Raw genomic sequence first — 56,935 nt, 5'->3', positions numbered from 1 at the left:
GGCCTGGTGATGATGCCCTTCTACTACGGCTCCAAGGTCCGCTCGGTCCCGGAGTTCCTGCTGATGCGCTTCGACCGGGCGGCGCACCTGCTCAGTTCCGTCCTGTTCGCCTTCGCCGCCATCCTCATCGCCGGCGTCAACCTCTACGCCCTGGCCATCGTGGTCGAGGCGCTGCTGGGCTGGCCGGAGTGGGTGGCGATCGTCGTGGCCGGCTTCTTCGTGCTCGCCTACATCACCCTCGGCGGCCTGTCGTCGGCGATCTACAACGAGGTCCTTCAGTTCTTCGTGATCCTGGCGGCGCTCATCCCCATCACCGTCCTCGGCCTGAAGAAGGTCGGCGGCTGGGACGGCCTGTCCGACTCCCTCACCAAGAGCCACGGCGCGGACTTCATGACGTCCTGGGGCGGTACGGGCATCGGCAGCGACAACCCGCTCGGCGCGAACTGGCTGACGATCGTCCTGGGCCTCGGCTTCGTCCTGTCCTTCGGCTACTGGACGACGAACTTCGCCGAGGTGCAGCGCGCGCTGTCCGCGAAGAACCTGTCGGCGGCCCAGCGCACCCCGCTGATCGCCGCGTTCCCGAAGATCTTCATCGTGTTCCTGGTGATGATCCCGGGCCTGGTCGCCGCGGTGCTGGTACCGAAGATCGGCACGTCCGGCTCCGACCTCCAGTACAACGACGCGATCCCCTACCTGATGTCCCAGCTGCTGCCCAACGGCGTGCTCGGCATCGCCGTCACCGGCCTGCTCGCGGCGTTCATGGCGGGCATGGCGGCGAACGTGTCCTCCTTCAACACCGTGTTCACCACGGACATCTGGGCGAAGTACGTGGTGAAGGGCCGCGAGGACGAGTACTACGTCCGCTTCGGCCGCCTCATCACCGCGATCGGCGTCCTGGCCTCCATCGGCACGGCGTTCCTCGCGCGGTCCTTCTCCAACATCATGGCCTACCTGCAGACCCTCTTCTCCTTCTTCAACGTGCCGATGTTCGTCGTCTTCATCATCGGCATGTTCTGGAAGCGGGCGTCCATGAAGTCGGGCTTCTGGGGGCTGATCGCGGGCACCACCGCCGCGATGGTCAACTACTTCGTCCTCTACAAGCAGGACATCGTCGACATCCCCTCCGACCAGGGGGCCAACTTCGTCTCGGCGATCGCGGGCTTCGTCGCCGGCGCGGTGGTGATGGTGGCGGTGTCGCTGTTCACGGCGCCCAAGCCGACGGAGGAGTTGCAGGGGCTGGTCTACGGCACGCGCTCGCCCGGCATGGCGGAGCCGCCCGCGCCCGGGGACGAGGCCTGGTACCGCAAGCCGGCTCTGCTGGGCTGGGGCGCGGTCGTCCTGGCCGCGGCCTGCTACATCCCGTTCTCGTTCTGACCGAACCCCGACCGAGGAGTGTGATCGCACATGTCCGAGTTCTACTCCGAGAAGGACCTGCAACGGGAAGTCACCGAACTGCAGGGCAAGTCGGCGAGCGCCGCGCGGCTGTTCGACATCCGGCGGATCATCGGCGGGCTGTTCGTGCTCTACGGCGTCATCGTCACGATCGCGGGGCTCACGGCGTCCGACGCGGACATCGACAAGGCCGAGGGCGTCAACATCAACCTGTGGACCGGGCTGGGGATGCTGCTGCTGGGCCTGTTCTTCCTGGCCTGGCTGAAGCTGAGGCCGGCGGCCCCGGCGCCGCCGGGGGTCGAGCCGGAGGACGACGAGCGCGTGGAGTGACCCGGCCGCGTCGATGCTGGGGCCGGGTGGGTGCGCAACTCTGCGCGACGAGGTGCCGCCTGCGCCCACCCGTGCCGCCCCCAGCGGCACGCATGCCCGCAGGCTGAGCGGAGACGCTCCCGCACCCGCCGTCGGACGCAAGGGGACGTGTCGGGGGGTGTCCGCCCGCAGCGGTTGGCGCGTCGACGCCAGTCAGTCGGTATGGGGGCCCATCGCACCGTTCCGAGGACGGGCACCCCCGACGCGGCCCCGACCCCCACCCGGCGCAAGGCGAAGACGCGCACCCCCACCGCCGATCACACAGCTCACGGCTCCCGCCGCACCGGCCCCGCCCGGTCCAGCAACCCCGTCCGTGCCGCCAGCGCCGCCGCCTCCAACCGCGACCCCACGCCCAGTTTCATCAGCACCCGCTGGACATGCGTACGCGCCGTCGACGGTGCGATGCCCATGCCCGCCGCGATCAGGCGGGTGTCCTCGCCGTCCGCGACACGGACCAGGACCTCGACCTCCCTCGGCGTGAGCATGGACAGCAACCGCTGTCCCTCGTCGTCCGGTTGGGCCACCGGGTTGAGCAACTCACCGAACGCTCCCTGCAACAGCTGCGGCGCCACCGCGGCCTCCCCCGCCCGCGCCTTCATGATCGCCCGCTCGACGCCCTCTATGCGCTCATCGTGCCGGACGTACCCCGACGCCCCCGCCGCGAACGCCGCGGCGATGCCCCGAGGACTCGGCACCGGCCCCAGCACCAGCACCGCCACCTGCGGCCGCTCCTGCTTGATCCTCACCACCGGGTCGAAGATCCCCGGCTCGGCCGGCGCCGCCGTCCCCAGCAGGCACACCTCAGGCGCCCGCGTGATCACCAGCTCCGCCGCACCCGCGGCCGGTGCCGCCGCGGCCAGCACCCGGTGCCCCCGCAGCTTCAGCGCCGAAGCCAGCGCCTCGGCCAGCAATCGGTGGTCGTCGACCACCATGAGCCGCACTCCCATCGAGCAACCCCCCAGTCACCCCAGCCCCCCACGGAAGCCCCCCGGCTCCCCCGCCTTCATGCCCCCGGAAGCTACACGCTTGTTCGACGTTGCGCTCCCCCTACCGGCGAGAATCGCCCCGGATCGCCGAAAGTCCCCTCGTGCCAGGTTGACCGCGCCCCACAGGAACGGCCCCGTCCCTGAACAGGGACGGGGCCGAAGGGAACCAAGTCGGTCACCAGGCGATCAGCTCGTACCGAAGCCGACCGCGAGGTACTCCTTCTCCCGCGCCGTCGACCGCTTGCTCGCGTACACCTTGGACATGTAGAGGTGGCCCTCGGAGTACAGGAACTCGGAGTACTCCGGCGACATGCTGGTCTCCACGTCGCGGACCGACTCCGTCGCCGGGTTCCGCAGCAGCAGTGTCTCCTTGAAGCTGCTCCCGTCGATGCTCACGACCTGTCCGCCCTTGTCGTACGGGGGACGCTTGTACGCGATCAGGTTGCCGCCGTCCATGCGCAGCGGCGAGATCGTGTAGCCGTCACCCGCGTCGGCCCGCTGCCCGGTCTGCTTGCCGGTGGCGAGGTCGAAGGCGACGATCTCGTTGGTCTCGCTGTACTTGCCGGTGCCGTCGTGCTCCTCGGTCGGCAGGTACAACCGGTCGTTGCCGACGGCCAGCAGGTTGCAGGCCTCGACACGGGTGATGCCCTCGCAGCGGGCCGCGAACTGCTCGCCCGGCGCCGAGATGCGCGTGCGCAGCTTGCCGGTCTTGCCGTCGATGGAGAAGAAGTCGGAGATGCCGCTGCCGTCGCCCGCGGAGTCGCCGACGTCGGCGGCCACGACCAGCGGGTTGGTCGACACGATGCTCGCGTAGTCGATGCCCTCGGCCATCTTGTACTCCGAGATCACCTTCCCGGACTTCGGGTCGATGGTCTGGATGTGCAGCTGCCGCTGGTCGTAGGAGCCGCACTTGCGCACCGCGACCAGCTTCTCGCCGCCGCCGTAGCCGGCGTCGTAGCAGGAGTCGGCCGGCTTCGGGCTCCACAGGAGCTTGCCGGAGACGTCGAAGGCGGCGCCGCCACTGGTGCTGCCGACGGCGACGGTCTTCCCGCTGAGGGTGATGTTGTCGAAGTTGACCAGCTGGTCACCGGTCTTGACGGTCTTCGTCCACAGCCGCTTGCCCGCGTCGAGGTCGATGAGGGCGATCTGGGTGCAGCCGTGCGAGGGGTCGGCCTTGGTGGGCATCGCCGGCTGGTACAGGACGGCCGTGAGGTTGTCGTCGGTGACGTGACGGCTGGCCTGGCAGACCGGGCCGGCCAGCGGGAGCTTCCACAACTCGCTGCCCTTGTCGCGGTCGTAGCCGACGATCTGGGCGATGCCGCTCTTGACGTACGCCTTGTCGGTGAGCCACGAGCCGGAGACGACGACCGTGCTGTCGTTCTTCACCTCGGGCGCCGGGACCTGGAAGAGGACCTTGGCGCCGGGGTCGGACGGTGCCTTCTCCTTGCCGGAGGTGGTGCCGCCGTTGCCGTCGTCCGTGCCGCCGGTGCCGCCGCTCTGACCGGCGGTGTCGTTCTGCCTGCCCTCGTCCTCGCCGGACGAGGCGTACCAGACGCCACCGGCGATGATCAGCGCGATCGCCACCACCGCGGCGACGATGATCAGCATCTGTGTGTTGAGCTTCTTGCCGCCGCCCGGCTGCCCGGCCTGCGGCTGGTGCGGCATGGTCTGCTGCGGATAGCCGTAACCGGGCTGCTGCCCGTAACCGGGCTGCCCGTAGGGAGCCTGCTGCTGCCCGTACGGCGCCTGCTGCTGTCCATAGGGCGCCTGCTGCGGCTGCCCGTACGGCCCCGGCTGCTGGCCGGGGTAGCCGTAGCCGGGCGGGGCCTGCGGGGGCTGTGGGGCCTGCGGGGGCTGGTTCGCCGGGGCGCCCTGCGGATAGCCGTACCCCTGCGGCGGCTGGGGCGGCGTCTGCGGGGCGGCCGGCGGAGGCGTCTGCGGGGGCTGCGGCGCCTGGGGGTAGCCGTACCCCGGCTCCGGGGCCTTGCCGGGGTTCGGCCCGGCCGCGGGCGGCGGGGTCTGCGGCGGCTGGTCCTGGGGCGGCCCGAAGCCGCCCCCCTGCGGGGGCTGCTGGGGCGGCTGGGGCGGCTGGGTCATGGCGTGGGTACCTCGGGGAAGGGGACGGACGACAAGAGGGGTTCGGAAGGAGGAGAAGGAGGAGGAGTCACTTGCCGTAGGCGAGCATCAACTTCTCCTTCGTGTCGTCGTTCCCGCTCAGCCGGGTCGTCGAGATGTAGAAGCGCCCGTCGACCCAGTCGAACTCCTTGGAGAAGAAGCTGTTCTCGATGTCCGCGGCGCCCTCGGGGTTCTGCAGCAGCTTGGACGGCTTGTGGCTGCCGCCGCCGGTCGGGATGGACACGATCTGCCCGCCCCCGTCGTACGTCGGCTCCACGTAGGCGACGAGCTTGCCGCCCTCGGTCTTCACCGGCAGCATCGACTCGTCGGCGGGTGACTTCACGCGCCACTTCTCCTTGCCGTTCGCGAGGTCGACCGCGACGATCTCGTTGGCGCCGGAGGTGGCCTTCGTCGGCAGGTACAGCGTGCTGTCGTCGGCGGCCACGCCCTGGCAGCCCGTGAGGTCGCGCTCCAGGATGGCCCAGCCGCACTCGGGGGCGAAGTCCTCGTCGAAGCCGACCTGTGAGCGGAACTTGCCGCCGGAGGTGAAGGTGGAGATGTTCCAGGCCTTCTTGTCCTCGTTGGTGCTGTAGACGACCAGCGGGCTGACCGAGTAGGTGCGGGCGACCCGCCAGCCCTTGTCGAACGGCTGGGTCCACCTGGCCTTGCCGGTCTTCGGGTCGAGCTCCTGGATCTCGTCGTGCTCCTTGTCGCTGCCGGCGTCGCAGGAGGAGACGGCGATCAGCTTCTCGCCGCCGGCGAACGCGGCGGGGAAGCAGGCGTTGCCGTACTTCTTCTTGTCGAAGAGCTTGTCGCCGTTGGTGACGTCGTACGCCGTGCCGGACTGGGAGCGGCCCACCATCAGCGTCTTGCCGGTGATGGACAGTTCGACGGAGAGCGTGGAGTCGAACAGGGCGCCGTCGGCGACCTGTTCCTTCCAGCCCTTCTCGCCGGTGACCAGGTCGATCTCCTGGAGCTGGTTGCACTTGGCACGGTCGCTCGCGCCGCTCATGTACGCGACGACGATCTTGTTGTCGGACGTCTTCTGCGGCGACGTCGCGCAGATCTTCTGCGGGAAGGTGATGGCGTCCCAGGACGGTTTGCCGTCACCGACGTTGTAGGCGAAGAGCTGCTTGTAGGCGGCCTTCACGGCGGTCTTGCCGGTGATCCACATGCCGTCGGCGTCGGCGCCGGAGCCGGGGGCGTCGGGCGCCTCCTTGTACCAGAGGACCTTGGCCTCGCCGGCCTGGCGGCCCGCGTTGAGGTCCTCCGGGTCCTCGCCGCCGTCGCCGCTGCCGTCCCCGGGGTTGGCCGGGGCGGAGGAGCCGGCCTTGGGGTCGTCGGTCTTCTGGGCGACGGGCTTCTTCTTGCCGTTGCCGTCGTCGCCGCCGGTGACGGCCCACACGGTGCCGCCGACCACGAGCAGCGCGGCGACGGCCGCGCCGATGATCAGGGCGGGCTTGCCCTTGAAGGGGTTGTTCGAGCCGCCCCCGGGCGGGGTGCCGGGCGCACCCGGGTACTGCGGCTGCTGCGGGTAGCCGTACCCGGGCTGGCCGTACGGGCCGGGCTGCTGCGGCTGGCCGTACGGGCCCGGCTGCTGCTGGCCGTAGGGGCCGGGGTTGTAGGGGCCCGGCTGCTGCGGCCGGCCGTACGGACCGGGCTGCTGCGGCTGCCCGTACGGGCCCGGCTGCTGCGGGTAGCCGTAGCCGGGCTGCGGCGGGCCCTGCGGGGGCGGCGGAGTCTGGGGCGGGCCCTGGGGCGGTGGCGGGGTCTGCGGTGCCCCGTGACCACCGCCCTGTGGCGGCTGGTTCTGCGGTGCTCCGAAGCCACCGTGCGGCGGCTGACTGGGCGGCTGAGTCATCAGCGGCTCCCCCGTTCGATCACTGATTTTTAGCCACGCCCTGAGATGCTCAACAGGCTCAGAGTCGCTTCATAAAGTTCTAAGACGACTCTTTGTATCACCAGGTTCCGACAGCGGAGCGGGCCGTCTCACGCCCTGTTCCCAAGGGAGAACCGGCCCGTGATGCCGCCGTTATGCGTCTTCACGCACCCTTCACGCGTCCTCGGCGAGTTCCAGCCAGCGCATCTCCAGCTCCTCGCGCTGACCGGCCAACTCCCGCAGCTCGGCGTCCAGTTCGGCAACCTTCGCGAAGTCCGTGGCGTTTTCGGCGATTTGGGCGTGGAGCTTGGCCTCCCTCTCGGAGACCTTGTCGAGCTGCCGCTCGATCTTCTGGAGTTCCTTCTTGGCGGCGCGCTGGTCGGCGGCGCTCTTCTCCGGGGCGGCGGACTGCTGCTGCGCGGCGGCGGGGGCGGAGGAGGCGGCGGCCTCCTCCATGCGCTGCCGTCGCTCCAGGTACTCGTCGATGCCGCGCGGCAGCATGCGCAGGGCGCCGTCGCCGAGCAGCGCGAAGACGCGGTCGGTGGTCCGCTCGATGAAGAACCGGTCGTGGGAGATGACGATCATCGAGCCGGGCCAGCCGTCGAGGACGTCCTCCAGCTGCGTCAGCGTCTCGATGTCGAGGTCGTTGGTGGGCTCGTCGAGGAAGAGGACGTTGGGCTCGTCCATGAGCAGGCGCAGCAGCTGGAGCCGGCGGCGCTCACCACCGGACAGGTCACCGACGGGCGTCCACTGCTTCTCCTTGCCGAAGCCGAACGTCTCGCACAGCTGCCCGGCGGTCATCTCGCGTCCCTTGCCGAGGTCGACGCGCTCGCGAACCTGCTGCACGGCCTCCAGCACGCGTGTGCTCGGCTCGAGTTCGGCGACCTCCTGGGAGAGGTAGGCCAGCTTCACCGTCTTGCCGACGCGGACGTGACCTCCCACGGGCTGGGTCTCGCCGTCGGTCCGGGCCGCCTGGGCCATGGCCCGCAGCAGCGACGTCTTGCCGGCGCCGTTGACGCCGACCAGGCCGATGCGGTCGCCGGGACCGAGCTGCCAGGTGACGTGCTTGAGGAGGACCTTGGGGCCGGCCTGGACGGTGATGTCCTCCAGGTCGAACACCGTCTTGCCCAGCCGGGTCGAGGCGAACTTCATCAGCTCGCTGCTGTCCCGGGGCGGCGGTACGTCGGCGATGAGCTCGTTGGCGGCCTCGACGCGGAAGCGCGGCTTGGACGTACGGGCGGGCGCCCCGCGGCGCAGCCAGGCCAGCTCCTTGCGGACGAGGTTCTGCCGCTTTGCCTCCTCGGTGGCGGCGATGCGCTCGCGCTCGGCCCGGGCGAAGACGTAGTCGGAGTAGCCGCCCTCGTACTCGTAGACATCGCCGCGCTGGACGTCCCACATGCGGGTGCAGACCTGGTCGAGGAACCACCGGTCGTGGGTGACGCAGACGAGGGCCGACCGGCGTTTTTGCAGATGGCGGGCCAGCCAGGCGATGCCCTCGACGTCGAGGTGGTTGGTGGGCTCGTCCAGGACGAGCAGGTCCTGCTCCTCGATGAGCAGCTTGGCCAGCGCGATCCGGCGCCGCTCACCGCCGGAGAGCGGGCCGATGACGGTGTCCAGGCCCTTGGGGAACCCGGGCAGGTCGAGTCCGCCGAACAGGCCGGTGAGCACGTCCCTGACCTTGGCGTCGCCGGCCCACTCGTGGTCGGCCATGTCGCCGATGACCTCGTGGCGGACGGTGGCCTCGGGGTCGAGGGAGTCGTGCTGGGTGAGCACGCCGAGGCGCAGCCCGCCGGAGTGCGTGACGCGCCCGGTGTCGGCGTCCTCCTGCTTGGCGAGCATGCGGATGAGTGTGGTCTTGCCGTCGCCGTTGCGGCCCACGACACCGACGCGGTCCCCTTCGGAGACGCCGAGGGAGACGCCGTCGAGCAGGGCACGGGTGCCGTACACCTTGCTGACGTTCTCGACATTGACCAGGTTGACGGCCATTACTCTCCTGCCAAGGGGGATGGATCGACCCTCCAGGGTAGTCGCGCCCGGGGGTGCTCCGGCCGGGGCGTTCAGGAGCCGGCGGCGTCCTCCCGGCGGCGCCGGTAGCGCCACACGTCCATCAGCCTCTCGTCGAACGGCTGATCCGGGTCGCGGGGGCCGATCCGGTGCTCGGCCTCCACGCAGCGCGGGTCGTCGCGGTGGGCCAGGCCGGAGACGGCCTCGATGCGGACCGGCTGCGTCTCGTCGTGGGTGAGCGCGACCAGCGCGTCCCCCACCTCGGGCTCGCGCCCCCGGTAGTGCGCGAGCCAGCGGCAGGCCGCCTCGCGTACGCCGGGGTCCTCGTCGCGGGCCAGGGTGAGCACCGTGGCGAGGCTCTCGGGACGGACCTGGGAGCGGCCGTCCGCGGAGCGCTCCAGGGTGTCCGGCACCAGGGCGCGCACCTCCGGGTCCGGGTGGGTGAGGTGCGACAGCCCCACGGCCTCGATCTCGGGGGCGCTGTCGTGGGTCATCGCGTTCAGGAGGACCGCCAGCACCTGCGGGTCCTCCTCCTGTTCCGCCCAGGGCACGAGCTCCCGCCCCCGTTCCCAGAACGGCTGGTCGCCCGTGGCGAGGTCTCCGAGGATCAGCGACAGCAGGAGGTCGGCGGCGAGCAGCCGGTGCGTCCGGTCGGGGTGGTCGAGCAGGTCCCGGCTCCGTTGCCAGGTCTCCTCGTCGGTCCGCCTGCCGAGCGTGGACGTCACCTCGCTCCACACGACGTGGTTCCGGTCGGGGTGGGCGAGGGCACGGGCGACCAGTTCGTCGAAGGGGGTGCGGATGCCGTAGCGGGCCTCCGTGGACGTGAGGATGGCCCAGTGCTCGTCGCGCACGGTCACGGGGCCGAGCGTGAGCTGCTCGCTCCACCAGCCGACCTCGTCGTCCTCGAACCGGACCCGCTCGACGGGCCCGGTGAGGCCGGTGACGCGGCGCAGTTCGGCCTCCGCGCCCGCCTCGGCCCACCGCCGGGCCCGGGCCGGCACGTCTGCGCGCGCCGGTGCCGAGAGCGGGATGCGGCTGGTGGCGAGCGCGTAGGTGAGCATGTGGGACCCGCCGTCGACCGCCCGCGCCAGCGGGGTGCTCCCGTCGGGCAGCGGGCGCATGGGGTCGGCTCCGGCCTTGAGCAGCGCTTCCGCGACGGGCTCGTCGTACGCCGCCACGGCCAGGCAGAGGAGCGGAAGGCCGTCCTCCAAGGTCTCGGGGTCGGCCCCGGACTCCAGCAGCGCCGTGACCTCTTCCACGTCCCCGCGCCGTACGGCCGCGACCAGTTCTCGCACTCTTGTGTCTCCCCCTGTCGAATCGACTGGGGGAGCCTAGGCGCCGGGCAGCGGCCGGGGCACGTGATTAACCGGCGGCCGCCACCGTGGCGCCGGGTGCCGGGCCCGACGCCGTGCGCACGGTCCTGCACGTCCCGGACGACACCAGCGCCTGTGCCACCGCGGCGGCCGACTCCGGGTCGCGGACCAGGAACGCGGTGGTCGGTCCGGAGCCCGAGACGAGTGCGGTGAGGGCACCCGCCGCCCGGCCCGCGGCGAGGGTGCCGGCGAGCTCCGGGAAGAGGGAGAGGGCGGCGGGCTGGAGGTCGTTGGAGACGGCGGCGGCGAGCGCGTCCGGGTCGCCCTTCGCTAGGGCGGCGAGGAGTTCCTGGGAGGCGACGGGCTCGGGGATGTCCGTGCCCTCGCCGAGCCGGTCGAACTCGCGGAACACCGCCGGGGTGGACAGGCCCCGCCCGGCCATCGCGAACACCCAGTGGAAGGTGCCGCCGGTCTCCAGGGTCGTCAGCCGCTCGCCCCGCCCGATGCCGAGGGCGGCGCCGCCGACCAGGCTGAACGGGACGTCGCTGCCCAGCTCGGCGCAGATCTCCAGGAGTTCGTCGCGGGAGGCGCCGGTCCCCCACAAGGCGTCGCAGGCCACCAGGGCGCCGGCGCCGTCCGCGCTGCCGCCGGCCATGCCGCCGGCGACGGGGATGTCCTTGGCGATGTGGATGTGGACGCCGGGGCTGCGGCCGTGGCGTTCGGCGAGCGCCTCGGCGGCCCGCGCGGCCAGGTTCGTACGGTCCAGGGGGACCTGGTCGGCGTCCGGGCCGTCGCAGGTGACACGGAGCTCGTCGGCGGGGGTGACGGTGATCTCGTCGTAGAGGCCTACCGCGAGGAAGACGTTGGCCAGGTCGTGGAAGCCGTCGGGGCGGGCGGCGCCGACCGCCAGCTGGACGTTGACCTTGGCCGGGACGCGGACCGTGACGCTCACGCGGTCTCCTTCTCCTGGTGCCGGTTCGCCTTGTGCTCGGCGATACGCGCGAACTCTTCCACGGTGAGCGACTCGCCCCGGGCCTGCGGCGACACCCCGGCGGCGACCAGGGCCTCCTCGGCGGCGGCGGCCGACCCGGCCCAGCCGGAGAGCGCGGCCCGCAGCGTCTTGCGGCGCTGGGCGAACGCCGCGTCGACGACGGCGAACACCTCGCGCTTGGACGCCGTCGTCTTCAGCGGCTCGGTGCGCCGGACCAGGGAAACCAGGCCGCTGTCGACGTTGGGCGCGGGCCAGAACACGTTCCGCCCGATCGCACCGGCACGCTTGACCTCGGCGTACCAGTTGGCCTTGACCGAGGGGACGCCGTAGACCTTGGAGCCGGGCGGGGCGGCGAGCCGGTCGGCGACCTCCGCCTGGACCATGACGAGGGTGCGCTCGATGGTCGGGAAGGTGTCGAGCATGTGCAGCAGGACGGGGACGGCCACGTTGTAGGGCAGGTTGGCGACCAGCGCGGTCGGGGCGGGCCCGGGCAGCTCGGTGACGTGCATGGCGTCCGAGTGGACCAGCGCGAACCTGTCGGCGCGTTCGGGCATGCGGGCCGTGATGGTCGCGGGCAGCGCACCGGCGAGCACGTCGTCGATCTCCACGGCCGTGACCCGGTCGGCGGCCTCCAGCAGTGCGAGGGTGAGCGACCCGAGCCCCGGGCCGACCTCGACGACCACGTCGTCGGGGCGGACCTGTGCGGTGCGGACGATCCGGCGGACGGTGTTCGCGTCGATCACGAAGTTCTGTCCGCGTTGCTTGGTCGGGCGTACGCCGAGGGCGGCCGCGAGCTCGCGGATGTCGGCGGGGCCCAGGAGGGCGTCGGGGGTGGGGCTGCTGGTCACGGGACAAGGGTACGGGGGGTTGTGCGGGCGCCTATCCGTGCAGCCGTCCCCCGCAGTGCGGCCACGGGCTGGCTCCTCGCCGTACGTAGAGCTTCTTCGCCCGGTACGTCTGTTCCGCCGCCGGGGCGTCCTGGGGGCGGCCGGTGCCGCCGAGGGCCTGCCAGGTCCGGGTGTCGAACTGGTAGAGGCCGCCGTAGGTGCCCGAGGAGTCGACCGCGTCGGGCCGGCCGCCGGACTCGCAGGCGGCGAGGCCCTGCCAGTCGAGGTGGTCGGCGCCCTCCACCGACGCCGGACGCTGCTTGGTTCCGACCTTCACCACCTGCGGGCTCGGCTCGCGCACCACCTCGGAGCTGATCCGGCGCGGCTTCTGCGGCACTCCGTTGACCGTGCGCAGGGCGAAGGTGACCCGGCGCAGTCCCGGCTCGCCCGCTCGCTCCACGACCTCCGTGCCCCGGAACAGGGTGGGATCCTCCGACCGCTGGACCTGGAAGGGGATCGGTTCCTCACGGACCTCCCTGCCGCCGGTGATCCGCAGCACCGTCACGGTCTGCCCGTCGCGCGGGAAGCCGGCCTGCGGGACCGAGGTGGTGTCCTGGCCGTGCAGGGTGATCCCGGCCTGCTCGACGGCCTCGCGCACGGTCGCCGCGTTGGTGCGCACGGTGCGGGCGCGGCCGTCCGCCATGATCGTGACCGTGCGCTCGGTGCGCACGTCCAGGGCGAGCCCTCCGCGTCCGATGCGCCGGGAGCGTGACGTGGACACGTACGCGCCCTCCTGGCGCACACCGAGCTGGCGCAGCGCGCCCTCCACCGTGTGGGCGGTCGTCCACACCTCACGCCGGTGTCCGTCGAGGGTGAGCCGCACGGGACGGGCGAAGTGCACGGCGACCTCGTCGCCGCTGCTGATCCGCGCGCCGGGTCCGGGCGCCACCACGTCGTGGGCGCCGATCTCGACCCCCTGGTCCGCCAGCAGCTCGGTGACGTCGTCGGCGAAGGTGTGCAGCGTCCGGGCGTTGCCGTCGACGTTCAGCTCGATCGCCTTGTCCTCGGCGACGAACGCCGTGGTGCCGCCCGCCAGGAAGGCGACGACGAGGGCCTGCGGGAGCAGCCGCCGCACGGGACTGTCCGGGCGCTCGGCGTAGCGCGTCCTGCGCCGGCGTGTGGCCCTGCGGTGCGAGCCGGTGCGCGCCGCGGCACGCGACCCGGCGCGTGCTCCCGGGCCCGGCTCGGGGTGCCCGGCGGGCCCGGGCGCGGGCTCGTCGGCGTCCGGAGCGCCCTGCCTGGGCAGCGCGGGCAGGGTCGGCGCCTCGTAGGAGGGCCGGTAGGTGTCCGGGCGGGCGCCGGGGGGCGCCGGTGTCCCGTAGGTGAGGGTCTCGGCGCTGTGCAGATCGGCCGGCGGCACGGCGGACCCGCCGTACGCCGGGTGGGCGTAGGCGGGGCCGTACATCTCGTACGCATGCGACTCGTACGCCGCATACGGCTCGTACGTGTCATATGGCTCGTATGCCTTGTACGCCTCGGGCGACTCGTACGTTTCGTACGTCTCGTACCGGGAGTTGCTCACGCCGACGCGCTCCAGGGGGCCGGAGGGGTCCAGAGGGGTCCGGATCGGGCCCCCAGAACCTAGCGGAGCGGCCGTCACTCTCCAAAGCGACGCGACTACGCACAGTCGTACGGTGAGGTGGGCGGCGGGTCAGTAGCCGAACGCGCGTGCCGTGTTCGCGCCGAGGGCCGTGGCCAGCGTGTCCTCGTCGATGCCGCGCACCTCGGCCATGGCCCGTACGGTGACCGGCACGAGGTAGGGGGCATTGGGCCGCCCTCGGTAGGGCGCGGGGGTGAGGAAGGGCGCGTCGGTCTCCACGAGGAGAAGCTCCAGCGGGGCCACCGCCACCGCGTCCCGCAGGTTCTGGGCGTTCTTGAAGGTGACGTTGCCGGCGAACGACATGAAGTAGCCCGCGCCCGCGCAGATCCCGGCCATCTCGGCGTCGCCGGAGTAGCAGTGGAAGACGGTCCGCTCGGGAGCGCCCTCCTCCTTCAGCACGCGCAGGACGTCGGCGTGGGCCTCGCGGTCGTGGATGACGAGGGCCTTGCCGTGCCGCTTGGCGATCTCGATGTGGGCGCGGAAGGAACGCTCCTGCGCCTCCTTGCCCTCGGGCCCGGTGCGGAAGTAGTCGAGGCCGGTCTCACCGACGCCCTTGACCTGCTCCAGCGCGGCCAGCCGGTCGATCTCGGCGAGGGCGTCGTCGAGGGCGGCCTGACCGCCGGGTCGGCGAGCGCCCTGCCGCGACCACCCGTCGGGGTCGCCGTGCACGATCCGGGGCGCCTCGTTGGGGTGCAGGGCGACCGTGGCGTGGACGGCGTCGTGGGCCGCAGCCGTCTCGGCCGCCCAGCGCGATCCCTTGAGGTCGCAGCCGACCTGCACGACCGTCGTCACTCCGACCGACGCCGCCTTCGCCAGCGCCTCCTCGACCGTGCCGGACTGCATGTCCAGATGGGTGTGGGAGTCGGCGACCGGCACCCGGAGGGGCTCCGGGAGGGGCGGGGCCGCGTTCTTGTCGGGGCGGCCGGAGGCATTCGAAGGCATGCACCGATCCTACGAAAGGGGTACGCCCTCCCCGGTGGGGGAGGACCGGGGAGGGCGTCGACAAGGGAAGCCGGACGGGTCAGCTCGCCTTGCGCTGGAAGGGGTGCAGCAGGTCGGACAGATGCCAGTGGTGGTGCTCGCGCCGTTCCTGGCCGGCCGCCGTTTCGGCTTCGGCGTCCGTGGTGGGCCCCTCCACGGGCCCGGCGGGCGGCGGCACGCGGTGGGGCCGGTGCGCCGCGTCACGCGCCGACGCGACCCGCCCGGGCCGCATGATCCGCACGACGTGGCTGTCGCAGTTGTGGCACTCGGGCTTGCTCAACGGGGAGGGCACCACCTTGCCGTCGGCCACGTAGAGGACGAACTCGTGACCCGCGGCGTCCGTGTGGTGCTCTATCTCGTACGACTGCTCCCAGCCGTGCCCGCACCGCATGCAGGCGAAGGAGTAGGACTCGTTGACGACTGCGGTCGCACCGGCGCGGAGCCCGGTCTGCCCTGCGATCTCACTCATGCCAGCTCCTGTTGGTCCGCTGTGGCGTGAGGACGATTCCGTCCCCGCAACCCAGTGGACTCCTCGGCCGGACCGATGGCAGCAGACCTGTCGACTATTGGCCCCGATTTGGGCGTCCCTTGCCCCTGCGCCCCTTGCGCTTTGCTCCCGCATGGGGCGCACGCTCAAACGACATGCGCCCTGCTCAGAGGCTGTCAGCGCCCCGTAAGAAGCGCACCGTCAGGGGCGCGGGGAACTGCGCGATCAACCCCCCACAACCCGCGCCCCGCGAAGCACCCGAAGCCCCACCCCGAACCCGGTCGCGTGTCACCCCGCCGCATTCTTCGCGGCGACGACCGCATCGAAGACAACCCTCTTCGGCACCCCGGCCTCCACCGCCACCGCGGCGATCGCCTCCTTGCGCCGCTCCCCCGCTTCTTCCCGCACCCTCACCCGCCGCACCAGCTCCTCCGGCCCGACCTCCTCGGGCCCCTTCTCCGGCGCCCCCTCGACCACGACGGTGATCTCCCCGCGCACACCTTCCGCGGCCCACGCGGCCAGCTCCCCCAGCCCGCCCCGCCGGACCTCCTCGTACGTCTTGGTCAGCTCCCGGCACACCGCGGCCCGCCGCTCCGCCCCGAACACCTCGGCCATGGCCGACAGCGTGTCGTCGAGCCGGTGGGGAGCCTCGAAGTAGACGAGCGTGCGCCGCTCGCCGGCGACCTCCCGCAGCCGCCCCAGCCGCTCCCCCGCCTTGCGCGGCAGGAACCCCTCGAAGCAGAACCGGTCGACGGGCAGCCCGGACAGCGCGAGCGCGGTGAGCACCGCGGACGGCCCGGGCACGGCGGTGACCCGCACGTCCCGCTCGACCGCGGCGGCCACCAGCCGGTACCCCGGGTCGGACACCGACGGCATGCCCGCGTCCGTGACGAGCAGCACCCGCGCCCCGCCCACCAGTTCCTCGACCAGCTCCGGCGTCCGGGCGGCCTCGTTGCCCTCGAAGTACGACACCACCTTGCCCTTGGGGGTGACGCCGAGCGCCTGGGTCAGCCGGCGCAGCCGCCGCGTGTCCTCGGCGGCGACGACGTCGGCTCCGGCCAGTTCCTCGGCGAGCCGGGGCGGGGCGTCCGCGACGTCGCCGATGGGGGTGCCTGCGAGTACGAGGGTTCCGATCACGCCCCCATCCTCCCAGGGGCGGCAACCGGGGACTCCTCCCAGGGGCGGACGATGCGGACGCATACGGCCATGCACGGGACTCACACAGAACGGTTCCCTACGATGGCGCGGTGACCAGTACCGCGTCCTCCACGGACACCCGTCAGGGCCAGGCGCCGCTCGACCAGCGGCCGTCCTGGCAGCAGCGGCTGCGCCGCTTCGGCTACCAGGGGCAGCCCGGCAGCGACGCCCGCGACGTCCGTGACCGCCTGGTGCCGCCGTACACCGAGCCCTCCCCGCGCCTGTGGGCGGCGCTCGGCGTCCCGCACAAGCTCGCGGTGCGGCTGGTGCGTTGGTCGGGCTGGATCGGCCCGCTGCTCGTCACACTGCTGGCGGGGGTGCTGCGGTTCTGGAACCTGGGCAGCCCCAGGGCGGTGATATTCGACGAGACGTACTACGCCAAGGACGCGTGGGCGCTGGTCCACCGCGGGTTCGAGCTCAACTGGGACAAGAACGCCAACGACCTGGTCCTGTCCTCGGGCGGCCACGTCACGCTCCCGGCGGACGCGGCGTACGTGGTGCACCCGCCGGTCGGCAAGTACGTCATCGGGCTCGGCGAGCTGATGTTCGGCTTCGACCCCTTCGGCTGGCGGTTCATGACCGCGCTGCTCGGCACGCTGTCCGTGCTGCTGCTGTGCCGGATCGGCCGCCGCCTGTTCCGCTCCACCTTCCTGGGGTGCCTCGCGGGCCTCCTGATGGCGGTGGACGGCCTGCACTTCGTGATGAGCCGCACGGCACTGCTCGACGGCGTGCTGATGTTCTTCGTGCTGGCGGCGTTCGGCTGCCTGCTCGTCGACCGGGACAAGGCCCGCGGGAGACTCGCCGCCGCGCTGCCGCCGGCCGAGGACGGCCGGGCCCGGCCCGACCGGCACACGGCCGAGACGGCCCGCCTGGGATGGCGCCCCTGGCGCTGGGCGGCGGGCCTGATGCTGGGCCTGGCCATCGGCACGAAGTGGAACGGCCTCTACATCCTGGCCGCGTTCTGCCTGATGGCGGTGTTGTGGGACGTCGGCTCGCGGCGGGTCGCCGGTGCCCGTCACCCGTACGCGGCGGTCCTCAAGCGCGACACGGGCCTCGCGTTCCTCGCCACGGTCCCGGTCGCCCTGGTCACCTACCTGCTGTCCTGGACCGGCTGGATCCTGTCCGCCACGAACGGCTCCGGCGGCTACTTCCGCAACTGGGCCGCGACCAGCGGCAAGGGCGGCAACTGGACGTTCCTGCCCGACTGGCTGCGCAGCCTGTGGCACTACGAGCACCAGGTCTACGAGTTCCACGTCGGGCTCTCCTCGCCGCACACGTACCAGTCCAACCCGTGGAGCTGGCTCGTCCTCGGCCGGCCGGTGTCGTACTTCTACGAGTCCCCGGCCCCCGGCAAGGACGGCTGCCCCGCCGACGCGGGCGAGAAGTGCGCCCGCGAGGTGCTCGCGCTCGGCACGCCGCTGCTGTGGTGGGTCGCGTGCTTCGCCGTCCTGTACGTCCTGTGGCGCTGGTTCTTCCGCCGCGACTGGCGCGCGGGCGCCATCGCCTGTGGCATCGCGGCGGGCTACCTGCCCTGGTTCATGTACCAGGAGCGCACGATCTTCTTCTTCTACGCCGTCGTCTTTCTGCCGTTCCTGTGCCTGGCGGTGGCGATGCTGCTCGGCGCGATCGTCGGTCCACCCCGCTCCTCCGACACCCGCCGCGTCGCGGGCGCCACGGCAGCGGGCGTCCTGGTCCTCCTGATCACCTGGAACTTCATCTACTTCTGGCCGCTGTACACGGGCACCGCCATCCCTATCGACGAGTGGCGGTCGCGGATGTGGCTGGATACGTGGGTGTGATCTACGTTCGGTCAAAAATCGAAACGCCTGTCCCGTTAGTAACCGCTTACGCATAGAGTGCTCCCGGGATTCGAGCTTTCTGAACGCGTTCAATGGGACGCGGAAGGCTCAACGGGGAGGGGACCACCCTATGAGCAAGGGGGTCAAAGCCGCCGTCATAGGCGGGGTGTTCGCGGTGATGGTGGGTGGGGCCGGGTACGGCGCCTACAACATCGTGAGTGCCTTGAGCGGTGACGGCGACGGCGCGGGCGGTGTCGCCGCTCAGAAGCGGACGGGGCCGCCCGGCAGGGACGAGGTCAAGGAGACCACGGCCGCGTTCTTCAAGGCCTGGCAGACGGGAGCGTCCGCGCAAGCGGCGTCGTACACCAACAACGACACGGCCGCCGAGCAGCTGCTCAGCGCCTTCGCCGACGACGCCCACATCACCGACGTGAAGATCACGCCGGGTGCGGCGAAGGGCACCACCGTGCCCTACACGGTGAAGGCGAAGGTGGCCTACGACGGCAAGTCCGCGCCGCTGAGCTACCGGAGCGAGCTCAAGGTCGTGCGCGGGCTCACCACCGGGCGCGCGCTGGTCGACTGGCAGCCCTCCGTCGTGCACCCCGGGCTGAAGAAGGACGACACGCTCGTCACCGAGCAGTCGGCCACCCCGCCCATCGAGGCCGTCGGCCGCGACGGCTCCGAGCTGACCAAGGAGAAGTACCCCTCCCTCGGCCCGGTCCTGGACGCCCTGCGCGACAAGTACGGCGAGCAGGCCGGCGGCACCCCCGGCATCGAGCTGGTCGTCCGGCACGACGGCAACGGCGCGCCCGACACCCCGCTGCTCACCCTCGCCAAGGGCAAGCCGGGCAAGCTCGCCACCACGATCAGCCCGAGCGCGCAGGCGGCCGCCGAGAAGGCGGTCAAGCGGTTCGCCCAGTCGTCGGTGGTCGCCGTCAAGCCCAGCACAGGCGAGGTGCTGGCCGTGGCCAACAACCGCACGGACGGCTTCAACGCCGCCTTCGAGGGCCAGTCGGCACCCGGCTCCACCATGAAGATCATCACCGCCGCGATGCTCATCGACAACGGCGTGACCTCGATGAACGGCCCGGCGCCGTGCCCCGACACCGCCGTGTGGCAGAGCCAGACCTTCAAGAACCTGACCAGTATGAAGCCCAACGAGAACGCCACGCTGGCCAACAGCTTCATGCGGTCCTGCAACACCGCCTTCATCAAGCTCATCGACGAGAAGCCGCTCACGGACGCCTCGCTGACCCGGGAGGCCGAGGACCGCTTCGGGCTGGGCCAGGACAACTGGAAGACCGGCATCGTCTCCTTCGACGGCAGCGTGCCCGCGGTCGACGGGCCGGACCGGGCGGCCGGCGCCATCGGACAGGGGCAGGTCCAGATGAGCCCGCTGAACATGGCCTCGGTCACCGCGACCGCCATCACCGGGGCCTTCCGTCAGCCCTACCTGGTCTCTCCGAAGCTGGACGACCGGGAACTGGCACAGGCCGAGGGCCTGCGGTCGAGCACCGCGAGCCAGCTCAAGCAGATGATGCGCCTCACCGCCGCGCAGGGCACTGCCATGGAGGCCATGCGCGGACTCGGCGGTGACATCGGCGCCAAGACCGGTTCCGCCGAGGTCGACGGCAACGCCAAGTCCAACAGCTGGTTCACCGGGTTCCGGGACGACATCGCGGCGGCGGCCATGACCGAGGAGGGCGGCCACGGCGGCGACGCGGCCGGGCCGATTGTCGCAGCCGTGCTACGAACCGGTGGCTGATCTCACCTTCGAGGAACGGGACTCTAGGGTGGTGGCCGTCGTTGGGATGTGGGACAGCTGAGGGCGACGGGGACCCTGGGGATTCGCGGAGGAAAGAACAGCAGTGGGCAACAGAAGGCGCGTCGCCGAGCGACGGAAGACGAGACCCGCCGTGATCGGCGGGATGATCGCCGTGGTCGTCGGCGGTGCCGGGTTCGGCGCCTACGCGCTGTACGGCGGCGGTGCCGCCGCCGACGACGGGTCGCGGGCGTCGGACCACAAGGCCAAGGTCAAGACCGGCCCGCTGACGCCGAACGAGGTCACCACCACCGCCACCGCCTTCCTCACCGCCTGGCAGTCCGGGAAGATCACGCAGGCCGCCGCCACCACCGACGACCCCTCCGCGGCCCGGCCGCTGCTCACCGGCTACACCAAGGACGCCCACGTCAAGGACGTCACCCTCACCCCGGGCAAGCCCGCCGGTGACAAGGTGCCGTTCTCCGTCAAGGGCACGGTGTCCTACAAGGGCACCGACAAGCCGCTGACGTACGACAGCGCGCTGACCGTGACGCGCCGCACCTCCGACGGAAAGCCCCTGGTCGACTGGCACTCCGGGGTCGTCCACCCGGACCTGAAGGACGGCGACACCCTGGTGACCGGCGAGGCGGGCACGCCCCCGGTCAAGGCCCTCGACCGGGACGGCGGGGAGCTGACCACGAAGAAGTACGCCTCCCTCGGCCCGGTCCTGGACGGACTGCGCGAGAAGTACGGCAAGGAGGCCGGCGGCAAGGCCGGTATCGAGCTGCGGGTCGTGCGCGGCAAGGCCGCCAAGGCCAAGGACCTCTCCGACAAGACCCTGCTGGAGCTGAGCGAGGGCACGCCGGGCACGGTGAAGACCACGCTGGACCCGGCCCTGCAGGCGGCGGCCGAGCAGAAGGTCGCGAAGAAGGCCAGGTCCTCGGTGGTCCTGCTGCGGGTGTCGACCGGCGAGATCCTGGCCGCGGCCAACGCCTCCCCCGGCTTCAACACCGCCTTCCAGGGCTCCCTGGCCCCCGGCTCCACGATGAAGGTCATCACCTCTTCGCTGCTGCTGGAGAAGGGCCTGGCCGCGGCGGACAAGAAGCACCCGTGCCCGAAGTACTTCACGTACGGCCACTGGAAGTTCCAGAACGACGACAAGTTCGAGATCAAGAACGGCACCTTCAAGGCGAGCTTCGCCCGGTCCTGCAACACGGCCTTCATCAGCCAGGCCCCGAAGCTCAGGGACGACGACCTGACCAAGGAGGCCCAGCAGGTCTTCGGCCTGGGGCTGAACAACTGGGCGATCGGTGTGCCGTCCTTCGACGGCGCGGTGCCGGTGCAGTCGGCGGCGCAGATGGGCGCCTCGCTGATCGGGCAGGGCGGGGTCCGCATGAACCCGCTGAACATGGCGTCGGTCTCGGCGACGGTCAAGGCCGGCACCTTCCACCAGCCCTACCTGGTCTCCCCGGACGTGGACGGACGCAAGCTGGCGAAGGCCTCCCGCACCCTGCCGGCGAGCGCCCTGTCCCAGCTGCGGGAGCTGATGTCGTACACGGCCGCGTACGGTACGGCCGCGGAGGCGATGGCCGGGGTCGGCGGTGACGTCGGCGCGAAGACCGGGTCCGCCGAGGTCGACGGGCAGAAGAAGCCGAACGGCTGGTTCACGGCCTACCGGGGCGACCTGGCCGCCGCGGGCGTGGTCCAGCAGGGCGGGCACGGCGGCTCGACGGCCGGCCCGATCGTGGCGGCGCTGCTGAAGATGGGCGGCTGAGACGGGCGGCTGAGACGGCAACCGGGACGGGCGGCCGATACCGGCAGCCCGGGCCGGCAGCCGAGGCCTGGGCTCAATGGGTGACGGGCTGCGCGGCGGCCATGTACGTCCGCCTCAGGAACCGCAGCAGCGCGTGCCGCTCGAACTGCACCACCGACACCCCCTGCGCGGTGTGGAACTCCACGACGACCTGCACCCGGCCGCAGGGCCACACCCGCACCTCGCCGCCTCCGGCGGGCGCCCGCAGCCCCTCCTCCAGCAGTTCGCGGCCGACGGTCCACTCCCCTCCACCGGCCCCGGGCAGCGCCACGCGCACCTTCCGGGGGTCGTGGTCGGGGTCGTACCGCAGCCTGACCGGAACCGCCTCCAGCTCGTCGACGAGCGGGACGGCCGCGTCCGAGACGATGTGGGCACGCGCGTACTGCTCGACTACGGACATCGGACGGCCCCTTCACCGTGCGCAATCCGAGTGGAAACCGTGCGTCCACTCCCTCTCCAATGTCGCATATTTTCCGGATTCCGCCCGTGCGGCCGGACATATCACGAGTGAGATAAAACGAGCTTCACGCTCTTGCAAACCATTCGCATCAAGCCACATCATCGAACGGTGCATGTACCTGACGGATTCATCAACGCGCCCACCTCCGCCGCCACCGGTGTGATCGCCGCGGGCGCCGTCGCCGTGAGCCTGCGCGGCGCACGCCGCGAACTCGACGAGCGCACGGCGCCGCTGGCCGGACTCGTCGCGGCGTTCATCTTCGCCGTGCAGATGCTGAACTTCCCCGTCGCGGCGGGCACCAGCGGCCACCTGCTCGGCGGTGCGCTGGCGGCGATACTCGTCGGCCCCTACACGGGCGTCCTGTGCGTCTCCGTCGTCCTGCTGATGCAGGGCATCCTCTTCGCGGACGGCGGTCTGACCGCGCTCGGCGTCAACATCACCAACATGGCGATCGTCACGACGGTCGTCGCCTACGCCCTCTTCCGCGGCCTGGTGAAGGTGCTGCCGCGCACCCGCCGGTCGGTCACGGTGGCCTCGTTCGTGGCGGCCCTGGTCTCCGTCCCGGCCGCCGCACTGGCCTTCACGCTGATGTTCGCGATCGGCGGCACCACCGACGTCGCGATCGGCAAGGTCGCCACCGCCATGGTCGGTGTGCACGTCCTCATCGGCATCGGCGAGGCCGTGATCACCGCACTGACCGTCGGCGCGGTCATCGCCGTACGCCCGGACCTGGTGTACGGCGCGCGCGGTCTGACGCGGAAGCTCAAGCTGCGGGTGAACGGCGAACTGGTCGACGCGCCCGACGCGCAGCCCGAGCCCGCCCCCGTGGCCGCCCGGACCTCGCACCGCAAGGTGTGGGCCGCGGGCCTGGTCACCTCCCTCGTCCTGGCCGGCTTCGTCAGCTTCTACGCCTCGGCGAACCCCGACGGCCTGGAGAAGGTCGCCGCCGACCACGGCATCGACAAGAAGACCGAGGAGCATTCCACGTCCGACTCCCCGCTCGCCGACTACGGCGTCAAGGACGTCGACGATGCCCGCCTGTCCGGAGGGCTGGCGGGTGTCATCGGCGTGGGGGTCACGGTCGTCGCGGGCACCGGCGTGTTCTGGGTGGTGCGACGCCGCCGGACGGACGGCGCCTCCCCGTCGGACACCACGAGCATGACGAGCGTCTGACATGGGAGCCGGGCACGCGCACAAGCTGTACCGGCACGGGCACTCGCCCGTGCACGGCCTGCCGCCGCACACCAAACTCGCGGCCGTGTTCGCCTTCGTGGTGGTCGTGGTGTCGACGCCGCGCGAGGCGATGTGGGCGTTCGGGCTGTACGCCGTACTGCTCGGGGCCGTCGCGTACGCCGCGCGCGTGCCCGCCGGCTTCCTGCTCCGGCGGCTGCTGATCGAGGTGCCGTTCGTCGCGTTCGCGGTGCTCATGCCGTTCGTGGCGGAGGGCGAGCGGGTCGACGTCCTCGGCCTGTCCCTGAGCGTGAACGGCCTGTGGGGCGCCTGGAACGTGCTCGCCAAGGGCACGCTCGGCGTCGCGGCCTCGGTGCTGCTGGCCGCCACGACCGAGCTGCGCGAACTGCTGCTGGGCCTGCAGCGTCTCAAGCTCCCGCCGCTCCTGGTGCAGATCGCGTCCTTCATGATCCGCTACGGCGACGTCATCACCGACGAGATGCGGCGCATGCGGATCGCCCGGGAGTCCCGCGGCTTCGAGGCGAAGGGCGTCAGGCACTGGGGCGTGCTCGCCAAGTCGGCCGGCGCCCTGTTCATCCGCTCCTACGAGCGCGGCGAGCGAGTGCACCTGGCCATGGTCAGCCGCGGCTACGCCGGCTCCATGCCCGTCATCGACGAGGTGACCGCGTCCCGGGCGCAGTGGTCGTACGCCCTCGCCCTCCCCTGCGCCGCCCTGCTCGTCTGTCTGCTGGGATGGACCCTGTGACTGCTTCTCTGGAGGTCTTCGGCCTCGCCTTCGCCTACCCCGACGGACACCAGGCCCTCTTCGGCGTCGACTTCTCGGTCGCGCGCGGCGAGCGGGTGGCGCTGCTCGGGCCGAACGGCGCCGGCAAGACGACCCTCGTGCTGCACCTCAACGGCATCCTGACCGGCGGCGCCGGCACGGTGCGGGTCGCCGGGCTGCCGGTGGACAAGCGGAACATGGCCGAGGTCCGGCGCCGGGTCGGCATCGTGTTCCAGGACCCGGACGACCAGTTGTTCATGCCGACGGTCCGCGAGGACGTGGCGTTCGGGCCCGCGGCGGCCGGGCTGAAGGGGCCCGAGCTGGAGGCCCGTGTCGAGCGTGCGCTGGAGCGGGTCGGCATGGCGGAGTTCAAGGACCGCCCGCCGCACCACCTGTCGTTCGGGCAGCGCCGCCGGGTGGCGGTCGCGACCGTGCTGGCGATGGAGCCGGAGATCCTCGTCCTCGACGAGCCCTCCTCCAACCTCGACCCCGCCTCCCGCCGCGAACTGGCGGACATCCTGCGCTCCCTGGACGTGACCGTGCTGATGGTCACGCACGACCTGCCCTACGCGCTGGAGCTGTGCCCGCGCTCCCTGATCCTCAGCGACGGGGTGATCGCGGCCGACGGGCCGACCGGCGAGCTGCTCTCGGACGAGGAGCTGATGCGGGCCCACCGCCTGGAGCTGCCGTTCGGCTTCGACCCGCGTTCGGTCCCGGTGACACCGGCCCGTCCGTGACCGTCCCGCCGGCCTGCCCGTGACCGCCCCGCCGAGGGTTACCCCCGGTTGCCCACCCCCTGCTCACGCCAGCGGAGTTACCGGCCAGTACCTTGTGCACGATGTACTTGTGCGCACTTGATTCCGGGGGAGGGCAGCATGACTGACGGCCCCGCCGTCGACACTCGCCCGACGAAGATCATGTACGTGGCTGAGGCCACCGCCCACGGCGGCCGCGAGGGCTATGTGACCAGCCAGGACGGTCAGCTCGATCTCAGGGTCGCGATGCCCCCGCAGCTCGGCGGCGACGGCAACGGCACCAATCCGGAACAGCTCTTCGCGGCCGGCTACAGCGCCTGCTTCCACAACGCCCTGATCCTCGTCGGCAACCGCGAGGGCTACGACCTGTCCGGCTCCACGGTCGCCGCGAAGGTCGGCCTCGGCCCCAACCAGCAGCGCGGCTACGGTCTCGCGGTCGCCCTCAGCGTCTCGCTGCCGGTCGTCGACACGGACCTCGCGACCAGGCTGGTGGACGCGGCCCACGAGATCTGCCCGTACTCGAACGCGACCCGCGGGAACATCGACGTGACCATCCTGCTTGGCTAGGGGGGAGCAGCCCCGCACCAGGAGGAGTACCGACGTGGACGTGAACGGCACAGTCGCCGAGGGCTTCGAGCCGGTCAGGGACGCGTTCGTACGGAACTTCGGCACGCTCGGGGACCGGGGCGCCGCGGTCGCCGTCTACCGGGACGGGCACAAGGTCGTCGACCTGTGGGGCGGCACGAAGGACGTCGACGGCACCGCACCCTGGGAGCGCGGCACGGCCCAGGTCGTGCGCTCGGCGACCAAGGGTGTCGCCGCCGCCGTACTCCTGCTGCTGCACCAGCGCGGGCAGCTGGACCTGGACGCGCCGGTGGGCCACTACTGGCCGGAGTTCAAGGCGCGGGGCAAGGAGCGGGTGCTGGTCCGGCACGTGCTGAACCACCGCGCCGGGCTGCCGGTCCTGGACCGGCCGCTCACCCCGCAGGAGGCGCTCGACCCGCTGCGGGGCCCGGAGGCGCTCGCCGGACAGGCCCCGGCCTGGGAGCCCGGCACCGGCCACGGCTACCACGCGCTCACCTACGGCTGGCTGGTCGACGAACTGGTGCGGCGTGTGACCGGGCAGGGCACGGGGCAGTGGCTGGCGTCACAGATCACCGGCCCGCTGGGGCTGGACCTCTGGCTCGGTCTGCCGGAGGCGGAGGCCGGCCGGGTCGGGCGGGTCGGTCGCGTCGAGGGAGCCGAGCCGACCGGTGGTCTGCGGGCCCGCCCCAAGCGCTCGGTGACCGAGGCCTACGAGGACCCGGCCTCCCTCACGCGCCGGGCGTTCGCCGCGATCTCCCCGTTCCCGGACCAGAACGACCCCGCCTACCGCGCGACCGCCCTCCCCGCGACGAACGCCATGGCGACGGCGGACGGGCTGGCCCGCTTCTACGCGACGCTGATCGGCGACACCTCCGGCGCAGGGCGCCGTTTCACCCGCCTGTTCACCCCGGAGACGGTGGAACTGGCCAGGGCCGAGGAGTCGGCGGGCCCCGACCGGGTCCTGGTGGTCGGCACCCGCTTCGGCCTCGGCTACATGCTGCACGGCAGCGCCTCGCCATTCCTCACCCCCGGATCCTTCGGCCACCCCGGCCGCGGCGGCGCCCTCGGGTTCGCCGACCCGGAGACCGGGATCGCCTTCGGCTACGTCACCAACGGCTTCCGCAAGACGGTGACGGCGGACCCGCGGGCGCAGGGGCTGGTGCGGGCGGTGCGGAGCGTTCTGGACCTCTAGCCGCTCTGCGGTCCGCCGGGGTCTGGTGCGAAAGTGGCGCCTGCCGGCTTTGTTCACGCGACGCGCCTGGCCGTCCGGGCGACGACGCCGCTTTCGAACGGACCCTAGACGTGGATGGGGTGGGAGGTCCGTCCGGACGCCTGGTCGATCTCCTCGTGGGCCTTGGTGAGCAATCGCATGGCGAGTTCGTTGAGGGCCCGGGCCCCGGCGATCTCCTCCCCGACTCTCGGCTGGTTGGAGTCGGTCCGGTGCCGGCTCGCGTGCCCGTGCGCCCGTACCTCGCTGCCGTCGGGCAGGCGGACCATCGCGGCCGCGCGCGTGTGCTGGTCGTCCTCCGTGAACTCCATCTCGACGTGCCACCCCACGGTGGTGTGCATCATGACGATCACCTCCGGAACGCTTAGTTCCAGGGTGCTCCTCGCACCGGCCGGACGCACCCGCCTGGCAGGCCCCTACCCGGAGTGCAGCATCAGCCCGATCCCGACGACCAGCAGCCCGGCGGCCGCGATCCTCGGCGCCCCGAACCGCTCCTTGAAGAACACGGCCCCGATCGCCGCGCCCACGATGATCGACGACTCGCGCAGGGCCGCGATGGGGGCGAGTTCGGCCCTGGTCTGGGCCCACAGGACGAGCGCGTAGGCGGCGACGGACAGTGCGGCGCCGATCAGCCCGGCCCCGGCGAAGGGCCGCAGCAGGGCGACGGTCTCGCCGCGCCAGCGCCACACCGCGTACGCCGGGATGACCGCCCCCTGGACCGCCATCAGCCAGGCGATGTACCCGAGGGATGACCCGGAGGCCCGCACGCCCAGCCCGTCGACGACGGTGTAGACCGCTATGGTCAGCCCGGTCGCCAGGGCCGCCCCGATCGCCGCCCAGTCGGGCCGCCGCCCGCGCAGCCCCCACAGGGCGACGCCGGTCAGCCCCGCGCAGGACAGGGCGATCCCGGCGGCGGCCCAGCCGTCGGGCACCTCGTGTGCGAAGAGGGCGGCGAGCAGGGTCACGACGAGGGGCGCGGTGCCCCGGGCGATGGGATAGGCCTGCCCGAAGTCCCCCAGCCGGAAGGACGTCATCAGCAGGGCGTAGTAGCCGATGTGGACGGCGGCGGAACCGAGCAGGTACGGCCAGGCCCCGGCCGCCGGGAACGCCACGAAGGGTGCCAGGGCCAGCCCGATGACCGCCCCGCCGCCCGAGATCAGCGCGAAGCCGACGAGCTTGTCGGTGATCTTGTGGGCGATGGCGTTCCAGCTGGCGTGGGTGACCGCGGCGAGCAGGACGGCCGCGGTGACCAGAGGGGTCACGAGGTGGGCTCGCGCACGTCCACCAGGGTGCCGTCGGCGTACGTCACGAGGTCCTTCGGGGCGATGGGGAACACGGCGTACGGCGTCCCGGCCGCGGCCCAGACGACGTCGTGCTCCAGCAGGGACCGGTCGGCGAGCACCCGGGTCCTGGTCCGGTGCCCGAAGGGCGGCACGCCGCCGATGGCGTACCCGGTGGTCTCCCGCACGACGTCCACCTTGGCCCGGGTGACCTTGTCGGCGCCGAGCTCCTTGCGGACGAGTTCGAGGTCGACCCGGGAGGCGCCGTCCATCAGCACGAGCACCGGAACACCTCCCCCAAGCTCTCGGCTCCGCTCGAGCAGGGGGGACCCCCATGCAGCGAAAATGAGCGACTTGCAGATCTGGCTCAGCTCGCACCCGATCGCGGCGGCGGCCTCGGCGGCGGTACGGGTGGCGTCGGGGAAGCGGCGGACCTGGCCCACGAGGTCCCCGAGCCCGAGCTCCCGCAGGGCTTCGGCGAATCGGGGGTTGGCTCCGCGGTCATCGGCGTCAGTGGCGGCTGTCGTCGTCATGGGGAGCACGGTAGTAGTCCGTGTAGCGCGCACGCGAGTGGGTTCGGAGCGCGCGGGCTCGGCTCGCCGCCGGCCGCGGAGGACTACTCGGCGGGCACGCCGAGGGCGGGGAGGACCACGGCGTCGATGTACGAGGTGACGAAGGCCGCCGTCGGGGGCCGGTCGTCGACGATCGCGCGGGTGACGAAGGCGCCGAGCATCATGTGCACCACGAACTCCAGCGCGGGGCAGTCCGCGCGGACCTCGCCCCGGTCGACGGCGCGCTGGAGCACGCGGCGCGAGTCGGCGATCTCCGGCTCGATGATCTGGCTGCGGAACTCGCTGTGGAGGTCGGGGTTGGCGTGCATGGCCGTGGCCAGGCCGCGCATCAGCGCGCCGTTCTGCGCCATCTCGGCGTCGTCCGCACGCGCCAGGAGGGCGTGGAAGTCGCCGCGCAGCGAGCCGGTGTCGACCTCGTCGAGGCTCTTCACCGGCTTGTTGTGGCGGAGCGCCTTGACGACCAGCTGGGCCTTGCCGCCCCACTGGCGGTAGAGGGTGGCCTTGCTGGACCGGGTGCGCGCGGCCACGGCGTCCATGGTGAGGGCGTCGTAGCCGACCTCGCGGAGCAGGTCGAGCACGGCCGTGTAGAGCTCGGCCTCACGCTCGGGGGTGATCCGGCTGCGACGCGCGGCGGCGGCCTCGGCCATCCCTCTCGCCCTCCTGCTCCGAACGACACGGTTTCGTACGTCACGAATGTAGCGCACCCCTCATAGAAACGAAACGGTTTCGTACGTATAGTGCGTCACTCTCGGACTTCTGCCCTGAGTTGCCCGGGTATGCCCCCGGGCAAAGCATGAGGACGTGACCTATCTGCGTCTGCCGCATCTCCATGACGACCTGCTGTGCTTCGTGGCCGAGGACGACCTGTGGCTCGCCCCGCTCGACTCCCCCGGCCGGGCCTGGCGGCTCACCGTCGACCGCACCAAGGCGGGCCACCCGCGCTTCTCGCCGGACGGCCGCCACCTGGCGTACACGAGCTGGCGCACCCTGGTGCCCGAGGTCCACGTCGTCCCGGTGGACGGCGGGCCGGGCCGCCAGGTGAGCCACTGGGGCAGCGCCGACACCCGGGTCTGCGGCTGGACCCCGGAGGGCGAGATCCTGGCCGTGGCCTCGCACGGCGAGCCCTTCTCCTACTTCACGTGGGCCTACAAGATCACCCCGGGCGGCGACCCGGGCCGCAAACTGCCCTGGGGACCGGTGGCCGACATCCAGGTCGCCGACGTGGACGGGGAGCGCAAGTCCCTCCTCCTCACCGGCACCCCGCCGCACGAACCCGCCTCCTGGAAGCGCTACCGCGGCGGGGCGACGGGCCGGCTCTGGCTGCACGGCGAACGGCTCCTCGAAGGCATCGGAGGCCACCTGCACTCCCCCATGTTCGTCGGCGGCCGCATCGCCTTCCTCTCCGACCACGAGGGCGTCGCCAACCTCTACTCCTGCGCCTACGACGGCTCCGGACTGCGCCGGCACACCGACCACGACGCTTTCTACGCCCGGCACGCCGCCAGTGACGGCACCCGGGTGGTGTACCAGTGCGGGGGCGACCTGTGGCTGGTCGACGACCTGTCCCCGGACTCCGAGCCGCACCGGCTGGACGTACGGCCGATCGGGCCGCGGGCCGGGCGGCGCCCCTACCAGGTGGCGGCGTCCCGGCACCTCGACGGGCTCTCCGTCGACGAGACCGGACGGGCCAGTGCCGTCGTCGTGCGCGGCAGCCTGTACTGGCTGACCCACCGGGACGGCCCGGCCCGCACCCTCACCGACACCCCCGGCGTCCGGGTACGGCTGCCGGAGATGCTCGGCGGCAGCGGGCGGGTGGCGTACGTGACGGACGCCGAGGGCGAGGACGCGATCGAGATCGCCTCCCTGCCCCGGGCCAGCGGCGCCCGGGCGCCCCGGCGGCCGGCCCCGGGCCGCCTGGGCCGCGTGCACGAGCTGGTCTCGGACCCGGAGGGCGAGCGGCTGGCGGTCGCCTCGCACGACGGCCGGCTCCTCCTCGTGGACGTCACGGAGGACTCCGGCGGCGAGGTCACCGAGCTGATCCGGTCCGTCAACGGACCCGTGCGCGACCTCGCGTTCTCCCCCGACGGGACGTGGCTCACCTGGTCGCACCCGGGCATCGGGCGGAGCCTGCGGCAGATCAAGATGGCCCGGCTCGCCGACCGGCTCGTCGTCGACGTCACGGGCGGCCGCTTCGAGGACGAGAACCCGGTCTTCACCAGCGACGGCCGGTACCTCGCCTTCCTGTCCTGGCGCGGCTTCGACCCCGTCTACGACGTGCACACCGGCGACCTGTCCTTCCCGCTGGGCTGCCGCCCGTACCTGGTGCCGCTGTCCTCCGCGACGCCCTCACCGTTCGCCGTGAACCCCGAGGGCCGCCCGGCGGCCGGTGGCCTGGACCCGGTCGAGGACGACGGCGACGGGGACCACGGGGCCGCCGTGACCGTCGAGGCCGAGGGGCTGGAGAGCCGCGTCACGCCGTTCCCGGTGGCCGCCTCCAAGTACTCGGCGCTGCGTCCGGTCGCGGGCGGCGGGCTGGTGTGGCTGCGCTGGCCGATCTCCGGCGCCCTCGGTGAGACGTTCGCCAACCCCGACGACACCAGCGGCCGGCCGACCCTGGAGCACTTCGGCATCACCAAGGCCAGGAGGTCCGAACTCGCCCAGCACCTCGACTGGTTCGCGGTCAGCGGCGACGGCAGCCGGCTGGTGATCGTCGACGAGGGCGAACTGCGCGCGGTCCCGGCCACCGAGCAGGGCGACAGCGACTCCACCGTGTGGATCGACGCCCGCCGCATCCTGCACACGGTCGACCCGGCGGCGGAGTGGCGACAGTCCTACGAGGAGGCCGGCCGGCTGATCCGGGCCTACTTCTGGGAACCGGGCATGTGCGGCATCGACTGGGACGGGGTGCTGGACCAGTACCGCCCGCTGGTCGAACGGGTCGCGTCGCCCGACGAGTTCGCCGACCTGCTGCGCGAGGCCCTCGGCGAACTGGGCACGTCCCACGCCTATGTCACCGCCGCCCGGCGCAACGAGGGCCCGCCCCACTACCAGCGCAGGCAGGGCCTGCTCGGGGCCAACTTCGTCCGCAGGGACGGCGGCTGGACGGTGAAGCGGATCCTGCTCGGCGACTCCTCCGACTCCAAGGCCCGCTCCCCGCTGGCCGGCACGGGCATCCGGGAAGGCGCGGTCCTCACCCACGTGGACGGCCGCCCGGTGGACCCGGACACGGGCCCGTATCCGCTGCTGGCCGGCGCGGGCGGCACGACGGTGGAGCTGACCTTCGAACCGGCGGTGCACCCGGCTGGTGTCACGGCGGCGGACTCGGCCGGGGACTCGACGGCGGCTTCGACGGCGGACTCGGCCGATGGCCCGGCGGCGGGCCTGGCGGCGGTTTCCGCCGATGACCCGGCGGCGGACCCGGCCGCACTTTCCGCCGATGGCCCGGCGGCGGGCCTGGCGGCGGACTCGGCCGGGGACTCGACGGCGGCTTCGACGGCGGGCTCGGCCGATGGCCTGGCGGCGGTTTCGGCCGATGACCCGGCGGCGGGCCTGGCGGCGGTTTCCGTCGATGATCCGGCGGCGGGCCCGGCGCAGGCCGGGAGCGCGCCCCGGCGGGTCGCCGTCGTCCCGCTGGTCGACGAGCGCCCGTTGCGCTACCAGGACTGGGTGGCCAAACGCCGGGCGGTGGTGCGCGAGTTGAGCGGTGGACGCTGCGGCTATCTGCACATCCCGGACATGGGCGGCTCGGGCTGGGCTCAGTTCAACCGCGACCTGCGCATGGAGGTGTCCCGCCCCGCACTGATCGTGGACGTGCGCGGCAACGCGGGCGGCCACATCAGCGAACTCGTCATCGAGACGCTGAGCCGGACGATTCTGGGCTGGGACCTGACCCGCGACGCCCAGCCGGTCTCGTACACCTCGAACGCGCCCCGGGGCCCGGTGGTCGCCCTGGCGGACGAGGCGACCTCCTCCGACGGCGACATGATCACCGCCGCGTTCAAACTGCTGAAGCTCGGCCCGGTCGTGGGACAACGCACCTGGGGCGGCGTCGTCGGCATGACCGGCCGTCACGAGCTGGGCGACGGCACGGTGATCACCGTACCGATGAACGCCGCCTGGTTCGACGCGTACGGCTGGTCGATCGAGAACAAGGGCGTCGCCCCCGACATCGACATCCTGCGCACCCCGCTGGACTGGGCCGAGGGACGCCACGCCCAGCTGGCCGACGCGGTGGAACTGGCACTCGGGCTGCTGGAGACCGACCCCCCGGCGACACCGCCGACCTACAGCGACGTACCGGACCGCTCCCGCCCGAAACTGCCGCCCAGGACGTGAACGCCCCGGACCCGGACCGGACAGGGGAAAGGGGCGCCCCGCACGGGGACGCCCCAGTCCTCTCGGCACGCAACGTCAGGCGTCGAAGTCCTGGTCGAAGCGGTCCTCGTCACGCTCACGCTCGCGGTCGCGCTGCGGCTCCGAGCGCTCACGGTCGCGCTGCGGCTGCGAGGGGTCCATGTCCTCGTCGCGCCGGCGGCCGCGGCCCTGCATCTGCTCGCGAGCCTGGTCCGCCTTCTGGCGAGCCTGGTTCTGCCACTGCTCGGACTTCTCCTGGAACTGGTCCTTCATACCCATGTGGGTTCACTCCCGTTGGGGGTGAGGGGATCTGGCTCGATCAGATTCACACGGGCCGTGACCCTGCGCATGTCGATCACTTACGGAGCGTAGTCCGCTGCTGTTCGTCGGCCGCTCCCCCGGCCCCGACGAGGCCCGTGCGCATGCCCGTGAGCCGGTCCGCGAACCGCCGCATCTCGCGCTGGCCCACTGTTCCGATGACCGCCGGCAGGTAGCCGCGCACGCCCTGCATCCCCCGCAGCCACCACTGCCCGTACACATGGCCCGACCTGCGCTCGATCCCCTCAACGAGCCGGTCCACGGCCGGCCCCAGCGGGTACGTCTTGTTGGACGGCCAGGGCAGCCGCTGCCTCAACTCCCGCATGACGTCGTCCTGGTCGGCCCCGCGCACCATGTCGGTGTCGGTCCACGACAGATAGCCGACGCCCACCTTCACGCCCCGGTGCCCGACCTCGGCCCGCAGGCTGTGCGCGTACGCCTCCACGCCCGACTTGGACGCGCAGTACGCGGTCATCATCGGCGCCGGGGTGATCGCGGCGAGGGAGGCTATCTGCAGCAGATAGCCCCGGCTGCGCGTCAGCAGCGGCAGGAAGGCCCGGGCGGTCACCGCCGAACCGATCAGGTTCACCTCGATCACCCGCCGCCAGGACTCCGGGTCGGAGTCCGCGAAGGGACCACCGGTGGCGACACCGGCGTTGGCGACGACGATGTCGACCCGGCCGAAGCGCTCCTCGACCTCGCCCGCCACGCGGGCCATCGCCTCGTGGTCGGTGACGTCGGCGTACCAGTGGTCGCTGTCGCTGTGCAGCCGGCCGGAGACCTCCTTGAGCGCGTCCGGCTCCAGGCCGACCAGCGCCACCTTCACGCCACGCGCCGACAGTTTGCGGGCCAGCAACTCCCCGACGCCGCGCGCCGCTCCGGTCACCACGGCGACCTTGCCCTCAAGGCTGACCCTGCTCATGCGCTCTCCTCGGTTACGGCCTGGATGTGTGCGTGCACTTCGGCGTGGGCCTCGACGGGTGCGCGGTCCTCGACGGGTGCGCGGCCCTCGACGTGTGCGCGGCCCTCGACATGCGGGCGGACCTCGACGTGTGCGCGGACGAGCTCCCGGACGGTGCCGCTGACCAGGTCGGGCGCCTCCACGGGCGTCATGTGGCCGATGCCGGGCAGTTCGACGAGCCCGGTGCAGTGCGGCAGGGCGGCGGCCAGGGCCCGGGCCTGCACCGGCGGCGTCAGCCGGTCCGCCGTACCGACGAGCACGGCCGTGGGCACGTCCAGCTCGCGCACGCCGTGATCGAGGTCGAGCAGGTCCAGCACCTGCGACCAGGAGTGGCGGACCTTGCGGGGGCAGGCGTGCACGATCCGGGCACACGCCTCGATCATGTGCGGGGCCGAACCCGGCCCCATCGTCCCGTACTTGAGAATCCGGCGGGCCAGAGGCGTGACCGGCCCCAGCGGGGCGCGGGAGCCGAGGATCCGCCGGGTCAGCCAGGTCCGCACCCGCCCGGGCCGCAGGGGGACGACGGTGGAGGCCGCGACCAGCTGCGAACTGCCCGTGCTGCACAGCAGGACGGCGGCCGCGTGCGCCCGGAAGGCGGCCCTTCCCGAGGCCGCCATCACGGTCATCCCGCCCATGGAGTGTCCCGCGATCACCGCCTGTTCGCCGGGCGCGAGGGCCGCCTGGAGTACCGCCTCCAGGTCGTCGGCGAGCGCGTCGGAGCTGCACGCGGGGCTCGCGGGGCTGCGGCCGTGGCCGCGCTGGTCGTAGGCGACGACCCGGTGGTCCGCGGCCAGGTCACGCAGCTGCGCCGCCCAGAAGGCGGTGGAGCAGGTCCAGCCGTGGGCCAGGACGACGGCGGGGGCGTCCTCGGACCCGTGGATCTCGACGTGCAGCCGGGCCCCGTCGGCGGAGACGGCGGTCAGCTCGCGCGCCGGGGCGGGCGGGGCGTAGGGGCCGGAGTCGACGTGCGGGAGACGGCTCACGCGTCCGCCCCGGCCTTCGCCACGGCGGGCTTCTCCGGCACGGACGCCCGCAGGACGTCGTACTCGGCGAGGTCCACCCGCCGCGTCGCCCGCCGGAACTCCCCGGTGGTGCCGGGCCAGATGGTGGTGTTGCGGCCGCTGGCGTCGAGGTACCAGCTGGTGCAGCCTCCGGTGTTCCACACGGTGCGCTTCATGCGCTCCTGCACCCGGTCGTTCCACGTGCGCACGGCGTCCGGGCGGGCGTCGAGGGCGACCCGCCCGCCGAGAACGTCGAGTTGGCGGACGTAGTCGGCGAGGTAGTTCAGCTGGGACTCGATCATGAGGATCATCGAGGAGTTCCCGAGGCCGGTGTTGGGCCCGATGACCGTCATCCAGTTGGGGAAGCCGGCCGCGGAGGCGCCGCGCAGGGCCTCCATGCCGCCCTTCCACGTCTCGGCGAGGGTCCGCCCGTCGGCGCCCACCACCCGTTCCGCGATGGGCATGTCGGTGACGTGGAAGCCGGTACCGAAGACGATCGCGTCCACCTCGGCCTCACTGCCGTCGGCGGCGACGAGGGTCGAGCCGCAGACCTCGGCCAGCCCGCTCGCGACCACGTCCACATTCGGCTGCGCGAGTGCCGGGTAGTAGTCGCTGGACAACAGGATCCGCTTGCAGCCGATGCGGTAGTCCGGGGTGAGCTTCGCCCGCAGGGCGGGATCCTTGATGGACCGGGCCATGTTGCGCCGGGCCATGTCCTCGACGAGGCCGAGCTGCCCCGGATGCTTGGTGAACGCCTGGACCTGCAACTCGCGGATGCCCCACAGCAGTCCGCGCCGCACCTGCGAGGTGAAGGGCAGCCGCCGGTGCACCCACCGCTCGGTGTCACCGATCGCCCGGTCCATGCGGGGCATCACCCAGGGCGCCGTGCGCTGGAACAGGGTGAGCCGCGAGACGTCGGGCTGGATCGACGGCACGATCTGGGCGGCCGAGGCGCCGGTCCCCACCATCGCGACGCGCTTGCCGCGCAGGTCGTAGTCGTGGTCCCAGCGGGCCGAGTGGAACACCTTGCCCGGGAAGGACTCCAGCCCGGGGATGTCCGGCACCTTCGGGTCGGACAGCGGCCCCGTCGCCGAGACGACCAGGTCCGCCGACAGGTTGCCGCTGCTGGTCTCGATGTCCCAGCACAGCCGCTCGGCGTTCCAGCTCATCCGCTTCACCTCCGAGTCGAAGCGGATGTGCGGCCGCAGCCGGAACACGTCCGTCACGTGCTCCAGGTAGGCGCGGATGTGCTCCTGCCCCGAGAAGGTGCGCGGCCAGTCGGGGTTGGGCGCGAAGGAGAACGAGTAGAGGTGCGAGGGCACGTCACACCGGCATCCCGGGTAGCTGTTGTCCCGCCAGGTGCCGCCGACACTGCTCGCCCGCTCCAGGACGACGAAGTCGGTGACACCCTCGCGGCGCAGCCGCACGGCGGCCCCCAGCCCGCCGAACCCGGACCCGACCACCGCGACCCGCACATGCTCGCGCTCGCCCATGCCGACACCTCCACGCACCACGAGAACCGTGCCAGTGAACACTGGCGCAATGGGAGCGTAGGGCATCGGCGTACTGATGGGTAGGGGGCGGGACACGGAAGTTACCCGCAGTACGCCTTAAGGTGCCCAGGTGGCCGAGAAGCGTGAATACCGCATGGAAGAGCTGGCCCGGCTCGCCGGGATCACGGTGCGCACCCTGCGCTTCTACCGCGAACGCAAACTGATCCCGCCACCCCGCCGCGAGGGCCGCATCGCCTGGTACGACGACCATCACCTGGCCCGGCTGCGCACGATCACGGCCCTGCTGGAGCGCGGCCACACCCTCAACGGCATCGCGGAACTGGCGGAGGCCTTCGACCACGGCCGGGACGTCGGCGACCTGCTCGGCGTCGGCGGCCCCACCGAGGAGGAACCCGTCCACCTCACCCCCGAGGAACTCGCCGACCGCTACGCGGGCGAGGCCACACCGGAGAACCTCGCCGCCGCGATGGAACTCGGCTACCTCGGCACCGACGGCGAGGAGATCGTCCACATCAGCCGCCGCCTGCTGGACGTCTCATCGGCCCTGGTCCACGAGGGCATCCCCCTCGCGGAGGTCCTCCGCGCCGCCCAGCAGGTCCGCACCCACGCCGACGCCCTCGCCGACCTCTTCACCGACCTGGTCCTGCGCCACACCTCCGCCCAGGACCTCCCCCGCCTGCGCCCCCTGGCCCGCAGCGTGGTGGAGGCGGAACTGTCACTGGCGTTGGACCGGAGGATGCGCAACCAGGCTCAGACCGACATTCACTCCATCGGGTCACCTTCAGACTGATGCGGCCCGAGCTGGCGTTCGCACTCCGAGAGTGGGATCGAAAAGCCCCGGCGACTGTGTCAGCAGCCCCGGGGTGTGGCCGACACCACCAAGGAGCGTCGACATGCCCGAGCGTAGCCTCCGACCAGCCCCGCGCAGCCCGTCTCCCCCGCCTGCCGGGCAACCGAGGGCCCTTGCCGCTCTGCGTCTCAGTTACCTCACCGGGGTGACCACTTCGCCGGGCCGACAGCGATCGGCCATCCAGCGCTGCGCCGACAGACTCGGTTTCACACTCGTCGCCGAGGCTTCCGACCTCGGCGTATCGGCCCGCCGGACATCCCCGTTCGAGAGGCCTTCCCTGTCGTCGTGGCTGGGTCGGCCTCACGAGTACGAAGCCGTCGTCTGGGCACATGTGGATCGCGCGGTGCGGTCAGTAGCACACATGGCCGAGTTGATCGCGTGGGGACGGCAGCACGCCCGGACACTCGTCTTCGGCATGCCGGACACCGACGCTCCGCTTGTCGTCACACCACAGGCGGACGGTTCGACCATCCGGCGTTGCGTGGATCTGGCACACCAGGCCGAGGTGGAGGCACGCACCATCTCCGAGCGACTCAGCAGCAGCCACGCAGCGCTGCGCGCGGCCGGCCGTTACGGCGGCGGGCTGATCCCCTTCGGTTACCGGAAGGCACCCCATCCCTCCGGCAGCGGCTGGAGCTTGGCCCCCGACCCCGTGACCGCCGCCCTTGTCCACAAGATCGTGCAAGAGGTGCATGCGGGTCGGTCGCTGGTCTCCATCGCACGCGGGCTGAACGATGCGGGTGTGCTCGTCCCACGCGATCGCCATGCCCAGCTTCAAGGAGCACCGACAGGGGGTCGCCGGCACGGACGCGACTTCGACCGATTCCGCTGGACCTCAGGCACGCTGTCCAAGGTTCTCCGAAGTCCCTCGTTGATGGGTCACCGGACGCATGGAGGCGAGACAGTCCGCGATGCGTCCGGCGCTCCCGTACTGATCGGACAGCCGGTTTTGTCCGCCCAGGAGTTCCAGACGCTGCAGGTGGTTCTTCTGGCTCGTTCCAACGGGACCCGCCGCCCCCGAAGTCGGACGCCTGCGATGCTCACGGGAATCGCACACTGTTCGGGTTGCGGCGGGCGCATGTACTTTGCCGCGCGCAAGGGGTACCCGTACGGCGACTACGTGTGCCGCGCGACCGCGCGCAGCCAGGTGTGCACGGCTTCCGCAGCCATGCGGTCCGACTGGCTTGAGAACTACACGGTGTACCGCTACCGCGAGGCCACAGCGACAGATGGGGCCGTCTCGCGGGCGCTTCTTCTCGAATACGGCGTCCGTGTCACCGTCGCCAAGGGTCGTTGCGGTGGTGATGCCACCCGCCTCATGGGACCGGACACCTCGCGCTTGACCTTTACTCTCGGTGACCGCCTGGACGCTGCGCACTGAGCCGCGAGCACTGTCGGACGAGCGAGGCCGCGCTCCCGCACGTCTCGCTCGATCCCTGTCACCTCTCGAAGGCCACTGTCACCGGTGCGTGGTCCGACCACCGCTCCTCGTGGCTGGCCGCTCGCTCCACCACTGCCTTGACGGCACGTGCCGCAAGCCGAGGAGTCGCCACGGCAAGATCAATCCGCCATCCTGAATCGTTGTCGAAGGCCCGCCCCCGGTACGACCACCACGAGTACGGCCCCTCGACGTCCGGGTGCAGGGCCCGTACGACGTCGACGTAGCCGCCGTCGGCCGGGTCGAGGACGCGGCCCAGCCACTCCCGCTCCTCCGGCAGGAATCCGGAGTTCTTCTGGTTGCCGCGCCAGTTCTTCAGGTCGGCCCGCTGGTGGGCGATGTTCCAGTCGCCGCAGACGAGCACCTCGCGCCCGTCGGCGGCGGCACGCTCCCGCAGCCCCTTGAGGTAGGTGAGGAACTCGCCCATGAAGCGTTCCTTCTCGTCCTGCCGCTCGGTGCCGACCTCGCCGGAGGGGAGATAGAGGGACGCCACCGTGATCCCCGGGAGGTCGATCTCCACGTACCGCCCGCTGCCGTCGAACTCTTCCGAGCCGAAGCCGACCTGGACCCGGTCGGGCTCGCGGCGGCTGTACAGGGACACCCCGGCCCGGCCCTTGGCGGCGGCCGGTGCGTGCACCACGTGCCACCCCTCGGGCGCACGGACGTGCTCCGGCAGCTGCTCCGGCTCGGCGCGCACCTCCTGCAGGCACAGCACATCGGCTTCGGTCGCCGCGAGCCACTCCACGAAGCCCTTCTTCGCGGCGGCACGCAGCCCGTTCACATTCACAGAGGTCACTGTCAGCAAAGCACTCTCCTCGACATCACCGGCGACCCCAGCGGCAGGACCCGTTGTCGGAGGTCACAGTGAGCACCCCGGCACGACACCGGCACACTGGACGAGGTCCAGTTCCGGATCGAATACGGTAGCGGCCATGCACATACGCCGGGTCTCCTTCGACCACCCCGACGCCATGAAGCTGAACGACCAGGTCCAGGCCGAGTACGCCGTCCGCTACGGCGACGACGGCGACGCCACGCCCATGGCCGCAGCGGACTTCGATCCGCCGAAGGGTGTGTACCTGATCGCGTACGACGAGCACGACAGCCCCGTCGCCTCGGGCGGCTGGCGCTCCCAGGACAGCAACGGCGAGGGCAACCTCGACGGCGACGCCGAGCTCAAGCGCATGTACGTGGTCGACGCCATGCGCGGCCGGGGTCTGGCCCGGCGCGTGCTGGCCGCTCTGGAGGAGGACGCCCGCGCCGCGGGCCGCCGCCGCATGGTCCTGGAGACGGGCACCAAGCAGCCCGAGGCCATTGCCCTGTACACGTCCAGCGGCTACGAGCCGTGCGGCAAGTTCGGCTATTACCGCTTCCACGAGGCGAGCCGCTGCTTCGCCAAGGACCTGCGGCCGGCCGGCTGACAGGCACTCAGCGACGGTCCTGGCTGTGGCCCGTGTCACGCGGCGCGAGCCACCGCCACCCGTCGCCCACCGCCCGGGCCTGAACATACGTCAGAGCCCGGTCGGTTTCCCGACCGGGCTCTGAGCTGCGTGGACCTGAGGGGATTTGAACCCCTGGCCCCCTCGATGCGAACGAGGTGCGCTACCGGACTGCGCCACAGGCCCTTGCAACGAGTGAAACTTTAGCACCCCGATCGGCCTGCTTGGAAATCCGTTCCCCAGGGGCGTCCACCTGCGGCTTCGCGGCGCTACTCGTTCGCGGCCCGGGGCCGCTCCCCGTCCTCGTACTGGTCGAACAGCGGGGTGCGGCCGCGCTCCCGGGCCCGGCGGGCGGAGGCCGCCCTGGGGGTCTCCCCGCGCGAGCGCGTTCGAGCGTGGGGGTGTGCGTCGGTGCGCCCGTCGCCGTCGTCCGTGCCGTGGGCGGACGGGTGCGGCTCGCCCGGGTGGTCGGCGCCCGAGTCGTTCTCCGCGTCCGGGTTCACCGTGCTCGACCGGGCCGAGCTCCAGGTGTCGGGGGCCCCGAGGTCCACGTCACTGGTGGCCCGCGGCGCGACCGGGGCCGTCACATAGGTCGGCAGGGGGACCGGCACCGGCTCCCAGCTGTCGCCGCCCTGACCGGGCCGCCGCCGGCGCTCGCGCTGCTGGTCGACCCACTCCGCGTGGTCGGTCTGCTCGACGAGGGCGCGCCGGTCCGCCGCGAGGGCCGAGAGGCCGGGGTCGGCCACCGACTCGGGTCCCTCCTCCGGTTCGTCGCCCTCCTCGTCGGCCAGGGCGCGCCGGCGGGGCTGGCGCTGCCGCTCCCGCAGGCGCTGGGCCGCGGCCTCGGCCATCCGCCGGTCCATCTGGTAGGTGAAGCGGCGGCGCTCCTGGGAGCGCAGATAGGCGATGTAGACGCTGAGCATGACCGCGGGCACACCGGGGGCCCACAGGAACGCGAGCCCTCCGACCGCGGCGACGATCGCGCCGAGGGTGAAGGCGAGGAACAGCATGGTGGTGGTGCGCCGACGGCGCGCGAGGACCTTCGAGCGCCGGGCTCGTGCCGCGGCCGCCTGGTTCGCCTGCGCCGAGGGGCCGCGCCGGGCGGCGGGCACCCGCTCCCGGGGGCGCCCGGAGCGCGCCGCGTTGGGTGCGGGCGACTGCCGGGCCTGGGGTTCGGGGGTCGCCGGGTGGGACGGCTGCTCGGGGGCGGGCGACGGTACGGGCGCCTGGGTCTGCGGACGGGTCTTGGACACGGCGAAGGCCCGGACGTCCACCGAGTCGGTGACCGCGTCCGGGGCGTCGGCGCCCTGCTCCCCCTCGTCGGTGGAGCGCGCCCGCAGGTCCTTGGCGTACCGGCGCTCCATTCCCGCCCGTCCGGACAGCAGCCGGATGGCGGTGCTGAAGCGTTCCGTCGGACGGGCCTCGTTCAGCTCGTCCTGCCTACGGAGCCACATAGGCACCAAGTAGGCGGCCCAGGCCCCGACAATGACTGCGTAGATGAGGCCGCTGCTGCTCACGTCTCACACCGTAGAGGGGTTTGTGTGAGGCCATCTGCCAATTGAGCCGGTGTGTCGCACGATCTGGCTGATATTTCGAACTTTTTTTGTGACCGATGCGATCAGCAGACCGCTCAGGCCGGGAATTCATTGCCCTGAGATGGTCATCGGCCGATCAATTTCGAACATGTATTCAATTTCCGGGGTGGTGCCGCATTCCGGGGTTGCTCTGTGACCGCGCCCGGTGCCAGCGCTTCAGCAAGCCTTCCGGCACCTCCTCCGCCGTGAGGGCGAAGACGAGGTGGTCGCGCCACGCGCCGTCGATGTGGAGATAGCGGGGCCGCAGCCCCTCCTCGCGGAATCCGAGTTTTTCCACGACCCGGCGGCTGGGCCCGTTCTCGGGGCGAATGCAGACTTCGATGCGGTGCAGTCCGACGGTGCGGAAACAGTGGTCCACGACGAGCGCCACCGACGTCGGCATCACCCCGCGGCCGGCCACCGACTCGTCCACCCAGTACCCGACGTGCCCGGAGCACATCGAGCCCCAGGTGATCCCGGCGACGGTCAACTGCCCGACCAGCCGCCCCTGGTACTCGATGACGAAGGGCAGCATCCGGCCCGCGTTCGCCTCCGACCTCAGGTGGCGGACCATCTGGCGGAAGGTGGGGCGGTGCGTCATCGGCCCGCCCGGTGCGGGCGGCGGGATCGTCGCCTCCCAGGGGCGCAGCCAGTCGCGGTTGCGCCGGTTGACCTCGCGCCAGGCCCGCTGGTCGCGCAGCTTTATCGGCCTGAGGACGATGTCGCCGTCCACCAGCTCCACGGGCCAGGATGGGCTGTTCAGCTCGCACCCCCACTGCCGGGTCTGGGGTGGTCGCCGCCCCGGAGCTGCTCGACGGCGTGGACGAGCAGCGGTTCCAGGACGGCGAGGCCGTCCTTCACGCCGCCGCTGGAGCCGGGCAGATTGACGATCAGCGTCTCCCCCGCCACTCCGGCCAGGCCCCGGGAGAGCGCCGCGGTCGGCACCTTCTCCCGGCCGAACGCCCGGATGGCCTCGGCGATGCCCGGCACCTCGTGGTCGATCACGCGGCGGGTCGCCTCGGGGGTGCGGTCGGTGGGCGAGATGCCGGTGCCGCCGGTGGTGACGATGACGTCGTAGCCGGCGTCGGCACCGGCGCGCAGGGCCGCCTCGACGGGGTCGCCGTCGGGGACGACCTGCGGGCCGTCGACCTCGAAGCCGAAGCCCTTCAGGCCGTCGGAGACCAGCGGGCCGCCCTTGTCCTCGTAGATCCCGGCGGCGGCCCGGTTGGAGGCCGTGACGACGAGCGCGCGGTACGTCATGACCGGCTCCAGTCGCCCGACTTGCCGCCCGTCTTCTCCTCCACCCGTACGTCCGTGATGACCGCTCCCTTGTCGACCGCCTTGACCATGTCGATCACGGTGAGCGCGGCGACGGAGACCGCGGTGAGGGCCTCCATCTCGACGCCCGTGCGGTCCGTCGTCTTCACGGTGGCCAGGATCTCCACGGCGTCGTCCGCGACCGACAGGTCCAGTTTCACACCGGACACCGACAACGGGTGACAGAGCGGGATCAGGTCGGGGGTGCGTTTGGCGCCCATGATCCCCGCGATCCGCGCGGTCGCGAGGGCGTCGCCCTTCGGGACACCCTCGCCGCGCAGCAGCTCGATCACGCGGGGCGAGACGAGGACGCGCCCGCTGGCGCGTGCGGTGCGCGCTGTCACGTCCTTCTCCGACACGTCGACCATACGGGCGGCGCCCGCCTCGTCGATGTGCGTCAGCCGGTCCGGCGTACGGCCGTCCTGCGGGGGTGGGTCCTGCGTGCTCATGCTGTGTGGCGCTCCCGGTCCGGGCCCGTCGCGGTGCGGCGCACGGGCCTGTTGTGCGCGACACGGTACCCCCAACCAGCGGCTATCGGCCGAGCAGGACCACCTCGACCTCGGTGCCGGGTTCGACGGAGACGGTGTCCTCGGGGACGGTGATCAGGGCGTCCGCGTGAGCGAGGGCCGCGACCAGGTGGGAGCCGGCGCCACCGACCGGCGTGACCTTGCCGTCGGTGTACGTGCCGCGCAGGAACTGGCGGCGGCCCTTCGGGGAGGTCAGCGCCTTGCCGGCGGCCAGGGTCGCCCGGGTCGTCGGGCGGTGGACGTCCTTCAGCCCCATGAGGGTGCGGATCGCGGGGCGGACGAACAGTTCGAAGGAGACGTACGACGACACCGGGTTGCCGGGCAGGGCCAGCAGCGGGGTGTGGTCGGGGCCGATGGAGCCGAAGCCCTGGGGCTTGCCGGGCTGCATGGCGAGCTTGCGGAACTCGATGCCGCTGCCGGCCTCGTCCTCGTCGCCGACGTGGGACAGGGCCTCCTTGACCACGTCGTACGCGCCGACGCTCACGCCTCCGGTGGTCACCACCAGGTCGGCGCGGACGAGCTGGTCCTCGATGGTGGAGCGCAGGGTCTCGGCGTCGTCGGCGACGGCTCCCACGCGGTAGGCGATGGCGCCGGCGTCGCGGGCGGCGGCGGTGAGGGCGAAGCTGTTGGAGTCGTAGATCTGACCAGTGCCCAGTTCCGTGTCCGGCGGGACGAGTTCGCTGCCGGTGGAGAGCACCACCACGCGCGGGCGCGGGCGTACCCGGACGGTGCCGCGGCCGATCGCGGCGAGCAGGGAGATCTGGGGCGGGCCGAGGACGGTGCCGGCTTCCAGGGCGCGGTCGCCGGCCTTCACGTCGCTGCCCTTCGCGCGCACGTGCGCGCGGGCCTCGGCCGGGCGGTACACGTGCACGTGCCCGGTGGCGCCCTCGGGGCCGAGGCTGCGGGCGCGCATGCCGTGCACCGGGCCCTCGCCGAGTCCGCCGTCGGTCCACTCGACGGGCACGACCGTCTCGGCGCCGGGCGGCAGCGGCGCGCCGGTCATGATGCGGGCGGCCTGACCGGGGCCCACGTGGAGCAGTTCGGCCTGGCCCGCGGCGACGTCCCCGACGACCTCCAGGGCCGCCGGGAACTCCTCGCTCGCGCCCGCCACGTCCGCGACCCGTACCGCGTAGCCGTCCATCGAGCTGTTGTCGAAGGGAGGCAGGGACACCGGCACCGTGATGTCCTCGACGAGGACGCAGCCCTGGGCGTCGAGCAGGTGCAGCTCGATGGGTTCCAGGGGCCGGACGGTGGCGAGGATGTCCTCCAGGTGCTCGTCCACCGACCAGAGGTGGTCGGGGCCGAAGTCGTCCTGGCCGGTGACGCGGGGCGCGACGCTGCTCAACGTGCTACATCTCCTCGGCTACGTAACTGCGAAGCCAGGCCCGGAAGTCCGGGCCCAGGTCTTCACGTTCGCATGCGAGTCGGACAATGGCACGCAGGTAGTCGCCGCGGTCGCCGGTGTCATAGCGGCGGCCCTTGAAGACGACGCCGTGCACCGGGCCGCCGATCTTCTCGTCCTGGGCGAGCTGCTGGAGGGCGTCGGTGAGCTGGATCTCGCCGCCGCGGCCGGGCTCGGTCCGGCGCAGTATGTCGAAGATGTGCGGGTCGAGGACGTAGCGGCCGATGACGGCGTAGTTGGAGGGCGCGTCGGCCGGGTCGGGCTTCTCGATGAGGCCGCTGACCTGGACGACGTCACTGTCCTCGGTGGTCTCCACGGCCGCACAGCCGTAGAGGTGGATCTGCTCGGGGGCGACCTCCATGAGCGCGATGACGCTGCCGCCGCGCTGCTCCTGGACCTCGACCATGCGCTGCAGCAGCGGGTCGCGGGGGTCGATGAGGTCGTCGCCGAGGAGGACCGCGAAGGGCTCGTCGCCCACGTGCGGGGCGGCGCACAGGACGGCGTGGCCGAGGCCCTTGGGGTCGCCCTGGCGGACGTAGTGCATGGTCGCGAGGTCGCTGGACTCCTGCACCTTGGCGAGGCGGCCGGCGTCGCCCTTCTTCTGGAGCGCCGACTCCAGTTCGTAGTTGCGGTCGAAGTGGTCCTCGAGGGGGCGCTTGTTGCGGCCCGTCACCATGAGGACGTCGTCGAGACCCGCGGCGACCGCCTCCTCGACCACGTACTGGATCGCGGGCTTGTCCACGACCGGCAGCATCTCCTTGGGAGTGGCTTTGGTGGCCGGCAGGAACCGGGTGCCGAGGCCTGCTGCGGGAATGACAGCCTTGCTGATCCGAGGGTGCTGAGTCATGTCGGCCACCCTATCCGGTGCCTTTGCATGGAATCTGCGGCTCCGGTTCATAGAAGCTCATATGAGCGTATTGCGACGGTACGGGAGCAACCTTTGAGGCCCATGGCACGTCCGGGCGAGCCTGACAAGCGGAGTTTGCGGCACGGGTTCCTCGAGGTGAGGAGCAGGTTGACGGCGGATGACCTGCGGGAAACGTCGGCCGCGTTGGCCGGGCGGGCGCTGGAGCTGCCCGAGTTGGCGGAGGCCGGCACGGTCGCGGCGTACGTCTCCGTGGGGAGTGAACCCGGCACTCTCGCGCTACTGGACGCCCTGCGTGCCCGGGGCATGCGCGTGCTGCTTCCGGTCCTGCTGCCCGACAACGACCTCGACTGGGGCGCGTACGACGGTGAGGGTTCGCTCGCGCCCGTCCGGCACGGCTCCAGGATGGCCCTCCTGGAGCCGGCGGGCGAGCGCCTGGGGCCGGACGCCGTGACCGCCGCCGACGCCGTCCTGCTGCCGGGCCTCGCGGTGGACGCGCGCGGGATGCGGCTCGGGCGGGGCGGCGGCTCCTACGACCGGGTCCTCGCACGGCTGGAGCGGGCGGGCGCCCATCCCGCCCTGGTGGTGCTGCTGTACGACTCCGAGGTCGTCGGACACGTCCCGGAGGAAGCGCACGACCGTCCGGTGCACGCGGTGGTGACACCGTCGGGAGTGCGGCGGTTCGCCCGGGAGCCGTGACGCGAAACGGCCCTCCACGCGCGCGTGGAGGGCCGTTCGTCCTGCGGTGTCAGTGGCTCAGGGCTTGAGCACCAGCTTGTCGGCCGTGCTCTTCTCGACCGCCTGGTCCGAGAAGGCCCATGGCAGCAGCTCGCCGTCGGCCCACTTGTCGGTCTGGTCGACGTAGTGGGCGCTGTAGGCGTGCCCGGACGCGCCGGTGAGGTTGATCCACTTCGACTTGTCGAGGTCGCCGAGGTTCACCACCATCCGCATGGACGGCACCCACACCACCTCGTAGCCGCCGGCCGCGTTCCAGCCGGTCGCGTTGACGGTGGCCTCGCCGCCGCCCAGTTCCCAGGGGCCGCGGTTGAGGGCGTACTGGATGAAACCGGGGCCCGCGGTGCCGAGGGTCTGGTTCTTCAGGAACAGGCGGTGCAGCCGGCCCCAGCTCCAGGTGTCGATGTCCTTGCCGAGCTTGGCGGTCAGCTCCCAGCGGGCGTCGATCATGGCCCGCTTGAGCAGCTCGTCGCGGTTGTGGGCGGCCGGACGGGTGCCCACCTCGGGGGTGGTCCACCAGTCGCTGTCGGGCTGGTTCATGAGCTGCCGGACCACCTCGAACCACCGGTCGCCGCCGTCCGGCTGCGCCTGGTCGGGGTCGCGCTGGCCGCACTCGCGGACCTTCTCGACCTGGTCCGCCGGGCCGGTGTTGTTGACCGGATCGACCCACAGGCACTGGCCCTTGGGCCGCAGCTCCTTGGGCAGCTTGTTGCCGAAGGCGAGCTTGAGGACGTTGCGCCAGACGGCGTTGAAGTAGGCGGCCGCCGCGGAGTCGGCGTCCTGGGTGTAGTCCCAGCCCTCCAGGAGCTTCTGCGCCTCACGGACGTCCTTGTTCTCCGGGTCGATCTTCAGCAGCGTGGGCACCAGCAGCCGGGCGATCTCGCTGCTGTTGTCCAGCTGCATCTGGCGCATGTCGTCCGTGGAGATCTTGCCGCCGTCCTTGATCTTCGACTGGATCAGGTCGGTGATCCGCTGGCTGCGCGCGCCGTAGCCCCAGTCCGCGGTGAGCGTGTAGGGGTACTTGTCCGGGTCGATCACGGCCTGGTTGGCGGTGACGATGTAGCCGCGCTTCGGGTCGTACTCGTAGGGCAGCGCACCTTGTGGGATGTAGCCGGTCCAGCGGTACTCGGGGTCCCAGCCGGGCGCCGGGATGGAGCCGTTGTCCTTCTTCGCGCGGATCGGGATCTTCCCGGGCAGCGTGTAGCCGATGTGGTTCTCGTTGTCGGCGTAGATCAGGTTCTGCGAGGGCACCTCGAACTGCGACGCGGCCTTGCGGAAGTCGCCCCAGTTCTTCGCCTTGTCCATGGCGAAGACGGCGTCCATGGTGGTGCCGGGCTGCAGGGCGGTCCAGCGCAGCGCGACGCCGTAGCCGTCACCTCTGTCGGGCGCGGCGGTGTCGACGGCGGCCTTCTTGCCGACCTTCACGAGTTCCTCGTCGCGGTCGGACAGCAGGGGTCCGTTGTTGGTCTCCCGGACGACGATCTTCTTGGGCGAGCCGCCGGCGACCTTGATGGTCTCCTCGCGGGTCTCGAATGGCTTGATCTTGCCGTCGTACAGGTAGCCGTTGCCGGTGATCTTCTCCAGGTAGAGGTCCGTGACGTCCACGCCGGAGTTGGTCATGCCCCAGGCGATGTCCTGGTTGTGACCGATTATCACGCCGGGCATTCCGGCGAAGGTGTAGCCGCTGACGTCGTACTGGCAGCTGCTGGAGACGCTGCGGCAGTGCAGGCCCATCTGGTACCAGACGGACGGCAGCGAGGGCGACAGGTGCGGGTCGTTGGCCAGCAGCGGCTTGCCGGTGATGGTGTACCGCCCGCCGACGACCCAGGAGTTGGAGCCGATGCCGTCGCCGTTCACGCCGACGGCCGGCGGGAGGTCGTCCAGGACCTGGGTCAGACCGCCGAGCTGGCTGTCCAGGCCGGCGGTGCCCGAGGCGCCGGAGCCGGAGCCCGCCGTACCGGAGCCGGTGCCGGTGCCGCCCGTGCCGGAGCCGCTCGACGCGGTGCCGGTGGAGGTGCCGCCGGTCCCGTTCGCGCCGGAGGTACCGGACGTGCCCGACGTGCCGCTCGTGCCGCCCTGCTCGAACGCCCCCGCCAGCTCGTCGTACTGGCCCTCCTGGACGATCGCCTTGTTGCGGCTGTACGGGTACTGCGGGTACAGGTCGGCGATCTGCTTCGGGCCGAGGCGGCTGGTCAGCAGGGCGCGGTCGATCTCGTCCTGCATGTTGCCGCGCAGGTCCCAGGCCATCGCCTTGAGCCAGGAGATCGAGTCGACCGGGGTCCACGCCTGCGGCTTGTAGTCGTTGGTGAAGCCCAGCGCCGCGTACTCCAGGGAGATGTCCTCGCCGTCCTTGCCCTGGAGGTAGGAGTTGACGCCCTTGGCGTACGCCTGGAGGTACTTCTTCGTGGAGGCCGACAGCTTGGTGTCGTACTCCTGCTTGGCGACCCGGTCCCAGCCGAGGGTGCGCAGGAACTCGTCGTTGTCGACCTGGCTCTTGCCGAACATCTCCGACAGCCGGCCGGAGGCCATGTGGCGGCGGACGTCCATCTCGTAGAACCGGTCCTGCGCCTGGACATAGCCCTGCGCCATGAACAGGTCCGCGTCGGAGGACGCGTAGATCTGCGGGATGCCGTAGTTGTCGCGCTTGACCTCGACGGGGCCCGAGAGGCCCTTCAGCGTCAGGGTGCCCTTGGTCTGCGGGAAGGAGGCCCGGACGGTACTGATGGACCAGTACGACCCGTACGCCACGCCCCCGATGAGGGCCAGCACCAGGACGAGCACGATAAGACGGGCTTTGCGCCCCTTTCTCCTGCCGGACTTGCCGGGCTGCTGGCCCGTGGAGGCGGTGGTGTCGGTGGGCATCGCTGTCCTTGCTGTCCTAACGCGAGCGGCAGGTTCGGCTGTGCTTTTAACTGAGCGCTGGAGCAACGATAGGCGCAGGGCCTTCCGCCCCTTGACGCGGAGTCGGGAACCGGCGCGGACTGACGTTCGATCTTGCCCCCGTAAGCGTCAAGAAATCGTCAAGAGTTAGGTAAGGTAACGAAGTAGTTGGCGCGCTGCGCCACAGCTTCATGTGCGATGTACGTGAGCCCACGCGCGCGTGCGTGCGGGCCAGGGAAGGATTCGGCCGCTGACTGTTCACCACCTCAACCAGCTCCTGCTCGTCTGCTCGCTCGTCCTGCTCGTCGCCGTCGCAGCGGTACGGATCTCCTCGCGCAGCGGGCTCCCCAGCCTGCTCGTGTACCTGGGGATAGGCGTCGCCATGGGCCAGGACGGCGTCGGCGACATCCATTTCGACAACGCCGAACTGACCCAGGTCATCGGCTACGCGGCCCTGGTCGTGATCCTGGCCGAGGGCGGTCTGGGGACGAAGTGGAAGGAGATCAAGCCGGCCCTGCCGGCCGCCACGGCACTGGCGCTGGCCGGTGTCGCGGTGAGCGTCGGGGTCACGGCGTCGGCCGCGCACTACCTGATCGGGCTGGAGTGGCGGCAGGCACTCATCATCGGGGCGGTCGTCTCCTCGACGGACGCGGCGGCCGTCTTCTCCGTGCTGCGCAAGATCCCGCTGCCCGCGCGCGTGACGGGCACGCTGGAGGCGGAGTCCGGCTTCAACGACGCCCCGGTGGTCATCCTGGTGGTGTCCCTTTCCACGGCCGGTCCGGTCGACCACTGGTACACGCTGCTGGGCGTGATCGTGGGGGAACTGGCCATCGGCGCGGCCATCGGGCTCGCGGTGGGCTGGCTGGGCTCCTGGGGCCTCAGGCACGTGGCACTTCCCGCGTCCGGCCTCTACCCGATCGCCGTCATGGCGATCGCCGTGGTGGCGTACGCGGCCGGCGCGCTGGCCCACGGCAGCGGCTTCCTCGCGGTGTACCTCGCCGCGATGGTGATGGGCAACGCGCGCCTGCCGCACTGGCCCGCCACGCGCGGGTTCGCCGACGGGCTCGGCTGGATGGCCCAGATCGGCATGTTCGTCCTGCTCGGCCTGCTGGTCACCCCGCACGAGCTGGGCGACGACATCGTGCCCGCGCTGGTCATCGGGCTGGTCCTGACCATGGTGGCCCGGCCGCTGAGCGTGGTGCTCTGCCTGTCGCCGTTCCGGGTGCCCTGGCAGGAGCAGGCCCTGATGTCCTGGGCGGGACTGCGCGGCGCCGTGCCCGTCATCCTGGCGACCATCCCCATGGTGCAGGGCGTCGACGCCAGCCGCCGGATCTTCAACATCGTCTTCGTGCTGGTGGTCGTCTACACCCTGGTCCAGGGCCCGACGCTGCCCTGGCTCGGCCGCAAGCTGCGGCTCGGTGACGGCTCGGAGGCCGCCGACCTCGGCATCGAGTCGGCGCCGCTGGAGCGGCTGCGCGGGCATCTGCTGTCCGTGGCGATCCCCGGCGAATCGAAGATGCACGGTGTGGAGGTGGCCGAGCTGCGGCTGCCGCACGGCGCCGCCGTGACGCTCATCGTGCGCGGGGGCGAGTCCTTCGTGCCGCTGCCGACGACGATTCTGCAACGCGGGGACGAGCTCCTCGTGGTCGCCACGGACCCCGTCCGGGACGCGACCGAGAGCCGGCTGCGGGCCGTGGGGCACGGCGGCAAGCTGGCCGGCTGGCTGGGGACGGGCCGGAACAGCGCTTGAGAGGGCACTTCGCACCCTTTGTGATTCACAGGGCAGCAGTCCCATGGTGCTCACTTTCACAGGCACACCCCACCTTGATCCCTGTACGATGAAGGCGTACCCAGATCGAACCAACTCTGCCTGACGCAGAGCTGGCGCGACCGTATGGCGGTCGGGACACCCCTCCTCACCGGGCCCCGGCATCTACCGCAGTTCCGCGCAAGAGGACAGCTCTCGGCGCCGCCCGCTACGGGGCCGCGCTACCAGGCGGCAGAAAGGCACGGGCCGTGGCGTCCACGGTCACCTCGAAGGCGTCGGAGAACCCGACGGCTTCCGCCCGCCCGGGATACGGCCGGCTGCTGCGCACCCGCGGCGCCTGGACGTTCCTGATCCCCGGCTTCGCGGCACGCCAGCCGTTCGCGATGCTGACCATCTCCATCGTGCTGCTGGTGCAGCACACCACCGGCTCCTACGGAGCGGCGGGCGCCGCCGCGGCCGTCACCGGTGTCTCCATGGCGCTGTTCGCGCCCTACAGCGGCCGCCTCGCCGACCGCTACGGGCAGCGCGCCGTCCTGGTCCCCGGGGTGCTGCTGCACGCGGTGTCCGGGCTGACGCTGACGGCGCTCGCGCTGCTCGACGCGCCCCTTTGGGCGGTGTTCGCGGCGGCCGTCCCGACCGGCGCCTCGGTGCCGCAGGTCGGCCCGATGGTGCGGGCCCGCTGGGGCGTCAAGCTCAAGGACTCGCCGCTGATGACCACCGCGGCCGCCTTCGAGTCCGTCACGGACGAACTGACCTTCGTGGTCGGACCGCTGCTGGCCACCGCCCTGTGCACGGCCGTCGCCCCGGCCGCCGGACTCGTCACCGAGGCCTCGCTGACCCTGATCGGCGGCCTGCTCTTCGCCGCGCAGAAGAGCACGCAGCCCTCGGTCGCCGGCGACGGGCACGCGCGCGTGGAGCACGTTTCGGCCCTGCGCGTCCCCGGGGTGCGCGTGCTGATCGTGACCTTCCTGGGCATCGGCACCGTCTTCGGCGGCATGCAGGTCTCGCTGGCCGCGTTCACCGAGTCGATCGGCGAACCGGGCCTGAACGGCGTCCTCTACGGCGTCTTCGCCGCGGGCAACATGCTCTCCGGTGTGGTCTGCGGCGCGATCGCCTGGAAGGCGGCCCCGCAGCGGCGCCTCGTCGTCGGCTACACGGCGCTCGCCCTGACCGCGTCGGGCCTGTGGGCAGCCCACTCCGTGCTCGTCCTCGCGGGCCTCGGCCTGCTGGTCGGCATGTGCATCGCACCCTCCCTGATCACCGGCTACACCCTGGTCGACAGCCTGGTCCCGGCCGGTGCCCGCACCGAGGCCTTCACCTGGCTGACCGGAGCGGTGGCGCTCGGCCAGGCCGCCGCCGTCACGGTCGCCGGGCAGCTGGAGGACCGCTTCTGGGGAGGCGCCGGGTTCCTGGTGCCGATGGGCGGCACGCTGCTGGCCCTCGTGACCCTCCTGGCCCTGCGTTCCCGGCTCGTGGCGCGGGGCAACGGCCGGACGGTCGCACGTGGCGTGGGTCACCGCGTGCCGGTGGCAGTGGACTGAGCGGCCGGAATACGTCACTATGGATCGTCGTTAGCACTCATCGAGTGAGAGTGCCAGGAGGAAGACAGTGCCGACCTACCAGTACCAGTGCACCGAGTGCGGCGAGGGCCTCGAGGCGGTGCAGAAGTTCACCGACGACGCCCTCACCGAGTGCCCCAACTGCAAGGGCCGCCTGAAGAAGGTGTTCTCGGCGGTCGGCATCGTCTTCAAGGGCTCCGGCTTCTACCGGAACGACAGCCGCGGCTCCTCGTCGAGCAGCTCCCCGGCGAAGTCGTCGAGCACCTCGTCCTCCGGGTCGTCGTCCTCCGACTCCGGCTCGTCGAGCTCCGGGTCGTCGGGCTCCGGCTCCAGCTCGTCGTCGAGCACCAGCAGCTCCTCCAGCAGCACCACCGCCGCGTAAGGCCTGATTCTTACGGGACCCTGTCACCTTCGGGCGACGGGGTCCTCGGCGTTTCCGCCTGCGGTTAGGGTGCGGGCATGGCGAACAAGGCGAACGTGACGGACCAGGCAGGCGCCGGGATCGGCGTCATCGGCGGCTCGGGGTTCTACTCCTTCCTCGACGACGTGACCGAGATCCAGGTCGACACCCCGTACGGGCCGCCCAGCGACTCCCTCTTCCTGGGTGACGTCGCCGGCCGGCGGGTCGCCTTCCTGCCACGGCACGGCCGGGGCCACCACCTGCCGCCGCACCGGATCAACTACCGCGCCAACCTGTGGGCGCTGCGCTCGGTCGGGGTGCGCCAGGTCCTCGCCCCGTGCGCCGTGGGCGGCCTGCGTCCCGAGTACGGGCCGGGCACGCTGCTGGTCCCGGACCAGCTGGTCGACCGCACGAAGTCCCGCGCGGGCACCTTCTTCGACGGGCTGCCGCTGCCCGACGGCTCGGTGCCGAACGTGGTGCACGTGTCGCTGGCCGACCCCTACTGCCCCGCCGGGCGGGCCGTCGCGCTGAAGGCGGCGCGCGGCCGGGACTGGGAGCCGGTGGACGGCGGCACGCTGGTCGTCGTCGAGGGGCCGCGCTTCTCGACCCGTGCGGAATCGTTGTGGCACCAGGCGCAGGGCTGGTCGGTGGTGGGCATGACCGGCCATCCCGAGGCGGCACTCGCCCGTGAGCTGGAGCTCTGCTACACGTCCCTGACCCTGGTGACCGACCTGGACGCGGGGGCCGAGACGGGCGAGGGGGTCTCCCACGACGAGGTGCTCCGGGTGTTCGCGGCGAACGTGGACCGGCTGCGGGGGGTGCTGTTCGACGCGGTGGCCGGCTTGCCCGGGGAGGGCGAGCGGGACTGTCTGTGTGTGAGTGCGCTGGGCGGGATGGATCCGGGGTTCGTGCTGCCGTAGGCGGCGGGCTCCGGTTTCCGGGGTGGAGTTGCCGTAGCCGGCGGGCCCCGGTCTCCGGGGTCGAGTCGCCGTAGCCGGCAGGTCCCGGTCTCCGGGGTCGAGTCGCCGTAGCCGGCAGGTCCCGGTCTCCGGGGTCGAGTCGCCGTAGCCGGCAGGTCCCGGTTTCCGGGGTCGAGTCGCCGTAGCCGCAGGTCCCGGTCTCCGGGGTTCGTGCTGCCGTAGGCGGCGGGCCGCTCCCGGTCTGCGGGGGAGGGTGGAACGTGCCGTTCGGGTGAGGGAGTTGTCCACAGCCCGGTGGTGGGTCCACAGGCCTGAGCGGGCGGCGTCGGGACGCCTCATCGTGGGGAGCGCAAGCCGGTCCCTCGTCGCAGGTGGTGGTCTCCGTGCCCTTCGCTCGTTCCTCGGTCGTGTCCTCTCCTCCCTCCTGGGCGCTCGCCTCGAGCCCGCCCGGGGCGGAGGTGCCCGCGACCCGTGAGGTGCCGCGGTTCGCCCCGGTACGGGTGCGCGGCGGTCACCGCTCCGGCCGGCTCGTCCGGCACCGGCGACGCGCCCTGGCCGTCGGACTCGCCATCACGGCGACGGCGCTCGTGGCGGCGGGTCCGCGCGATACCGACGGGGCCCGTGGTCACCCCCGGGCCCGGCCTCCCGCGGACACGGCGACGTTGTCCGGGCAGCAGTCCGCGCACCCGCGCCGTGCCGCGGGGTCGGTGGCTGCCCCGGTCCGGATCTCCGACGCGGCCACCGTGCGGCTGCTGCGGCCCGGTGACCGGGTCGACGTCATCGCCGCGCAGGGGGCGGTGCCGGGTGGCGACGCCCGGGTGGTCGCGCGCGGGGCCAGGGTGACGAAGGTGCCGGAGCCGGTGGAGGGTGCGGGCGACAGCGGAGCGCTGGTCGTGCTCTCGGTGCCCCGGGCCGTCGCGGCGCGGCTGGCCGGTGCCGGTGCCACAGGACGGTTGGCGGTGACGTTGTGGTGACTCGGGAGGGACCCAGGTGCTCGGTGCGGGCCGGCGTTGACGTAGGTTGCGGAGCGTTTTGTTCCACAAGCTGCTCGTGTGAGGAGACGCCCCGAGGTGAGCGAGAAGAAGGAGACGAGCATCCTGCAGGGCTTCAAGGCCTTCCTGATGCGCGGGAACGTCGTCGATCTGGCGGTGGCGGTGGTGATCGGTGCCGCCTTCACCAACATCGTGAACGCCGTGGTGAAGGGGATCATCAACCCGGTCGTCGGTGCCATCGGGACCAAGAACCTCGACCACTACAGCTCGTGCCTGAGCACGACCTGCGAGGGCGAGAAGGGCATCCAGATCCTGTGGGGCTCCGTGCTGGGCGCCGCCCTGAGCTTCGTGATCACCGCGGCGGTCGTCTACTTCCTGATGGTCCTGCCCATGGCGAAGTACCTGGCCCGGCAGGAGGCCCGCCGGAAAGCCAAGGAGGGCACGCAGGAGATCATCGAGGTGACCGAGCTGGAGGTCCTGAAGGAGATCCGGGACGCCCTGGTCGCCCAGCGCGGCTCGGGACACGACCGGCAGTAACGGCGCTGCGGGCGGCGGTCCGGACGGCCCGGAAGCGGGTGGGTGCGGCCCGGAAGCGGGCTCGGGCGGCCCGGAAGCGGCCGGGGTCAGCTGCCCGGGCGGTTCAGATGTGGTGGGGCGGCTTCTCGTCCAGGAAGCGCTTTAGGTCCGCCGCACTGCCGCCGGAGTCGGTGCGCTCGCCCCATCCGCGGTCGGTGTCGTCGGAGGACTGCTGGTCGAGCGGGTCGTCGAAGACCAGCGCGGGCTTCGGCTCGCGCGGCTCGGGGCCGGGGGCGCTACTCATGCAACCAGGGTACGGTCGCGGAGACATTCCCCGTGCCTTCTGCTGTGCTGGGACGCATGACGTCCAGCCCCGCTCCCCCGCCCGTCCCCTCCGGCGCGCCCGGCGGCCAGGGACCGCTGCGCAGCCTCAGGGCCCGCGGCCGCGACGAGGCGCACCGCACGGCCTCGCCCCTGGAACTCTTCTTCGACCTGTGCTTCGTCGTGGCCGTCGCCCAGGCCGGCATCGAGCTGGTGCACTCCGTCGCCGAGGGGCACGCGGGCCAGGGGATCCTCGACTACGCGATGGTCTTCTTCGCCCTGTGGTGGGCCTGGATGAACTTCACCTGGTTCGCCTCGGCGTACGACAACGACGACGTGCTCTACCGGGTCGTCACGCTGGTGCAGATCGCGGGTGTGCTGGTCCTCGCGGCGGGGGTCTCGCGGGCGTTCGAGGAACACGACTACCTCGTGGTCTGGCTGGGCTACGCGATCATGCGGGTGGCCATGGCGACGCAGTGGCTGCGGGCGGCCCGGGCCGGGGAGGGCCCGGAGCGCACGACGGCCCTGCGCTACGCCGGCGGCGTGCTGGCGTGCCAGGTCGGCTGGCTGGGGCTGCTGTTCCTGCCCGAGGGGGCCCGGCCCTGGTGGTTCCTGGTGATGGCGCTTCTGGAGATGTGCGTGCCGCCCCTGGCGGAGAGGGGCCACACCACGTCCTGGCATCCCCGTCACATCGCGGAGCGGTACGGGCTGTTCACCATCATCGTCCTCGGCGAGACCGTCGCGGCGGCCACGGTCGCGGTGAAGTCCGGCATCGACGAGAACGACGCGCTGGGCGAGCTCCTCCCCATCGCGGCAGGTGGGCTGCTGGTCGTCTTCGCGGCCTGGTGGATCTACTTCGTGGTGCCGATCCACGGC

At 71.7% G+C, this 56,935-nt stretch carries 51 protein-coding genes and 1 tRNA gene (2 of these 52 cut by a window edge); 22 read left to right on the top strand and 30 right to left on the bottom strand.

From position 1 onward, the window contains the following. Positions 1 to 1,374: the 3' portion of a sodium:solute symporter family protein gene (locus tag ACFCXS_RS14875; protein ID WP_376643640.1), read on the top strand. 306 nt of this gene lie to the left of the window's left edge; only the last 1,374 of its 1,680 coding nucleotides appear in the window; its start codon lies off the left edge, out of view; it ends in the stop codon at positions 1,372 to 1,374. 30 nt (positions 1,375 to 1,404) lie between these two features. After that, positions 1,405 to 1,722 carry a hypothetical protein gene (locus tag ACFCXS_RS14870; protein ID WP_376643639.1) on the top strand — a complete coding sequence of 106 codons (318 nt, stop codon included), beginning with the start codon at positions 1,405 to 1,407 and terminating at the stop codon, positions 1,720 to 1,722. A gap of 305 nt (positions 1,723 to 2,027) precedes the next feature. Here ACFCXS_RS14870 and ACFCXS_RS14865 read toward each other — a convergent pair whose 3' ends face one another. The 11 genes from ACFCXS_RS14865 to rsmI form a co-directional block, all read right to left on the bottom strand. Beyond that, a complete protein-coding gene (locus ACFCXS_RS14865; RefSeq protein ID WP_376643638.1) occupies positions 2,028 to 2,708 on the bottom strand; it encodes a LuxR C-terminal-related transcriptional regulator in 681 nt (226 codons plus the stop codon). A gap of 225 nt (positions 2,709 to 2,933) precedes the next feature. After that, the gene (locus ACFCXS_RS14860) at positions 2,934 to 4,844 is read right to left on the bottom strand and encodes a PQQ-binding-like beta-propeller repeat protein (RefSeq protein WP_376643637.1); all 1,911 of its coding nucleotides are present in this window, start codon (positions 4,842 to 4,844) and stop codon (positions 2,934 to 2,936) included. 67 nt (positions 4,845 to 4,911) lie between these two features. Next, positions 4,912 to 6,723, bottom strand: coding sequence for a PQQ-binding-like beta-propeller repeat protein (locus ACFCXS_RS14855; protein ID WP_376643636.1), 1,812 nt, complete (start codon positions 6,721 to 6,723; stop codon positions 4,912 to 4,914). 192 nt (positions 6,724 to 6,915) lie between these two features. Then, positions 6,916 to 8,727, bottom strand: coding sequence for an ABC-F family ATP-binding cassette domain-containing protein (locus tag ACFCXS_RS14850; RefSeq protein WP_376643635.1), 1,812 nt, complete (start codon positions 8,725 to 8,727; stop codon positions 6,916 to 6,918). Between the two features lie 71 nt (positions 8,728 to 8,798). Continuing rightward, positions 8,799 to 10,040 (bottom strand): HEAT repeat domain-containing protein, encoded by a 1,242-nt coding sequence (locus ACFCXS_RS14845; protein ID WP_376643634.1) that lies wholly within the window; start codon positions 10,038 to 10,040, stop codon positions 8,799 to 8,801. A 67-nt stretch (positions 10,041 to 10,107) separates the two neighbouring features. Continuing rightward, entirely contained in the window at positions 10,108 to 11,010 is a 903-nt protein-coding gene (locus tag ACFCXS_RS14840; RefSeq protein ID WP_376643633.1) for a 4-(cytidine 5'-diphospho)-2-C-methyl-D-erythritol kinase, read from the bottom strand. Continuing rightward, positions 11,007 to 11,897 carry a 16S rRNA (adenine(1518)-N(6)/adenine(1519)-N(6))-dimethyltransferase RsmA gene (rsmA, locus tag ACFCXS_RS14835; protein WP_376643632.1) on the bottom strand — a complete coding sequence of 297 codons (891 nt, stop codon included), beginning with the start codon at positions 11,895 to 11,897 and terminating at the stop codon, positions 11,007 to 11,009. The genes ACFCXS_RS14840 and rsmA overlap by 4 nt, the downstream gene beginning before the upstream one ends. A gap of 31 nt (positions 11,898 to 11,928) precedes the next feature. Then, positions 11,929 to 13,458 carry a ubiquitin-like domain-containing protein gene (locus ACFCXS_RS14830; protein WP_376643631.1) on the bottom strand — a complete coding sequence of 510 codons (1,530 nt, stop codon included), beginning with the start codon at positions 13,456 to 13,458 and terminating at the stop codon, positions 11,929 to 11,931. Between the two features lie 129 nt (positions 13,459 to 13,587). After that, the gene (locus ACFCXS_RS14825; protein WP_376643630.1) at positions 13,588 to 14,478 is read right to left on the bottom strand and encodes a TatD family hydrolase; all 891 of its coding nucleotides are present in this window, start codon (positions 14,476 to 14,478) and stop codon (positions 13,588 to 13,590) included. Between the two features lie 79 nt (positions 14,479 to 14,557). Next, positions 14,558 to 14,986 (bottom strand): hypothetical protein, encoded by a 429-nt coding sequence (locus ACFCXS_RS14820; protein ID WP_376643629.1) that lies wholly within the window; start codon positions 14,984 to 14,986, stop codon positions 14,558 to 14,560. 306 nt (positions 14,987 to 15,292) lie between these two features. Beyond that, on the bottom strand, positions 15,293 to 16,141 hold the full coding sequence (rsmI, locus tag ACFCXS_RS14815) for a 16S rRNA (cytidine(1402)-2'-O)-methyltransferase (RefSeq protein WP_376643628.1): 849 nt from the start codon (positions 16,139 to 16,141) through the stop codon (positions 15,293 to 15,295). 110 nt (positions 16,142 to 16,251) lie between these two features. Here rsmI and ACFCXS_RS14810 point away from each other — a divergent pair, with 110 nt between their 5' ends. The 3 genes from ACFCXS_RS14810 (at position 16,252) to ACFCXS_RS14800 (ending at position 21,536) form a co-directional block, all read left to right on the top strand. Continuing rightward, positions 16,252 to 18,000, top strand: coding sequence for a dolichyl-phosphate-mannose--protein mannosyltransferase (locus ACFCXS_RS14810; RefSeq protein ID WP_376643627.1), 1,749 nt, complete (start codon positions 16,252 to 16,254; stop codon positions 17,998 to 18,000). A 130-nt stretch (positions 18,001 to 18,130) separates the two neighbouring features. Then, a complete protein-coding gene (locus ACFCXS_RS14805; protein WP_376643626.1) occupies positions 18,131 to 19,765 on the top strand; it encodes a penicillin-binding transpeptidase domain-containing protein in 1,635 nt (544 codons plus the stop codon). A gap of 103 nt (positions 19,766 to 19,868) precedes the next feature. Further along, entirely contained in the window at positions 19,869 to 21,536 is a 1,668-nt protein-coding gene (locus ACFCXS_RS14800; RefSeq protein WP_376643625.1) for a penicillin-binding transpeptidase domain-containing protein, read from the top strand. Between the two features lie 73 nt (positions 21,537 to 21,609). Here ACFCXS_RS14800 and ACFCXS_RS14795 read toward each other — a convergent pair whose 3' ends face one another. Continuing rightward, positions 21,610 to 21,975, bottom strand: a complete 366-nt coding sequence (locus ACFCXS_RS14795; RefSeq protein ID WP_376643624.1) for an SsgA family sporulation/cell division regulator — start codon at positions 21,973 to 21,975, stop codon at positions 21,610 to 21,612. A gap of 168 nt (positions 21,976 to 22,143) precedes the next feature. Here ACFCXS_RS14795 and ACFCXS_RS14790 point away from each other — a divergent pair, with 168 nt between their 5' ends. The 5 genes from ACFCXS_RS14790 to ACFCXS_RS14770 all read left to right on the top strand — a co-directional run bounded on the left by ACFCXS_RS14790 (position 22,144) and on the right by ACFCXS_RS14770 (position 26,521). Further along, complete coding sequence (locus ACFCXS_RS14790; protein WP_376643623.1) at positions 22,144 to 23,208, top strand: energy-coupling factor ABC transporter permease; 1,065 nt, start codon at positions 22,144 to 22,146, stop codon at positions 23,206 to 23,208. Position 23,209: 1 nt separating this feature from the next. Beyond that, a complete protein-coding gene (cbiQ, locus tag ACFCXS_RS14785) occupies positions 23,210 to 23,971 on the top strand; it encodes a cobalt ECF transporter T component CbiQ (RefSeq protein ID WP_376643622.1) in 762 nt (253 codons plus the stop codon). Next, positions 23,959 to 24,726, top strand: coding sequence for an energy-coupling factor ABC transporter ATP-binding protein (locus tag ACFCXS_RS14780; RefSeq protein WP_376643621.1), 768 nt, complete (start codon positions 23,959 to 23,961; stop codon positions 24,724 to 24,726). The genes cbiQ and ACFCXS_RS14780 overlap by 13 nt, the downstream gene beginning before the upstream one ends. A gap of 138 nt (positions 24,727 to 24,864) precedes the next feature. Beyond that, positions 24,865 to 25,311, top strand: a complete 447-nt coding sequence (locus ACFCXS_RS14775) for an organic hydroperoxide resistance protein (protein WP_376643620.1) — start codon at positions 24,865 to 24,867, stop codon at positions 25,309 to 25,311. A gap of 34 nt (positions 25,312 to 25,345) precedes the next feature. Continuing rightward, positions 25,346 to 26,521, top strand: coding sequence for a serine hydrolase domain-containing protein (locus ACFCXS_RS14770; protein WP_376643619.1), 1,176 nt, complete (start codon positions 25,346 to 25,348; stop codon positions 26,519 to 26,521). A gap of 104 nt (positions 26,522 to 26,625) precedes the next feature. Here the strand turns inward: ACFCXS_RS14770 and ACFCXS_RS14765 are convergent, their stop codons facing one another. The 4 genes from ACFCXS_RS14765 to ACFCXS_RS14750 all read right to left on the bottom strand — a co-directional run bounded on the left by ACFCXS_RS14765 (position 26,626) and on the right by ACFCXS_RS14750 (position 29,056). Further along, entirely contained in the window at positions 26,626 to 26,901 is a 276-nt protein-coding gene (locus ACFCXS_RS14765; RefSeq protein WP_376643618.1) for a DUF1876 domain-containing protein, read from the bottom strand. 72 nt (positions 26,902 to 26,973) lie between these two features. Then, on the bottom strand, positions 26,974 to 27,819 hold the full coding sequence (locus ACFCXS_RS14760) for an EamA family transporter (RefSeq protein WP_376643617.1): 846 nt from the start codon (positions 27,817 to 27,819) through the stop codon (positions 26,974 to 26,976). Further along, on the bottom strand, positions 27,816 to 28,370 hold the full coding sequence (locus ACFCXS_RS14755; protein WP_376643616.1) for a YbaK/EbsC family protein: 555 nt from the start codon (positions 28,368 to 28,370) through the stop codon (positions 27,816 to 27,818). The genes ACFCXS_RS14760 and ACFCXS_RS14755 overlap by 4 nt, the downstream gene beginning before the upstream one ends. An 83-nt stretch (positions 28,371 to 28,453) precedes the next feature. Further along, entirely contained in the window at positions 28,454 to 29,056 is a 603-nt protein-coding gene (locus tag ACFCXS_RS14750) for a TetR/AcrR family transcriptional regulator (protein WP_376643615.1), read from the bottom strand. 154 nt (positions 29,057 to 29,210) lie between these two features. On the opposite strand from ACFCXS_RS14750, the gene ACFCXS_RS14745 reads away from it, so the two are divergent. Then, positions 29,211 to 32,744, top strand: a complete 3,534-nt coding sequence (locus tag ACFCXS_RS14745) for a S41 family peptidase (RefSeq protein WP_376643614.1) — start codon at positions 29,211 to 29,213, stop codon at positions 32,742 to 32,744. A 75-nt stretch (positions 32,745 to 32,819) separates the two neighbouring features. Here the strand turns inward: ACFCXS_RS14745 and ACFCXS_RS14740 are convergent, their stop codons facing one another. The 4 genes from ACFCXS_RS14740 to ACFCXS_RS14725 all read right to left on the bottom strand — a co-directional run bounded on the left by ACFCXS_RS14740 (position 32,820) and on the right by ACFCXS_RS14725 (position 36,535). Next, complete coding sequence (locus tag ACFCXS_RS14740; RefSeq protein ID WP_352097187.1) at positions 32,820 to 33,041, bottom strand: hypothetical protein; 222 nt, start codon at positions 33,039 to 33,041, stop codon at positions 32,820 to 32,822. Positions 33,042 to 33,117: 76 nt separating this feature from the next. Beyond that, the gene (locus tag ACFCXS_RS14735) at positions 33,118 to 34,002 is read right to left on the bottom strand and encodes an SDR family oxidoreductase (RefSeq protein WP_376643613.1); all 885 of its coding nucleotides are present in this window, start codon (positions 34,000 to 34,002) and stop codon (positions 33,118 to 33,120) included. Further along, positions 33,999 to 35,024 (bottom strand): alpha/beta fold hydrolase, encoded by a 1,026-nt coding sequence (locus ACFCXS_RS14730; RefSeq protein ID WP_376643612.1) that lies wholly within the window; start codon positions 35,022 to 35,024, stop codon positions 33,999 to 34,001. The genes ACFCXS_RS14735 and ACFCXS_RS14730 overlap by 4 nt, the downstream gene beginning before the upstream one ends. Further along, positions 35,021 to 36,535, bottom strand: a complete 1,515-nt coding sequence (locus tag ACFCXS_RS14725) for a flavin-containing monooxygenase (protein ID WP_376643611.1) — start codon at positions 36,533 to 36,535, stop codon at positions 35,021 to 35,023. Before ACFCXS_RS14725 ends, ACFCXS_RS14730 begins: the two co-directional genes overlap by 4 nt. Positions 36,536 to 36,665: 130 nt before the next feature. On the opposite strand from ACFCXS_RS14725, the gene ACFCXS_RS14720 reads away from it, so the two are divergent. Beyond that, positions 36,666 to 37,346 carry a MerR family transcriptional regulator gene (locus tag ACFCXS_RS14720; RefSeq protein ID WP_376643610.1) on the top strand — a complete coding sequence of 227 codons (681 nt, stop codon included), beginning with the start codon at positions 36,666 to 36,668 and terminating at the stop codon, positions 37,344 to 37,346. A gap of 103 nt (positions 37,347 to 37,449) precedes the next feature. Then, the gene (locus ACFCXS_RS14715) at positions 37,450 to 38,787 is read left to right on the top strand and encodes a recombinase family protein (RefSeq protein WP_376643609.1); all 1,338 of its coding nucleotides are present in this window, start codon (positions 37,450 to 37,452) and stop codon (positions 38,785 to 38,787) included. Positions 38,788 to 38,845: 58 nt separating this feature from the next. Here the strand turns inward: ACFCXS_RS14715 and ACFCXS_RS14710 are convergent, their stop codons facing one another. After that, complete coding sequence (locus ACFCXS_RS14710; RefSeq protein WP_376643608.1) at positions 38,846 to 39,649, bottom strand: exodeoxyribonuclease III; 804 nt, start codon at positions 39,647 to 39,649, stop codon at positions 38,846 to 38,848. A 127-nt stretch (positions 39,650 to 39,776) separates the two neighbouring features. Here ACFCXS_RS14710 and ACFCXS_RS14705 point away from each other — a divergent pair, with 127 nt between their 5' ends. After that, positions 39,777 to 40,265 (top strand): GNAT family N-acetyltransferase, encoded by a 489-nt coding sequence (locus ACFCXS_RS14705; protein ID WP_376643607.1) that lies wholly within the window; start codon positions 39,777 to 39,779, stop codon positions 40,263 to 40,265. A gap of 130 nt (positions 40,266 to 40,395) precedes the next feature. On the opposite strand, the gene ACFCXS_RS14700 is transcribed toward ACFCXS_RS14705, so the two are convergent. The 7 genes from ACFCXS_RS14700 to galU form a co-directional block, all read right to left on the bottom strand. After that, a tRNA-Ala gene (locus tag ACFCXS_RS14700) sits at positions 40,396 to 40,469 on the bottom strand. Positions 40,470 to 40,552: 83 nt separating this feature from the next. Beyond that, complete coding sequence (gene glpR / locus ACFCXS_RS14695; RefSeq protein WP_376643606.1) at positions 40,553 to 41,800, bottom strand: gephyrin-like molybdotransferase receptor GlpR; 1,248 nt, start codon at positions 41,798 to 41,800, stop codon at positions 40,553 to 40,555. A 172-nt stretch (positions 41,801 to 41,972) separates the two neighbouring features. Next, positions 41,973 to 42,593, bottom strand: a complete 621-nt coding sequence (locus ACFCXS_RS14690) for a GNAT family N-acetyltransferase (RefSeq protein ID WP_376643837.1) — start codon at positions 42,591 to 42,593, stop codon at positions 41,973 to 41,975. 23 nt (positions 42,594 to 42,616) lie between these two features. Continuing rightward, positions 42,617 to 43,117: a molybdenum cofactor biosynthesis protein B gene (locus ACFCXS_RS14685; protein WP_376643605.1), complete on the bottom strand. Its 501-nt coding sequence runs from the start codon at positions 43,115 to 43,117 to the stop codon at positions 42,617 to 42,619. Continuing rightward, positions 43,114 to 43,623, bottom strand: a complete 510-nt coding sequence (moaC, locus tag ACFCXS_RS14680) for a cyclic pyranopterin monophosphate synthase MoaC (RefSeq protein WP_104780145.1) — start codon at positions 43,621 to 43,623, stop codon at positions 43,114 to 43,116. The genes ACFCXS_RS14685 and moaC overlap by 4 nt, the downstream gene beginning before the upstream one ends. An 82-nt stretch (positions 43,624 to 43,705) precedes the next feature. Beyond that, positions 43,706 to 45,046, bottom strand: coding sequence for a gephyrin-like molybdotransferase Glp (gene glp, locus ACFCXS_RS14675; RefSeq protein WP_376643604.1), 1,341 nt, complete (start codon positions 45,044 to 45,046; stop codon positions 43,706 to 43,708). 4 nt (positions 45,047 to 45,050) lie between these two features. Continuing rightward, positions 45,051 to 45,950, bottom strand: coding sequence for a UTP--glucose-1-phosphate uridylyltransferase GalU (galU, locus tag ACFCXS_RS14670; RefSeq protein ID WP_376643603.1), 900 nt, complete (start codon positions 45,948 to 45,950; stop codon positions 45,051 to 45,053). Between the two features lie 102 nt (positions 45,951 to 46,052). Here galU and ACFCXS_RS14665 point away from each other — a divergent pair, with 102 nt between their 5' ends. Further along, positions 46,053 to 46,667 (top strand): 5-formyltetrahydrofolate cyclo-ligase, encoded by a 615-nt coding sequence (locus ACFCXS_RS14665; protein ID WP_376643602.1) that lies wholly within the window; start codon positions 46,053 to 46,055, stop codon positions 46,665 to 46,667. Positions 46,668 to 46,724: 57 nt separating this feature from the next. Here the strand turns inward: ACFCXS_RS14665 and ACFCXS_RS14660 are convergent, their stop codons facing one another. After that, entirely contained in the window at positions 46,725 to 49,565 is a 2,841-nt protein-coding gene (locus tag ACFCXS_RS14660) for a penicillin acylase family protein (RefSeq protein ID WP_376643601.1), read from the bottom strand. A 238-nt stretch (positions 49,566 to 49,803) separates the two neighbouring features. Here ACFCXS_RS14660 and ACFCXS_RS14655 point away from each other — a divergent pair, with 238 nt between their 5' ends. The 6 genes from ACFCXS_RS14655 (at position 49,804) to mscL (ending at position 55,759) form a co-directional block, all read left to right on the top strand. Continuing rightward, positions 49,804 to 51,333: a potassium/proton antiporter gene (locus ACFCXS_RS14655; protein ID WP_376643600.1), complete on the top strand. Its 1,530-nt coding sequence runs from the start codon at positions 49,804 to 49,806 to the stop codon at positions 51,331 to 51,333. 266 nt (positions 51,334 to 51,599) lie between these two features. Then, positions 51,600 to 52,892 (top strand): MFS transporter, encoded by a 1,293-nt coding sequence (locus tag ACFCXS_RS14650; RefSeq protein ID WP_376643599.1) that lies wholly within the window; start codon positions 51,600 to 51,602, stop codon positions 52,890 to 52,892. Between the two features lie 67 nt (positions 52,893 to 52,959). Then, positions 52,960 to 53,292, top strand: coding sequence for an FmdB family zinc ribbon protein (locus tag ACFCXS_RS14645; RefSeq protein ID WP_376643598.1), 333 nt, complete (start codon positions 52,960 to 52,962; stop codon positions 53,290 to 53,292). A gap of 77 nt (positions 53,293 to 53,369) precedes the next feature. After that, positions 53,370 to 54,230, top strand: a complete 861-nt coding sequence (locus tag ACFCXS_RS14640; protein WP_376643597.1) for an S-methyl-5'-thioadenosine phosphorylase — start codon at positions 53,370 to 53,372, stop codon at positions 54,228 to 54,230. Between the two features lie 383 nt (positions 54,231 to 54,613). Then, positions 54,614 to 55,204: a hypothetical protein gene (locus ACFCXS_RS14635; RefSeq protein WP_376643596.1), complete on the top strand. Its 591-nt coding sequence runs from the start codon at positions 54,614 to 54,616 to the stop codon at positions 55,202 to 55,204. A gap of 96 nt (positions 55,205 to 55,300) precedes the next feature. Continuing rightward, entirely contained in the window at positions 55,301 to 55,759 is a 459-nt protein-coding gene (gene mscL, locus ACFCXS_RS14630; RefSeq protein ID WP_376643595.1) for a large conductance mechanosensitive channel protein MscL, read from the top strand. A 103-nt stretch (positions 55,760 to 55,862) separates the two neighbouring features. Here mscL and ACFCXS_RS14625 read toward each other — a convergent pair whose 3' ends face one another. Next, positions 55,863 to 56,042 carry a hypothetical protein gene (locus ACFCXS_RS14625; protein ID WP_376643594.1) on the bottom strand — a complete coding sequence of 60 codons (180 nt, stop codon included), beginning with the start codon at positions 56,040 to 56,042 and terminating at the stop codon, positions 55,863 to 55,865. Between the two features lie 56 nt (positions 56,043 to 56,098). Between ACFCXS_RS14625 and ACFCXS_RS14620 the strand changes: the two genes are divergently transcribed. Then, a protein-coding gene (locus ACFCXS_RS14620) for a low temperature requirement protein A (protein WP_376643593.1) crosses the window boundary here: on the top strand, positions 56,099 to 56,935 show its 5' portion. 396 nt of this gene lie beyond the right edge of the window; 837 of the gene's 1,233 nt are visible here — the first part of the coding sequence; the start codon lies at positions 56,099 to 56,101; the stop codon falls past the right edge of the window.

Source organism: Streptomyces sp. NPDC056373 (genome assembly GCF_042262425.1).
Taxonomy (GTDB): Bacteria; Actinomycetota; Actinomycetes; order Streptomycetales; family Streptomycetaceae; genus Streptomyces.
Note: the sequence above shows the minus strand (reverse complement) of the source record. Positions and strands in the feature narration are given on the sequence as shown.

Coding starts and splice junctions, on each gene's coding strand:
- ACFCXS_RS14870 (WP_376643639.1), top strand. CDS start 1,405: ATGTCCGAGTTCTACTCCGAGAAGGACCTGCAACGGGAAGTCACCGAA.
- ACFCXS_RS14865 (WP_376643638.1), bottom strand. CDS start 2,708: ATGGGAGTGCGGCTCATGGTGGTCGACGACCACCGATTGCTGGCCGAG.
- ACFCXS_RS14860 (WP_376643637.1), bottom strand. CDS start 4,844: ATGACCCAGCCGCCCCAGCCGCCCCAGCAGCCCCCGCAGGGGGGCGGC.
- ACFCXS_RS14855 (WP_376643636.1), bottom strand. CDS start 6,723: ATGACTCAGCCGCCCAGTCAGCCGCCGCACGGTGGCTTCGGAGCACCG.
- ACFCXS_RS14850 (WP_376643635.1), bottom strand. CDS start 8,727: ATGGCCGTCAACCTGGTCAATGTCGAGAACGTCAGCAAGGTGTACGGC.
- ACFCXS_RS14825 (WP_376643630.1), bottom strand. CDS start 14,478: ATGCCTTCGAATGCCTCCGGCCGCCCCGACAAGAACGCGGCCCCGCCC.
- ACFCXS_RS14820 (WP_376643629.1), bottom strand. CDS start 14,986: ATGAGTGAGATCGCAGGGCAGACCGGGCTCCGCGCCGGTGCGACCGCA.
- ACFCXS_RS14805 (WP_376643626.1), top strand. CDS start 18,131: ATGAGCAAGGGGGTCAAAGCCGCCGTCATAGGCGGGGTGTTCGCGGTG.
- ACFCXS_RS14795 (WP_376643624.1), bottom strand. CDS start 21,975: ATGTCCGTAGTCGAGCAGTACGCGCGTGCCCACATCGTCTCGGACGCG.
- cbiQ (WP_376643622.1), top strand. CDS start 23,210: ATGGGAGCCGGGCACGCGCACAAGCTGTACCGGCACGGGCACTCGCCC.
- ACFCXS_RS14780 (WP_376643621.1), top strand. CDS start 23,959: ATGGACCCTGTGACTGCTTCTCTGGAGGTCTTCGGCCTCGCCTTCGCC.
- ACFCXS_RS14775 (WP_376643620.1), top strand. CDS start 24,865: ATGACTGACGGCCCCGCCGTCGACACTCGCCCGACGAAGATCATGTAC.
- ACFCXS_RS14765 (WP_376643618.1), bottom strand. CDS start 26,901: ATGATGCACACCACCGTGGGGTGGCACGTCGAGATGGAGTTCACGGAG.
- ACFCXS_RS14755 (WP_376643616.1), bottom strand. CDS start 28,370: ATGACGACGACAGCCGCCACTGACGCCGATGACCGCGGAGCCAACCCC.
- ACFCXS_RS14750 (WP_376643615.1), bottom strand. CDS start 29,056: ATGGCCGAGGCCGCCGCCGCGCGTCGCAGCCGGATCACCCCCGAGCGT.
- ACFCXS_RS14740 (WP_352097187.1), bottom strand. CDS start 33,041: ATGGGTATGAAGGACCAGTTCCAGGAGAAGTCCGAGCAGTGGCAGAAC.
- ACFCXS_RS14735 (WP_376643613.1), bottom strand. CDS start 34,002: ATGAGCAGGGTCAGCCTTGAGGGCAAGGTCGCCGTGGTGACCGGAGCG.
- ACFCXS_RS14725 (WP_376643611.1), bottom strand. CDS start 36,535: ATGGGCGAGCGCGAGCATGTGCGGGTCGCGGTGGTCGGGTCCGGGTTC.
- ACFCXS_RS14715 (WP_376643609.1), top strand. CDS start 37,450: ATGCCCGAGCGTAGCCTCCGACCAGCCCCGCGCAGCCCGTCTCCCCCG.
- ACFCXS_RS14705 (WP_376643607.1), top strand. CDS start 39,777: ATGCACATACGCCGGGTCTCCTTCGACCACCCCGACGCCATGAAGCTG.
- ACFCXS_RS14685 (WP_376643605.1), bottom strand. CDS start 43,117: ATGACGTACCGCGCGCTCGTCGTCACGGCCTCCAACCGGGCCGCCGCC.
- moaC (WP_104780145.1), bottom strand. CDS start 43,623: ATGAGCACGCAGGACCCACCCCCGCAGGACGGCCGTACGCCGGACCGG.
- galU (WP_376643603.1), bottom strand. CDS start 45,950: ATGACTCAGCACCCTCGGATCAGCAAGGCTGTCATTCCCGCAGCAGGC.
- ACFCXS_RS14665 (WP_376643602.1), top strand. CDS start 46,053: ATGGCACGTCCGGGCGAGCCTGACAAGCGGAGTTTGCGGCACGGGTTC.
- ACFCXS_RS14660 (WP_376643601.1), bottom strand. CDS start 49,565: ATGCCCACCGACACCACCGCCTCCACGGGCCAGCAGCCCGGCAAGTCC.
- ACFCXS_RS14640 (WP_376643597.1), top strand. CDS start 53,370: ATGGCGAACAAGGCGAACGTGACGGACCAGGCAGGCGCCGGGATCGGC.
- ACFCXS_RS14625 (WP_376643594.1), bottom strand. CDS start 56,042: ATGAGTAGCGCCCCCGGCCCCGAGCCGCGCGAGCCGAAGCCCGCGCTG.